The organism is Streptomyces cyaneus (assembly GCF_004028635.1).
Classification (GTDB): Bacteria; Actinomycetota; Actinomycetes; order Streptomycetales; family Streptomycetaceae; genus Streptomyces; species Streptomyces cyaneus.
On record NZ_RQJW01000023.1, the window covers coordinates 57,034 to 110,144 of the forward strand.

The 53,111-nt window shown below is 70.2% G+C and carries 50 protein-coding genes (1 of these 50 running past the window's edge); 35 read left to right on the top strand and 15 right to left on the bottom strand.

Annotated features, from left to right (window positions below; genetic code table 11):
• Together EHO50_RS41785 and EHO50_RS41790 are read left to right on the top strand one after the other, a co-directional pair.
• Positions 1 to 293 carry the final stretch of an acetyl-CoA C-acetyltransferase gene (locus EHO50_RS41785; protein WP_128437100.1) on the top strand. It extends 922 nt beyond the left edge of the window, so 293 of the gene's 1,215 nt are visible here — the last part of the coding sequence; its start codon lies beyond the left edge, outside the window; its stop codon occupies positions 291 to 293.
• A 49-nt stretch (positions 294 to 342) separates the two neighbouring features.
• The gene (locus tag EHO50_RS41790; RefSeq protein WP_128437101.1) at positions 343 to 2,517 is read left to right on the top strand and encodes a 3-hydroxyacyl-CoA dehydrogenase NAD-binding domain-containing protein; all 2,175 of its coding nucleotides are present in this window, start codon (positions 343 to 345) and stop codon (positions 2,515 to 2,517) included.
• Positions 2,518 to 2,783: 266 nt separating this feature from the next.
• On the opposite strand, the gene pgl is transcribed toward EHO50_RS41790, so the two are convergent.
• Genes pgl through tkt form a run of 5 tightly spaced genes read right to left on the bottom strand, consistent with a single transcriptional unit; the run spans position 2,784 to position 9,511 of the window.
• Entirely contained in the window at positions 2,784 to 3,566 is a 783-nt protein-coding gene (pgl, locus tag EHO50_RS41795; protein WP_128437102.1) for a 6-phosphogluconolactonase, read from the bottom strand.
• A complete protein-coding gene (gene opcA, locus EHO50_RS41800) occupies positions 3,563 to 4,732 on the bottom strand; it encodes a glucose-6-phosphate dehydrogenase assembly protein OpcA (protein WP_128437103.1) in 1,170 nt (389 codons plus the stop codon). Before opcA ends, pgl begins: the two co-directional genes overlap by 4 nt.
• Positions 4,729 to 6,267, bottom strand: coding sequence for a glucose-6-phosphate dehydrogenase (zwf, locus tag EHO50_RS41805; protein WP_128437104.1), 1,539 nt, complete (start codon positions 6,265 to 6,267; stop codon positions 4,729 to 4,731). The genes opcA and zwf overlap by 4 nt, the downstream gene beginning before the upstream one ends.
• Before the next feature lie 4 nt (positions 6,268 to 6,271).
• Complete coding sequence (gene tal / locus EHO50_RS41810; RefSeq protein WP_128437105.1) at positions 6,272 to 7,390, bottom strand: transaldolase; 1,119 nt, start codon at positions 7,388 to 7,390, stop codon at positions 6,272 to 6,274.
• Between the two features lie 33 nt (positions 7,391 to 7,423).
• A complete protein-coding gene (gene tkt / locus EHO50_RS41815; protein WP_128437106.1) occupies positions 7,424 to 9,511 on the bottom strand; it encodes a transketolase in 2,088 nt (695 codons plus the stop codon).
• Positions 9,512 to 9,850: 339 nt separating this feature from the next.
• Here tkt and EHO50_RS41825 point away from each other — a divergent pair, with 339 nt between their 5' ends.
• The 4 genes from EHO50_RS41825 (at position 9,851) to EHO50_RS41840 (ending at position 13,161) form a co-directional block, all read left to right on the top strand.
• The gene (locus EHO50_RS41825; RefSeq protein WP_425472367.1) at positions 9,851 to 10,819 is read left to right on the top strand and encodes a heme o synthase; all 969 of its coding nucleotides are present in this window, start codon (positions 9,851 to 9,853) and stop codon (positions 10,817 to 10,819) included.
• Between the two features lie 69 nt (positions 10,820 to 10,888).
• Positions 10,889 to 11,191 (top strand): hypothetical protein, encoded by a 303-nt coding sequence (locus tag EHO50_RS41830; protein WP_164905107.1) that lies wholly within the window; start codon positions 10,889 to 10,891, stop codon positions 11,189 to 11,191.
• A 104-nt stretch (positions 11,192 to 11,295) separates the two neighbouring features.
• Entirely contained in the window at positions 11,296 to 12,402 is a 1,107-nt protein-coding gene (locus tag EHO50_RS41835; protein ID WP_128437108.1) for an amidohydrolase family protein, read from the top strand.
• Positions 12,403 to 12,420: 18 nt separating this feature from the next.
• Positions 12,421 to 13,161, top strand: a complete 741-nt coding sequence (locus EHO50_RS41840; RefSeq protein ID WP_128437109.1) for a nucleotidyltransferase domain-containing protein — start codon at positions 12,421 to 12,423, stop codon at positions 13,159 to 13,161.
• Here the strand turns inward: EHO50_RS41840 and EHO50_RS41845 are convergent.
• From EHO50_RS41845 to EHO50_RS41860, 4 genes are all read right to left on the bottom strand, one after another.
• A complete protein-coding gene (locus EHO50_RS41845; protein WP_246101830.1) occupies positions 13,116 to 14,129 on the bottom strand; it encodes a COX15/CtaA family protein in 1,014 nt (337 codons plus the stop codon). The genes EHO50_RS41840 and EHO50_RS41845 overlap by 46 nt on opposite strands.
• Before the next feature lie 65 nt (positions 14,130 to 14,194).
• Positions 14,195 to 14,911: an ABC transporter permease gene (locus EHO50_RS41850; RefSeq protein ID WP_128437151.1), complete on the bottom strand. Its 717-nt coding sequence runs from the start codon at positions 14,909 to 14,911 to the stop codon at positions 14,195 to 14,197.
• A 56-nt stretch (positions 14,912 to 14,967) separates the two neighbouring features.
• Positions 14,968 to 15,891 (bottom strand): ABC transporter ATP-binding protein, encoded by a 924-nt coding sequence (locus tag EHO50_RS41855; protein ID WP_128437110.1) that lies wholly within the window; start codon positions 15,889 to 15,891, stop codon positions 14,968 to 14,970.
• A gap of 69 nt (positions 15,892 to 15,960) precedes the next feature.
• Positions 15,961 to 16,758 carry an AAC(3) family N-acetyltransferase gene (locus tag EHO50_RS41860; RefSeq protein ID WP_128437111.1) on the bottom strand — a complete coding sequence of 266 codons (798 nt, stop codon included), beginning with the start codon at positions 16,756 to 16,758 and terminating at the stop codon, positions 15,961 to 15,963.
• A 161-nt stretch (positions 16,759 to 16,919) separates the two neighbouring features.
• Between EHO50_RS41860 and EHO50_RS41865 the strand changes: the two genes are divergently transcribed.
• Genes EHO50_RS41865 through EHO50_RS41900 form a run of 8 tightly spaced genes read left to right on the top strand, consistent with a single transcriptional unit; the run spans position 16,920 to position 23,506 of the window.
• The gene (locus EHO50_RS41865) at positions 16,920 to 17,681 is read left to right on the top strand and encodes a helix-turn-helix transcriptional regulator (RefSeq protein ID WP_128437112.1); all 762 of its coding nucleotides are present in this window, start codon (positions 16,920 to 16,922) and stop codon (positions 17,679 to 17,681) included.
• A complete protein-coding gene (sufB, locus tag EHO50_RS41870) occupies positions 17,678 to 19,102 on the top strand; it encodes a Fe-S cluster assembly protein SufB (protein ID WP_128437113.1) in 1,425 nt (474 codons plus the stop codon). Before EHO50_RS41865 ends, sufB begins: the two co-directional genes overlap by 4 nt.
• A 59-nt stretch (positions 19,103 to 19,161) precedes the next feature.
• On the top strand, positions 19,162 to 20,343 hold the full coding sequence (sufD, locus tag EHO50_RS41875) for a Fe-S cluster assembly protein SufD (protein WP_128437114.1): 1,182 nt from the start codon (positions 19,162 to 19,164) through the stop codon (positions 20,341 to 20,343).
• Positions 20,343 to 20,663 carry a non-heme iron oxygenase ferredoxin subunit gene (locus EHO50_RS41880; RefSeq protein WP_128437115.1) on the top strand — a complete coding sequence of 107 codons (321 nt, stop codon included), beginning with the start codon at positions 20,343 to 20,345 and terminating at the stop codon, positions 20,661 to 20,663. The genes sufD and EHO50_RS41880 overlap by 1 nt, the downstream gene beginning before the upstream one ends.
• Positions 20,664 to 20,670: 7 nt before the next feature.
• A complete protein-coding gene (gene sufC / locus EHO50_RS41885; RefSeq protein ID WP_128437116.1) occupies positions 20,671 to 21,435 on the top strand; it encodes a Fe-S cluster assembly ATPase SufC in 765 nt (254 codons plus the stop codon).
• Positions 21,432 to 22,688 carry a cysteine desulfurase gene (locus EHO50_RS41890; protein ID WP_128437117.1) on the top strand — a complete coding sequence of 419 codons (1,257 nt, stop codon included), beginning with the start codon at positions 21,432 to 21,434 and terminating at the stop codon, positions 22,686 to 22,688. The genes sufC and EHO50_RS41890 overlap by 4 nt, the downstream gene beginning before the upstream one ends.
• A gap of 21 nt (positions 22,689 to 22,709) precedes the next feature.
• Entirely contained in the window at positions 22,710 to 23,177 is a 468-nt protein-coding gene (gene sufU / locus EHO50_RS41895) for a Fe-S cluster assembly sulfur transfer protein SufU (protein ID WP_128437118.1), read from the top strand.
• Positions 23,174 to 23,506, top strand: a complete 333-nt coding sequence (locus EHO50_RS41900) for a metal-sulfur cluster assembly factor (protein WP_028809645.1) — start codon at positions 23,174 to 23,176, stop codon at positions 23,504 to 23,506. Before sufU ends, EHO50_RS41900 begins: the two co-directional genes overlap by 4 nt.
• A gap of 65 nt (positions 23,507 to 23,571) precedes the next feature.
• On the opposite strand, the gene EHO50_RS41905 is transcribed toward EHO50_RS41900, so the two are convergent.
• Complete coding sequence (locus EHO50_RS41905; RefSeq protein ID WP_128437119.1) at positions 23,572 to 24,405, bottom strand: AbfB domain-containing protein; 834 nt, start codon at positions 24,403 to 24,405, stop codon at positions 23,572 to 23,574.
• A 218-nt stretch (positions 24,406 to 24,623) separates the two neighbouring features.
• On the opposite strand from EHO50_RS41905, the gene EHO50_RS41910 reads away from it, so the two are divergent.
• From EHO50_RS41910 to EHO50_RS41935, 6 genes are all read left to right on the top strand, one after another.
• Positions 24,624 to 24,944: a DMT family transporter gene (locus EHO50_RS41910; protein WP_128437120.1), complete on the top strand. Its 321-nt coding sequence runs from the start codon at positions 24,624 to 24,626 to the stop codon at positions 24,942 to 24,944.
• A complete protein-coding gene (locus tag EHO50_RS41915) occupies positions 24,944 to 25,480 on the top strand; it encodes a TetR/AcrR family transcriptional regulator (RefSeq protein ID WP_128437121.1) in 537 nt (178 codons plus the stop codon). The genes EHO50_RS41910 and EHO50_RS41915 overlap by 1 nt, the downstream gene beginning before the upstream one ends.
• A gap of 140 nt (positions 25,481 to 25,620) precedes the next feature.
• Positions 25,621 to 26,610 carry a 2,3,4,5-tetrahydropyridine-2,6-dicarboxylate N-succinyltransferase gene (gene dapD / locus EHO50_RS41920; RefSeq protein WP_128437122.1) on the top strand — a complete coding sequence of 330 codons (990 nt, stop codon included), beginning with the start codon at positions 25,621 to 25,623 and terminating at the stop codon, positions 26,608 to 26,610.
• Positions 26,611 to 26,807: 197 nt separating this feature from the next.
• The gene (locus tag EHO50_RS41925; protein WP_128437123.1) at positions 26,808 to 27,047 is read left to right on the top strand and encodes a hypothetical protein; all 240 of its coding nucleotides are present in this window, start codon (positions 26,808 to 26,810) and stop codon (positions 27,045 to 27,047) included.
• Positions 27,048 to 27,224: 177 nt separating this feature from the next.
• A complete protein-coding gene (locus EHO50_RS41930) occupies positions 27,225 to 27,782 on the top strand; it encodes a SigE family RNA polymerase sigma factor (protein WP_128437124.1) in 558 nt (185 codons plus the stop codon).
• Complete coding sequence (locus EHO50_RS41935) at positions 27,779 to 28,999, top strand: WD40 repeat domain-containing protein (RefSeq protein WP_128437125.1); 1,221 nt, start codon at positions 27,779 to 27,781, stop codon at positions 28,997 to 28,999. The genes EHO50_RS41930 and EHO50_RS41935 overlap by 4 nt, the downstream gene beginning before the upstream one ends.
• On the opposite strand, the gene dapA is transcribed toward EHO50_RS41935, so the two are convergent.
• The gene (dapA, locus tag EHO50_RS41940; RefSeq protein ID WP_181449798.1) at positions 29,000 to 29,902 is read right to left on the bottom strand and encodes a 4-hydroxy-tetrahydrodipicolinate synthase; all 903 of its coding nucleotides are present in this window, start codon (positions 29,900 to 29,902) and stop codon (positions 29,000 to 29,002) included. It abuts the gene before it with no gap.
• Between the two features lie 176 nt (positions 29,903 to 30,078).
• Here dapA and EHO50_RS45755 point away from each other — a divergent pair, with 176 nt between their 5' ends.
• The 7 genes from EHO50_RS45755 to EHO50_RS41970 all read left to right on the top strand — a co-directional run bounded on the left by EHO50_RS45755 (position 30,079) and on the right by EHO50_RS41970 (position 34,308).
• Positions 30,079 to 30,213: a hypothetical protein gene (locus EHO50_RS45755; protein ID WP_281288320.1), complete on the top strand. Its 135-nt coding sequence runs from the start codon at positions 30,079 to 30,081 to the stop codon at positions 30,211 to 30,213.
• Positions 30,210 to 30,905 (top strand): hypothetical protein, encoded by a 696-nt coding sequence (locus EHO50_RS41945; RefSeq protein ID WP_128437127.1) that lies wholly within the window; start codon positions 30,210 to 30,212, stop codon positions 30,903 to 30,905. The genes EHO50_RS45755 and EHO50_RS41945 overlap by 4 nt, the downstream gene beginning before the upstream one ends.
• 53 nt (positions 30,906 to 30,958) lie before the next feature.
• Complete coding sequence (locus EHO50_RS41950) at positions 30,959 to 31,378, top strand: phage holin family protein (RefSeq protein WP_128437128.1); 420 nt, start codon at positions 30,959 to 30,961, stop codon at positions 31,376 to 31,378.
• The gene (locus tag EHO50_RS41955; RefSeq protein WP_128437129.1) at positions 31,375 to 31,944 is read left to right on the top strand and encodes a DUF3618 domain-containing protein; all 570 of its coding nucleotides are present in this window, start codon (positions 31,375 to 31,377) and stop codon (positions 31,942 to 31,944) included. The genes EHO50_RS41950 and EHO50_RS41955 overlap by 4 nt, the downstream gene beginning before the upstream one ends.
• A 195-nt stretch (positions 31,945 to 32,139) precedes the next feature.
• Positions 32,140 to 32,841 carry an antibiotic biosynthesis monooxygenase gene (locus EHO50_RS41960; protein WP_128437130.1) on the top strand — a complete coding sequence of 234 codons (702 nt, stop codon included), beginning with the start codon at positions 32,140 to 32,142 and terminating at the stop codon, positions 32,839 to 32,841.
• A gap of 86 nt (positions 32,842 to 32,927) precedes the next feature.
• Positions 32,928 to 33,560 carry an ArsR/SmtB family transcription factor gene (locus tag EHO50_RS41965; RefSeq protein WP_128437131.1) on the top strand — a complete coding sequence of 211 codons (633 nt, stop codon included), beginning with the start codon at positions 32,928 to 32,930 and terminating at the stop codon, positions 33,558 to 33,560.
• Between the two features lie 13 nt (positions 33,561 to 33,573).
• Entirely contained in the window at positions 33,574 to 34,308 is a 735-nt protein-coding gene (locus EHO50_RS41970; RefSeq protein ID WP_128437132.1) for an SRPBCC family protein, read from the top strand.
• A 12-nt stretch (positions 34,309 to 34,320) separates the two neighbouring features.
• Here the strand turns inward: EHO50_RS41970 and EHO50_RS41975 are convergent, their stop codons facing one another.
• Positions 34,321 to 36,147, bottom strand: a complete 1,827-nt coding sequence (locus EHO50_RS41975; RefSeq protein ID WP_128437133.1) for an endonuclease/exonuclease/phosphatase family protein — start codon at positions 36,145 to 36,147, stop codon at positions 34,321 to 34,323.
• A gap of 317 nt (positions 36,148 to 36,464) precedes the next feature.
• Here EHO50_RS41975 and EHO50_RS41980 point away from each other — a divergent pair, with 317 nt between their 5' ends.
• The 5 genes from EHO50_RS41980 (at position 36,465) to EHO50_RS42000 (ending at position 43,311) form a co-directional block, all read left to right on the top strand.
• Positions 36,465 to 37,907: a hypothetical protein gene (locus EHO50_RS41980; protein WP_128437134.1), complete on the top strand. Its 1,443-nt coding sequence runs from the start codon at positions 36,465 to 36,467 to the stop codon at positions 37,905 to 37,907.
• Between the two features lie 205 nt (positions 37,908 to 38,112).
• Complete coding sequence (locus tag EHO50_RS41985; protein ID WP_128437135.1) at positions 38,113 to 39,552, top strand: alkaline phosphatase PhoX; 1,440 nt, start codon at positions 38,113 to 38,115, stop codon at positions 39,550 to 39,552.
• Positions 39,553 to 39,893: 341 nt separating this feature from the next.
• On the top strand, positions 39,894 to 41,477 hold the full coding sequence (locus EHO50_RS41990; protein WP_128437136.1) for a TROVE domain-containing protein: 1,584 nt from the start codon (positions 39,894 to 39,896) through the stop codon (positions 41,475 to 41,477).
• Positions 41,478 to 41,574: 97 nt separating this feature from the next.
• The gene (locus EHO50_RS41995) at positions 41,575 to 42,255 is read left to right on the top strand and encodes a GntR family transcriptional regulator (protein ID WP_128437137.1); all 681 of its coding nucleotides are present in this window, start codon (positions 41,575 to 41,577) and stop codon (positions 42,253 to 42,255) included.
• Positions 42,256 to 42,294: 39 nt separating this feature from the next.
• Positions 42,295 to 43,311: a 1-aminocyclopropane-1-carboxylate deaminase gene (locus tag EHO50_RS42000; protein ID WP_128437138.1), complete on the top strand. Its 1,017-nt coding sequence runs from the start codon at positions 42,295 to 42,297 to the stop codon at positions 43,309 to 43,311.
• Here EHO50_RS42000 and EHO50_RS42005 read toward each other — a convergent pair.
• Positions 43,308 to 44,690 carry a TIR domain-containing protein gene (locus EHO50_RS42005; protein WP_128437139.1) on the bottom strand — a complete coding sequence of 461 codons (1,383 nt, stop codon included), beginning with the start codon at positions 44,688 to 44,690 and terminating at the stop codon, positions 43,308 to 43,310. The two genes, EHO50_RS42000 and EHO50_RS42005, sit on opposite strands and share 4 nt — an antisense overlap.
• Positions 44,687 to 48,163 (bottom strand): FxSxx-COOH system tetratricopeptide repeat protein, encoded by a 3,477-nt coding sequence (gene fxsT / locus EHO50_RS42010; protein ID WP_128437140.1) that lies wholly within the window; start codon positions 48,161 to 48,163, stop codon positions 44,687 to 44,689. Before fxsT ends, EHO50_RS42005 begins: the two co-directional genes overlap by 4 nt.
• Positions 48,164 to 48,361: 198 nt before the next feature.
• Here fxsT and EHO50_RS42015 point away from each other — a divergent pair, with 198 nt between their 5' ends.
• Positions 48,362 to 49,399, top strand: coding sequence for a LacI family DNA-binding transcriptional regulator (locus tag EHO50_RS42015; RefSeq protein ID WP_128437141.1), 1,038 nt, complete (start codon positions 48,362 to 48,364; stop codon positions 49,397 to 49,399).
• Positions 49,400 to 49,647: 248 nt separating this feature from the next.
• On the opposite strand, the gene EHO50_RS42020 is transcribed toward EHO50_RS42015, so the two are convergent.
• The gene (locus tag EHO50_RS42020; RefSeq protein ID WP_128437142.1) at positions 49,648 to 50,865 is read right to left on the bottom strand and encodes a TerD family protein; all 1,218 of its coding nucleotides are present in this window, start codon (positions 50,863 to 50,865) and stop codon (positions 49,648 to 49,650) included.
• Between the two features lie 659 nt (positions 50,866 to 51,524).
• Here EHO50_RS42020 and EHO50_RS42025 point away from each other — a divergent pair.
• Together EHO50_RS42025 and EHO50_RS42030 are read left to right on the top strand one after the other, a co-directional pair.
• Positions 51,525 to 52,118, top strand: coding sequence for an RNA polymerase sigma factor (locus EHO50_RS42025; RefSeq protein ID WP_128437143.1), 594 nt, complete (start codon positions 51,525 to 51,527; stop codon positions 52,116 to 52,118).
• Positions 52,111 to 53,067, top strand: coding sequence for a CU044_5270 family protein (locus EHO50_RS42030; RefSeq protein WP_128437144.1), 957 nt, complete (start codon positions 52,111 to 52,113; stop codon positions 53,065 to 53,067). The genes EHO50_RS42025 and EHO50_RS42030 overlap by 8 nt, the downstream gene beginning before the upstream one ends.
• Positions 53,068 to 53,111 lie beyond the last annotated feature (44 nt).

Below are 53,111 nucleotides of genomic sequence, written 5' to 3' on the forward strand. Positions count from 1 at the left end.
CCCGCAAGGCGCTCGCCAAGGCCGGGCTGACCATCGACGACATCGACCTCGTCGAGATCAACGAGGCCTTCGCCGCGGTCGTCCTGCGCTTCGTGCGGGACATGGGCCTGTCCCTGGACAAGGTCAACGTCAACGGCGGCGCCATCGCCCTCGGCCACCCGCTCGGCGCTACGGGCGCGATGATCCTCGGCTCGCTCGTCGACGAACTGGAGCGACAGGACAAGCGGTACGGCCTCGCGACCCTCTGTGTCGGCGGCGGCATGGGCATCGCCACCGTCGTCGAGCGCATCTGAACACCCGGCGGAACCAAGAGACTTCAGAGACTTCTACGGAGACCTCGTCATGACTCAGAGCACCACCATCCGCTGGGAACAGGACCGCACCGGCGTCGTCACCCTCGTCCTCGACGACCCCAACCAGTCCGCGAACACCATGAACCAGGCGTTCCGCGACTCCCTCGCCGTGATCACCGACCGGCTGGAGGCCGAGAAGGACACCATCCGCGGTGTCATCATCACCTCCGCCAAGAAGACCTTCTTCGCCGGCGGCGACCTGCGCGACCTGATCCGGGTCACCCCCGAGACCGCGCAGGACCTGTTCGACGGCGGCATGGAGATCAAGCGCAACCTGCGGCGCATCGAGACCCTGGGCAAGCCGGTCGTCGCCGCGATGAACGGCGCGGCCCTGGGCGGCGGTTACGAGATCGCGCTCGCCTGCCACCACCGCATCGCCCTCGACGCCCCCGGCTCCAAGATCGGCTGCCCCGAGGTCACCCTCGGCCTGCTGCCCGGCGGTGGCGGCGTCGCACGCACCGTCCGCCTCCTCGGCATCGCCGACGCGCTGCTCAAGGTTCTCCTCCAGGGCACCCAGTACAACCCGCAACGCGCCCTGCAGAACGGCCTGATCGACGACGTGGCCGCCACCCAGGAGGAACTGCTCGCCAAGGCCCGCGCCTTCATCGAGGCCAACCCCGAGTCGCAGCAGCCCTGGGACAAGCCGGGCTACAGGATCCCCGGCGGCACGCCCGCCAACCCCAAGTTCGCGGCGAACCTGCCCGCCTTCCCGGCCAACTTGCGCAAGCAGACGAACGGCGCCCCCTACCCGGCCCCGCGCAACATCCTCGCGGCCGCCGTCGAGGGCTCGCAGGTCGACTTCGAGACGGCGCAGGTCATCGAGGCCCGCTACTTCGTGGAGCTGGCGGCGGGCCAGACGTCGAAGAACATGATCCAGGCGTTCTTCTTCGACCTCCAGGCCGTCAACTCCGGCGCCAACCGCCCCACGGGGATCGAGGCGCGGAGGGTCCGCAAGGTCGCCGTCCTGGGCGCCGGGATGATGGGTGCGGGCATTGCCTACTCGTGCGCCCGCGCGGGCATCGAGGTCGTCCTGAAGGACGTGTCGCTCGAAGCCGCGGTCAAGGGCAAGGGCTACTCCGAGAAGCTGTGCGCGAAGGCGGTCTCCCGGGGCCGTACGACGCAGGAGAAGGCCGACGCGCTGCTGGCCCGCATCACGCCGACGGCCGACCCTCAGGGCGTGGCCGGCTGTGACGCGGTCATCGAGGCCGTCTTCGAGAACCCGGAGCTCAAGCACAAGGTGTTCCAGGAGATCCAGGACATCGTCGCGCCGGACGCGCTGCTGTGCTCCAACACCTCCACGCTGCCGATCACCGCGCTGGCCGAGGGCGTCGAGCGCCAGGCGGACTTCATCGGCCTCCACTTCTTCTCGCCCGTCGACAAGATGCCGCTGGTCGAGATCATCAAGGGCGAGCGCACCGGTGAGGAGGCGCTGGCCCGCGCCTTCGACCTGGTCCGGCAGATCAACAAGACGCCGATCGTCGTCAACGACTCCCGCGGCTTCTTCACCTCCCGCGTCATCGGCCACTTCATCAACGAGGGCGTGGCGATGGTCGGCGAGGGCATCGAGCCCGCGTCGGTCGAACAGGCGGCGGCCCAGGCCGGCTACCCCGCCAAGGTCCTCTCCCTGATGGACGAACTGACGCTCACGCTGCCGCGCAAGATCCGGGGCGAGTCCAAGCGGGCCGTGGAGGAGGCGGGCGGCACCTGGACGTCCCACCCCGCCGAGGCCGTCATCGACCGCATGGTCGACGAGTTCGACCGCACGGGGCGCAGCGGGGGAGCCGGCTTCTACGACTACGACGCGGACGGCAAGCGGACGGCCCTGTGGCCGGGCCTGCGCGAGCACTTCACGCGCGCGGGTGCCGAGATCCCGTTCCGGGACATGCAGGAACGCATGCTGTTCTCCGAGGCACTCGACACGGTCAGGCTCCTTGAGGAGGGCGTCCTGACGTCCGTCGCCGACGCCAACATCGGCTCCATCTTCGGCATCGGCTTCCCCGGCTGGACGGGGGGCGTCCTGCAGTACATCAACGGCTACGAGGGTGGCCTTCCCGGCTTCGTCGCACGCGCGCGTGAGCTGGCGGACCGGTACGGGGAGCGGTTCACGCCGCCGGCACTGCTCGTGGAGAAGGCGAAGAAGGGGGAGCGGTTCGGGGACGCGTGACGCCGGGCGCGGCGAGGGTTTACGCCCCCGCCGCCCCTACCCGTCCCGTCCCTGGGGGCCTGCGGCCCCCAGACCCCCGCTTCGGCCCTGAAGGGGCCTCGTCCTCAAACGCCGGACGGGCTGGGTAAATCAGCCCCTCCGGCGTTTGAGGAGCGGGGGTCCAGGGGGCGGAGCCCCCTGGTGGGGTTGAAGGGGCGGAGCCCCTTCAAGGACGGGAAGGGTAGGGGCGGCGGGGGCGAAATCCATCCCCGCCGCACACCCCCCTCTCACGCAGACGCAGGCGGATACAGCGACCGCGGCAGCTGCGATGCCGCCGCCGCGTCCAGCAACCACAGGGTCCTGGAGCGCCCGTACGCCCCCGCCGCCGGCGCCTGGATCTCGCCCGCGCCCGACAGGGCGATCGCCGCGGCCTGCGCCTTGTCCTCGCCGGCCGCCAGCAGCCACACCTCACGAGCCGCCCGGATCGCCGGGAGCGTGAGGGTCACACGGGTCGGCGGGGGCTTAGGGGCGCCGTGGACGCCGACAACCGTGCGCTCCGTCTCCCGTACCGCCGGGAGTTCCGGGAACAGGGAAGCGACGTGGGTGTCGGGGCCCACGCCCAGCATGAGGACGTCGAAGGTGGGGACCGAGCCGTGGTTCTCGGGGCCCGCCGACCTCGCCAGTTCCTCCGCGTACGACGCGGCCGCCGCTTCCACGTCCGTACCGAACGGACCGTCCGACGCGGGCATGGCATGCACCCGCTTCGGATCCAGAGGCACCGAGTCCAGCAGAGCCTCGCGGGCCTGCGTGACATTGCGCTCCGGGTCGCCCTCGGGGAGGAAGCGTTCGTCGCCCCACCAGAGGTCCAGCCGGGTCCAGTCAATGGCGTCCCGGGCGGGCGCGGCCGCGAGGGCGGCCAGCAGGCCGTTGCCGTTGCGGCCGCCGGTGAGGACCACGGACGCCGAGCCCCGGGAGGCCTGGGCGTCCACGATCTTCGTGATCAGCCGGGCCGCCGCGGCCTGCGCCATCAGCTCCTTGTCGTGGTGCACGACCAGCTGAGGAGTACTCACTTCGCCGCCGCCTTCGTCACCGGTTCCTGCGCCTTCGCTTCCTTCCCGGGTGCTTTCGCAGCGATTTCGGTGGGCGCTCCGACCGATTCTCCTTTGGCCGGCGATCCCTCCCCACTGTCCTCGGCCGACGGCTCCTCGGCCGACGGCTCCTCGGCCCTCGCCACGGCAGCCTCGGCCAGCGCCACGGCCTGCACAGCCTTGGCCACCGCGGCCTCGGCACCCCGAACCGCCGAAGCCGGACCGGAGTTCAACCGCTCCACCCCGAACCGCAGCGCCGACGCGTAGGTGTCGTCCGGGTCGAGCCGCCGCAGCTCCTCCGCGATCAGCTCGGCCGTCTCCCGCCGCTTCAGCGCCACCGCACGGTTCGGCTGGCCCTGGATGGAGAGGGTCGCCAGGGAACCGTCCGCGCGGTCCAGCACTATCGGGCCGCAGTCGGTGTCCATCCGGACCGCCGTCAACCCCGGCCCACCCGACAGTGACCGCTTCACCGGCACGTCCAGCCGGTCCGCGAGCCACATCGCCAGCAGCTCACAGCTCGGGTTGAACTCCTCGCCCTCCACCTCGACGGCCTTCACCTCGCAGACCACCTGGTCCAGAGCCGCCGCCAGCATCGAGCGCCACGGAGTGATCCGGGTCCAGGAGAGATCGGTGTCGCCGGGTGTGTAGGTGTCCGCCCGCGCCGACAGCTCCCGTACCGGCTGCTCCGAGGCGTATGTGTCCGTCACCCGGCGCTGGGCCAGCGCGCCCAGCGGGTCGTTCGCCGGGTCGAGCGGCGCGTTCACCGGCCACCAGACCACCACCGGGGCGTCCGGCAGGAGCAGGGGCAGGACGACCGACTGGGCGTGGTCGGACACCTCGCCGTACAGGCGCAGGACGACCGTTTCACCGCTGCCCGCGTCGGCGCCCACCCGCACCTCGGCGTCCAGCCGGGACTGCGTACGGTCGCGGGGCGAGCGCGAGACGCGCTTGATGACCACCAGCGTGCGCGAGGGGTGCTCGTGCGAGGCGTCGTTGGCGGCCTTGAGCGCGTCGTACGCGTTCTCCTCGTCCGTGACGATGACCAGCGTGAGCACCATGCCGACGGCCGGCGTGCCGATGGCGCGGCGGCCCTGCACCAGTGCCTTGTTGATCTTGCTGGCCGTGGTGTCCGTGAGGTCTATCTTCATGGCCGGCGCCAGCTCCGTCCGTCTCGCTCGAGCATTTCGTCCGCCTCGACGGGGCCCCAGGTACCGGCCGGGTACTGGGCGGGCCTGCCGTGCGTGTCCCAGTACTCCTCGATCGGGTCGAGGATCTTCCAGGACAGCTCGACCTCCTCGGTGCGCGGGAAGAGGTTCGCGTCGCCGAGCAGGACGTCGAGGATCAGCCGCTCGTACGCCTCGGGCGAGGACTCCGTGAAGGACTCGCCGTACGCGAAGTCCATCGACACGTCCCGGATCTCCATCGAGGTGCCGGGGACCTTGGAGCCGAAGCGGACCGTGACGCCCTCGTCGGGCTGGACGCGGATCACGATCGCGTTCTGGCCCAGCTCCTCGGTGGCCGTCGTGTCGAAGGGGGAGTGCGGCGCCCGCTGGAACACGACCGCGATCTCCGTCACGCGGCGGCCGAGCCGCTTGCCGGTGCGCAGATAGAAGGGGACGCCCGCCCAGCGGCGGTTGTCGATCCCCAGCTTGATCGCGGCGTACGTGTCGGTCTTCGACTTGGCGTCGATGCCCTCCTCCTGGAGGTACCCGACCGCCTTCTCGCCGCCCTGCCAGCCGGCCGCGTACTGCCCGAACACCGTGTCCCGGCCCAGGTTCTTCGGCAGCCGTACGGCACCGAGCACCTTGGTCTTCTCCGCCGCCAGCGCGTCCGCGTCGAAGGAGGCGGGCTCCTCCATGGCGGTCAGGGCCATCAGCTGCAGGAGGTGGTTCTGGATGACGTCACGGGCGGCGCCGATGCCGTCGTAGTAGCCGGCGCGGCCGCCGATGCCGATGTCCTCGGCCATGGTGATCTGCACGTGGTCCACGAAGGACCGGTTCCAGATCGGCTCGAACATCGTGTTGGCGAAGCGCAGCGCCAGGATGTTCTGGACGGTCTCCTTGCCCAGGTAGTGGTCGATGCGGAAGACCTGGTCCGGGGCGAAGACCTCGTGGACGACCTTGTTGAGCTCCTCGGCCGACTTCAGGTCGTGGCCGAAGGGCTTCTCGATGACCGCGCGCCGCCAGGAGCCGCCCGTCTGGTCGGCGAGGCCGTGCTTCTTCAGCTGCTGGATGACCACCGGGAAGGAGCGTGGCGGCACCGACAGGTAGAAGGCGAAGTTGCCGCCCGTGCCCTGTGCCTTGTCCAGCTCCTCGATGGTGCCGCGCAGCCGCTCGAAGGCGTCGTCGTCGTCGAAGGTGCCCTGGACGAAGCGCATGCCTTGGATGAGCTGCTGCCAGACCTCCTCGCGGAAGGGGGTGCGGGCATGCTCCTTGACCGCGTCGTGGACCTCCTGTGCGAAGTCCTCGTGGGCCCACTCGCGGCGGGCGAAGCCGACCAGCGAGAAGCCCGGCGGCAGCAGACCCCGGTTGGCGAGGTCGTACACGGCGGGCATCAGCTTTTTACGTGACAAATCGCCCGTAACGCCGAAGATCACCAGGCCCGACGGCCCCGCGATACGCGGGAGCCGTCGGTCGGCGGCGTCACGAAGCGGGTTCGCTTCAGTGACGTTGAAGGGTGGCAAGGGATCAGCCCTCCGAGGGGGCGAGGCGCTCGAGCTCCGCCTCGGTCGACTTCAGCAGGTCGTTCCAGGACGCCTCGAACTTCTCGACGCCCTCGTCCTCCAGCACCTGGACCACGTCGTCGTACGAGATCCCGAGCTTCTCGACGGCGTCCAGGTCCGCGCGGGCCTGCGCGTAGGTGCCGGCGATGGTGTTGCCGGTGATCGAGCCGCTCTCCTCGGTCGCCTGAAGGGTGGCCTCCGGCATGGTGTTGACCGTGTTCGGCGCGACCAGGTCGTCGACGTACAGGGTCGCCTTGTAGGCCGGGTCCTTCACGCCGGTGGAGGCCCACAGCGCACGCTGCTTGTTGGCGCCCCCGTTCTCCAGCACGCTCCAGCGGTCGGTGGAGAAGACTTCCTCGTACGCCTGGTAGGCGAGCCGGGCGTTGGCGACGGCGGCCTTGCCGCGCGCGGCCTTGGCCTCGTCGGTGCCCAGCGCGTCGAGCCGCTTGTCGATCTCGGTGTCCACGCGGGACACGAAGAAGGACGCCACGGAGTGGATCAGTGACAGATCCAGGCCCTTCGCCTTGGCCTTCTCCAGCCCGGCGAGGTAGGCGTTCATGACCTCGCGGTAGCGCTCGAGCGAGAAGATCAGCGTGACGTTGACGCTGATGCCGTTGCCGATCACCTCGGTGATGGCCGGCAGGCCCGCCTTGGTGGCCGGGATCTTGATGAGGGTGTTGGGGCGGTCCACCAGCCAGGCCAGCTGCTTGGCCTCGGCGACCGTCGCCTTGGTGTTGTGCGCCAGACGCGGGTCGACCTCGATCGACACCCGGCCGTCCTGGCCGCCGGTGGCGTCGAAGACGGGGCGCAGGATGTCGGCGGCGTCACGGACGTCCGCCGTCGTGATCATGCGTACGGCCTCTTCGACGGTGACCTTGCGCGCGGCGAGGTCCTCGAGCTGCTGCTCGTAACCGTCCCCGGAAGAGATCGCCTTCTGGAAGATCGTCGGGTTGGTGGTGACGCCCACGACGTGCTGCTGGTCGATCAGCTCGGCGAGGTTGCCGGACGTGATCCGCTTGCGCGACAGGTCGTCCAGCCAGATCGCGACGCCTTCTTCGGAGAGGCGCTTGAGTGCGTCTGTCATGGAATTACATCTCCTACGTGTCGTATATGAGCGTCAGCGCTGGGCAGCGGCGAGGGATTCCCGGGCCTTGGCGGCCACGTTCTCGGCAGTGAAGCCGAACTCGCGGAAGAGGACCTTGCCGTCGGCGGAAGCACCGAAGTGCTCCAGGGAAACGATGCGGCCGGCGTCCCCGACGTACTTCTGCCAGGTCAGACCGATCCCGGCCTCCACCGCGACCCGCGCCTTCACCGACGGCGGCAGGACGCTGTCCCGGTACCCCTGGTCCTGCTCCTCGAACCACTCCACGGACGGCATGGACACGACCCGCGTCGGCACACCGTCGGCCTCCAGCTGCTCGCGCGCCTCGACGGCGACGTGCACCTCGGAACCGGTGGCGACGAGGACGACCTCGGGAGTCCCGTTCGACGCCTCGAAGAGGACGTAACCGCCCTTGGCGGCATCCTCGTTGGGCTCGTACGTCGGCACGCCCTGACGGGTCAGCGCCAGACCGTGCGGGGCACCCTTGCCGAAGACCTTCGTGTAGCGCTTGAGGATCTCGCGCCAGGCGATCGCGGTCTCGTTGGCGTCGGCCGGGCGCACGACATTGAGGCCCGGGATGGCACGCAGCGAGGCCAGGTGCTCGATGGGCTGGTGGGTCGGGCCGTCCTCGCCCAGACCGATCGAGTCGTGCGTCCACACGTACGTCACCGGCAGGTGCATCAGCGCCGACAGCCGCACCGCGTTGCGCATGTAGTCGGAGAAGACGAGGAAGGTGCCGCCGTAGATACGGGTGTTGCCGTGCAGCGCGATGCCGTTCATCTCCGCGGCCATGGAGTGCTCGCGGATGCCGAAGTGGATCGTGCGGCCGTACGGGTTCGCCTCCGGCAGCGGGTTGTCCGCCGGCAGGAACGAACTGTCCTTGTCGATCGTCGTGTTGTTGGAGCCGGCCAGGTCGGCCGAGCCACCCCAGAGCTCGGGGATGACGGCACCCAGCGCCTGGAGGACCTTGCCGGACGCGGCACGCGTCGCGACGCCCTTGCCGGGCTCGAAGACCGGGATCTTCTCCTCCCAGCCCGTGGGGAGCTCGCCCTTGCTGACGCGGTCGAACTCGGCGGCGCGCTCCGGGTTGCTGTTGCGCCACTCCTGGAGCTGCTTCTCCCACTCCGCCTTCGCCTGGCGACCGCGGTCGAGGGCCTGGCGGGTGTGGGCGATGACCTCCTCGGAGACCTCGAAGGACTGCTCCGGGTCGAAGCCGAGGACGCGCTTGGTGGCCGCGACCTCGTCGTCGCCGAGCGCCGAGCCGTGGGCGGCCTCGGTGTTCTGCGCGTTCGGGGCGGGCCAGGCGATGATCGAGCGCATCGCGATGAAGGACGGCTTGTCCGTGACCTTCTTCGCTTCCTCGATCGCGTTGTAGATGGCGTGCGGGTCGAGGTCGCCGTCCGGCTTCGGGGCGATCCGCTGCACATGCCAGCCGTACGCCTCGTACCGCTTGACGGTGTCCTCGGAGACGGCCGTCTCGGTGTCGCCCTCGATCGAGATGTGGTTGTCGTCCCACAGCAGGACCAGGTTGCCGAGCTTCTGGTGGCCGGCCAGCGAGGACGCCTCGGCGGAGATGCCCTCCTGGAGGCAGCCGTCACCGGCGATGACGTAGACGAAGTGGTCGAAGGGGGAGGTGCCCTCGGCGGCCTCCGGGTCGAACAGGCCGCGCTCGTAGCGGGCGGCCATCGCCATGCCGACGGCGTTGGCGACACCCTGGCCGAGCGGGCCGGTCGTCGTCTCGACGCCCTTGGTGTGGCCGTACTCCGGGTGACCGGGGGTCTTCGAACCCCACGTCCGGAACGCCTTGAGGTCGTCCAGCTCCAGGCCGAAGCCGGCCAGGTACAGCTGGGTGTAGAGGGTCAGGGACGAGTGGCCGGCAGACAGCACGAAGCGGTCGCGGGCGACCCACTCCGGGTCGGCCGGGTCGTGCCGCATCACCTTCTGGAAGAGGGTGTAGGCGGCAGGCGCCAGGCTCATCGCCGTACCCGGATGGCCGTTGCCGACCTTCTGTACGGCATCGGCGGCCAGGACGCGGGCGGTGTCGACGGCCCGCTGGTCCAACTCGGTCCACTCGAGGTCTGTGGTGGTCGGCTTGGTGCTCACCCTGGGTCAGGGCTCCTCTCCACATGTCACGCATGTCGAATGCCGGTGCACGGGGCGCCCCGGCCGTGGTCGAGCCTACCCCCGTAAGTACGTGCGTCTTTTCGAGTCATTCCAGACTGCCGGGACTCGCGGGGATCCGCCTCCCCGCTGGGCTGGATCGCATTCGGCAACTGAATACGCAGCCGCTCGTCCGAGTGCTCAACAGAGTGCCGGGGAGCTCTTCCGACAGCGCCGCCCAACACGACCCGACCCCCGCGAATGTCCGGGTCTGGGCAACGTCTACAGTGGCGTGGTACGCGCGAGCCTTTACCGGGACTTCACACGGGGAGGCTTGCTGGGATGTCTCTGTCAGGGGTGTGCGTGACGGCCGTTGAATCCCGTCCAGCGGGGATTATCGGGACGAGCCAGAGCCCGAGCCGGCGGCCGATCGGGGCCCGGGTCAAGGCGTTCGTGGCGCTTACCAAGCCGCGGATCATCGAGCTGCTGCTGATCACCACCGTTCCGGTGATGTTCCTGGCCGAGCAGGGCGTGCCCGACCTCGGTCTGGTGCTCCTCACCTGCATCGGCGGCTACCTCTCGGCCGGCGGCGCCAACGCGCTGAACATGTACATCGACCGTGACATCGACGCGCTCATGGACCGCACCTCGCAGCGCCCGCTGGTCACCGGGATGGTCAGCCCGCGCGAGTGCCTGGCCTTCGGCATCACGCTGGCGGTCGTCTCGACGCTGCTGTTCGGCCTCACCGTCAACTGGCTGAGCGCCTGGCTCTCCCTCGGCGCGCTCCTCTTCTACGTCGTCGTCTACACGATGATCCTCAAGCGCCGTACGTCGCAGAACATCGTGTGGGGCGGCATCGCGGGCTGCATGCCCGTACTGATCGGCTGGACGGCCGTCACGAACTCCCTCACCTGGGCGCCGCTCATCCTCTTCCTGGTGATCTTCTTCTGGACGCCGCCGCACTACTGGCCGCTGTCCATGAAGGTGAAGGAGGACTACGCGCGCGTGGGCGTGCCGATGCTCCCGGTGATGGCCTCCAACAAGGTCGTCGCCAAGCAGATCGTCATCTACAGCTGGGTGATGGTGGCGGTGTCGCTGCTGTTGACGCCGCTCGGCTACACGGGCTGGTTCTACACCGCGGTCGCGCTGGCCGCGGGCGGCTGGTGGCTGTGGGAGGCGCACGCGCTGCAGAACCGCGCGAAGGCGGAGGTGACGGGCGCGAAGCTGAAGGAGATGCGCCTGTTCCACTGGTCGATCACGTATGTGTCGCTGCTGTTCGTGGCGGTCGCGGTGGACCCCTTCCTGAGGTAGGCGCGCTGAGGCGCGGGTCACTCACCCCGCCCGTCGCCATTCGATCTACTCGTCGGTAGCATCCTGGCCATGGCAGACAAGGTGGCCAAGCTGGCCAAGCAGATCAACACCTTCGCGAAGTCCCACGGCGGCGCCGAGGCCCAGGTCGCGTACATCGGACAGCGCGGCGCCCGCATCGTCCTCGTGGGTGAGGACGGCGGCTGGGGCGACCTGGTGGCACCGTCGTACGAGACCGCCGAGAAGGCGGTGGAGAAGGCCGGGGTCACGCGCCACGAATCCTTCGACGGCGAGTTCGCGGCCAAGGTGAAGACCGGCCCGTACGAGTGGAGCCGCATGGCGGGCATCCAGGTCGGCGGACCGAGCAACGGCTGATACCTGTCGACGTTTCGCATGGGGTGTGTGACACCAACACCTGATGCCCGGTTCACCCGTTAGGACCTGTGAGGAACACACGGTCCAGCCCACGGGGAGCCCGGATGATCGACACGCCGTCCCTCGTGGACCAGTACTGCCACGGCGTACTGCGAACGGAGCTGGGCCTCGGCACCTTCGAGGCCCAGTTGGCCCGCACCGAAGGCCCACCGGCTCCCGGCACCACGCTCTTCGACACGCAGACGGGCTTCGCCGTACGACGTTGGTGCCCCCCGCTGCTCGGCCTGGAACCGCACTGCCCGCCCGCCCGCTATCTCGCCCGGCGCCGTGAACTCGGCGTACTGGAGGCGGGCCGGCGCCTGCTGCGCGGCAGCGGCATCACGACGTATCTGATCGACACCGGCCTGCCCGGCGATCTCACCGGCCCCCCGGAGATGGCGTCGGCCGCGTCCGCCGACGCCCATGAGATCGTGCGCCTCGAACTCCTCGCCGAACAGGTCGCCGACACCTCGGGCACCGTCGAGTCCTTCCTGGCCAACCTCGCCGAGTCGGTGCACGGCGCGGCGGCGAACGCGGTGGCCTTCACCTCCGTGGCGGGCGTACGGCACGGCCTCGCCCTCGCGCCCGAGCCACCGGGACCGGGGGAGGTGCGGGGCGCGGCGGGGCGCTGGCTGGCGGCCCGCACCGTCGGCGGTGAGCTGAGCGACCCGGTGCTGCTACGGCACCTGCTGTGGATCGCGGTGGCGTCCGGACTGCCGCTCCAGCTGCATGCGGGGCTCGGGGAGCCCGGCCTGCGCATCGACCGCACGGACCCGGTACTGCTGACGGACTTCGTCCGCTCGACGGCCGGCCTCGGCACCGACCTGATCCTGCTGCACGGCTACCCGTACCACCGCCACGCCGCCCACCTGGCCGGCGTCTTCTCGCACGTCTACGCCGACTCGGGCGCCGCCCTCATCCGCACGGGCGCCCGCGCGGCCACGATCCTCGCCGAGATCCTGGAACTGGCCCCCTTCGGCAAGATCCTCTTCTCCAGCGGGGCCCAGGGCCTGCCCGAACTGCATGTGGTGGGCGCCCATCTCTTCCGCGAGGCCCTCGGCCGGGTACTCGGCGGCTGGGTGGCCGAGGGGGCATGGTCGCTGGCTGACGCACAGCGGGTGGCGGGGATGGTGGCGGCGGGGAACGCACGCCGGGTGTACGGGCTGGAGTGAGCCGGACAGACTGGGTGGATGCCGACGGATGCCTTACTCGACCGCTTTCTCACGGAGCTGGAGCCGCTCGCTCCCCTCGCCGTCTGGGCGCACGGCTCGCTCGCCGGCGGCGACTACCAGGAGGGCCGCAGCGACCTGGACCTGATCGCCGTACTGGACGGCCCGCTCACGCCCCGCACCGTCTGGCGGCTGGCGAAGCTCCACGCCCGGCTGCGGGCCGAGCCGCTCGCCGCGCTGCTGCACTGCACGTACCTGACGCCCGAGTCGGCGGACGACCCCGGCCGACGCCATCTCACCTGGGCACACGAGGAGCTGTTCAAACGGACGGTGACCCCGGTGACCCGGCGCGAGCTGCACGCCTTCGGACGAGTGCTGCACGGGCGGGCCCCCGCCGCCCTGCTGCCGCCGGTTTCGGACCGGGAGCTCGGCGACTTCGTCGTACGCGACCAGCGGGACTTCTGGCGGCCGGCCGTCGACAATGCTCCGTTGTGGACGCGGGACGTCTGGGTCGCCCTGGGGCTGATCACCTTCGCTCGGGCGAGTGTCACCCTGCGCGACGGACGCCTGATCACCAAGCGGGAGGCCCTGGACCTGCTGCCCGGCCTCGGGGCATCGGTAGAGGTGGTCGAGGACATCCGCAGGCGCCGCTACGACGACTCCGCCGCGCCGCCGACCGAGGAGTGGGCGGCGCGCAGGGCCGGGCTGACCCGGGCCTACCTGGGGCCGGCGATCGACGCGCTCGTGGCCTCGTACGACTGAACGGGCAGGTCGGGCAGTTCCGCCTCGGGCCGTTCCCGCAGGGCCAGCATCACTCGCAGAACGGCGATCCACGTCACGGCCGAGCCGAGCATGTGCAGGCCGACCAGGATCTCCGGGAGGTCCGTGAAGTACTGGACGTAGCCGATGACGCCCTGGGCCAGGAGGATCAGGAAGAGGTCGCGGGTGCGGTTGAGGGGGCCCTTCGGGGCGTCGACCGCCTTGAGGACGAACCACAGGGCGAACGTCAGGGTGACGACGATCCAGGCCAGCACGGCGTGCAGCTTGGTGACGTTCTCCCAGTCGAGCGGCATCCGCTCGACCTCGCTGGAGTCACCCGCGTGCGGACCCGCGCCGGTGACGACCGTGCCGACCGCGATCAGCAGCGCGGAGGCCGCGACCAGGAACCACACCAGCTGCTGCACCGCCTTGCCGACCAGGGGGCGCGGCGCCGCGTCGCCCTCCCGGGTGCGCTGCCACATCACCGTGGCGACGGCGATCAGGGCGGAGGAGAGCAGGAAGTGGGCCGCGACCGTGTACGGGTTGAGGCCGACCAGGACGACGATGCCGCCGAGCACCGCGTTGCTCATCACGATCCAGAACTGCGCCCAGCCCAGCCGGGTCAGGCTGCGCCGGAACGGCTTCTCGGAGCGCGCGGCGATGATCGCCCAGCCGACGGCGGCGCACAGCACGTACGTCAGCATGCGGTTGCCGAACTCGATGGCACCGTGCACGCCCATGGCGCTGGTGGCGGTCAGCGAGTCGTCGGTGCACTTGGGCCAGGTCGGGCAGCCGAGCCCGGACCCGGTGAGCCGTACCGCACCGCCGGTGACCACGATGACCACCGACATCACGAGCGCGGCGAGAGCCGCCCGTTGGACCGTCCTCGGGGTCGGGGTCCAGCGTGCGGCGATGAAGGCGAGCGGGTTGCGCACGGCCGCTACGGCGTCGGCGCGGGTCACGTTTGGCACGCGCCCTATCGTAGGCGGCCGCTTGTGCACGCTTTCACGAGGGTCCCCGGGAGGCCTGGCCCGGTCTACTCCCAGCGGAAGAACTTCCCCGCCGCCGCCAGCCCGACGACCGCCCACGCCGCCAGGATCCCCAGGTCGCCCCATGGCATCCCGGCCCCGTGCTGGAGTACGTCGCGCAGCCCGTCCGACAGGGCCGAGATCGGCAGCAGGCCGAGCACGTCCTGCGCGCCGGGCGGGAACTTGTCCAGCGGCACGATGACCCCGCCGCCGACGAGGAGCAGCAGGAAGACCAGGTTGGCCGCGGCCAGGGTGGCCTCGGCCTTGAGGGTGCCGGCCATCAGCAGGCCCAGCCCCGAGAAGGCGGCCGTCCCCAGGATCAGCAGGAGGACGACGGCTGCCGGATTCCCGTGCGGCGACCAGCCCAGCGCGAAGGCGATCACCGTCAGCAGGAGGATCTGGAGGACCTCCGTGACCAGCACCGACGCCGTCTTCGCCGTCATCAGCGCCCAGCGGGGCAGCGGCGAGGCGGCCAGCCGCTTCAGCACGCCGTACCGGCGCTCGAAGCCCGTGGCGATCGCTTGCCCCGTGAACGCCGTCGACATCACGGCGAGCGCGAGGATGCCGGGGGTCAGGAAGTCGACGGCCTCGCCGGCGCCGGTGTCGACGATGTCCACCGAGCTGAAGAGGACCAGCAGGAGGGTCGGGATCACGACGGTCAGGAGCAGCTGCTCGCCGTTGCGCAGCAGCATCTTCGTCTCGAGCGCCGCCTGGGCCGCGATCATGCGGGGGAGGGGGGCCGCCCCTGGCTTCGGGGTGTACGCACCCGTACCGACGGTGGTCACGAACGCAGCTCCTTGCCGGTCAGCTCCAGGAAGACGTCTTCGAGGGTGTGGCGCTCCACCGAGATCTTCTCCGGCATCACTCCGTGCTGCGCACACCACGACGTCACCGTCGCGAGCAGCTGCGGGTCGACCTTGCCGACGACCCGGTACGAGCCCGGCGTCAGCTCCGCCGCTGTGCAGTCCGCGGGCAGGGCCTTGAGCAGGGACCCCACGTCCAGGCCGGGGCGGCCGGTGAAGCGGAGGGTGTTCTCGGCGCCGCCCCGGCACAGCTCCTCCGGGGAGCCCTGGGCGATGACCTGGCCCGCGTCGATGATCGCGACGTCGTCGGCGAGCTGCTCGGCCTCGTCCATGTAGTGGGTCGTGAGGATCACGGAGACACCGTCGGCGCGCAGGTCCCGGACCAGGTCCCAGGTGGCCCGGCGGGCCTGCGGGTCGAGGCCGGCCGTCGGCTCGTCCAGGAACACCAGCTCCGGGCGGCCGACCACGGCCATGGCGAGCGCCAGCCGCTGCTGCTGACCGCCGGACAGGCGGCGGTACGTGGTCCGGCCGCAGCTGGCGAGACCGAGCCGCTCGATGAGGGCGTCGACGTCCAGGGGGTGCGCGTGCAGCTTCGCCACATGCCGCAGCATCTCGTCCGCCCGTGCGCCCGAGTACACGCCGCCGGACTGCAGCATCACGCCGATACGCGGCCGCAGCTCGCCGGACTGTCTCACCGGGTCGAGGCCCAGGACGCGCACCGTGCCGGAGTCCGGCTTCCGGTACCCCTCGCAGGTCTCGACCGTCGTGGTCTTGCCCGCGCCGTTGGGTCCGAGGACGGCGGTGACACCGGCCCGGGCCACCAGGTCGAGGCCGTTCACCGCGGTTTTGTCGCCGTACCGCTTCACCAGGGCCTGGACCTGGACCACGGGCTCAGTTCGCATGGCTCCAGAGTCTAGGTACGCGGCAGGTAACCCGAACGGCCGGGTTCGCATCTCTCCATCCGGCCCGGTTCAGATCTCCTCGGCGCGGGGCCGGTGTATCTCCAGCCACCGCTCCGCGTACGCCACCGCGTCGGCCAGCGGAAACAGCCGTACGTCGGCCGCGCCCACCTGTCCGCGTACGACGGGACGGTCCCGCTCGAAGTCATGGCCCAGCTCGTCGAACCGCTCCGAGGTGATCGAAACCTCGGTCACCACCTCCCACCCCGCGGGCCCCGGCCGCCCCACCTTGACCAGCGGTGACGGGATCCGGTACTCGGCCAGATGGAAGCAGGTGCACGCGTCGTAACCGGCGCCGAGCAGCAGCACGCGCGCGTGGAGCGACTCCAGCCGTGCCAGCGGGCTGCGCTCGCCGAGGCGGCAGTCCGTGGCGTGTCCCTCGACGATCTCCCCGGCTCGCGGCCCGAGGGCGGCGAAGGACGTCTGCGGATGCGCACTGCGCAGGGCGCCCGGCCAGGTCCGTACGGTCTCCGGGACGACGCCGACCCCGCGCGTGGGCGTGATCAGGGGGTCGTACGCGGGCATGGTCGCCCGGATCGTCTCCCACCACTCCTCCGGCACCGGCGGGTTGACCCACACCGCCGGGTCCGAGAGGTCGCCGGTCTGGGTGGGGACCACCAGCGTGCCGTCCGGGCCGAGCGCGTCGAGCAGTGCCTGGACGACCGCGACGGCGCCTCCGCAGACCCAGCCGAGGGAGCTGAGGGAGGAGTGCACCAGGAGCGTTTCACCGCTTTGGACGCCGAGCTCGCGCATGTGTGCGGCGAGGGTGTCACGGGTGACAAGAGGGCCGGTCGGAGGGGGTGTCGACATGGTTCGGGAGTGTCCCGGAGGGAGCCCGGCGGCGCCACCGAATTGATCGATCAAAGATCATTCCCGCAGGTCAGATTAGGTATGCCTAAGTGACGCAGGGCACCGTCGAGGGGCCCGGACGCGGCTTGCCTGCCTCTGAGGAATTACGCAACAATGGCGTTGTGAAAAACGTCGGCGAGGCTCGGGAGACCCCCATGGGGACCCCTCAGGAGGAGCTCGCGACCGGAGAGCGCTCCACGCGCAACCGGGTCGCGCGGTCAATCCTGGACCACGGCCCCTCGACCGTCGCCGAGCTGGCCGGCCGGCTGGGACTCACCCAGGCAGCCGTACGCAGGCATCTGGACGCGCTGGTCGCGGACGATGTCGTGGAGGCCCGCGAACAGCGGGTGTACGGCACGCGCACGCGTGGCCGTCCCGCCAAGGTCTTCGCGCTCACCGACTGCGGCCGCGACGCCTTCGACCAGTCGTACGACAAGCTCGCCGCGGACGCCCTGAAGTGGATCGCCGAGCGCGAGGGCGGGCAGGAGGCGGTCGCCGCCTTCGCCCGGGCCCGGATCGCCGCCCAGGCGAGCGCGTACCGCAAGGCGATCGAGGCCGTCAGTCCTGACGAGCGCACCGAAGCCCTGGCCAAGGCCCTGAGCGTGGACGGGTACGCTGCTACGGCGCGCAGCGCACCCCTCCCGCAAAAAGGCGAGCAGCTGTGCCAGCACCACTGCCCGGTCGCCCACGTCGCGGAGCAGTTCCCGCAGCTGTGCGAGGCGGAGACGGAGATCTTCGCCGAACTGCTCGGAACACACGTCCAGAGACTGGCGACCATCGCGCACGGCGACGGCGTCTGCACGACGTACATCCCGAAGATTTCCCACACGCAAGTTCATAGCGACAACGCATCTGCAAGCACGGCCGGGAGGAACCCCGCATGACTCTCCCCATCGAGGAGACTGCCCACCCTGAGCTCGAGGGTCTGGGTAAGTACGAATACGGCTGGGCCGACTCCGACGAAGCCGGCGCCTCTGCGAAGCGCGGTCTGAGCGAGGATGTCGTCAAGGACATCTCCGCGAAGAAGTCCGAGCCGGAGTGGATGACCAAGCTTCGTCTCAAGGGTCTGCGCCTGTTCGACAAGAAGCCCATGCCCAACTGGGGCTCGGACCTTTCCGGTATCGACTTCGACAACATCAAGTACTTCGTGCGTTCCACGGAGAAGCAGGCGGAGTCCTGGGAGGACCTGCCCGAGGACATCAAGAACACGTACGACAAGCTCGGCATCCCCGAGGCGGAGAAGCAGCGCCTCGTCGCCGGTGTCGCGGCCCAGTACGAGTCCGAGGTCGTCTACCACCAGATCCGCGAGGACCTGGAGGAGCAGGGCGTCATCTTCCTCGACACCGACACGGCCCTGAAGGAGCACCCGGAGCTCTTCAAGGAGTACTTCGGGACCGTCATCCCGGTCGGTGACAACAAGTTCGCGTCGCTGAACACCGCCGTGTGGTCGGGTGGCTCGTTCATCTACGTCCCGCCGGGCGTCCACGTGGAGATCCCGCTCCAGGCCTACTTCCGTATCAACACGGAGAACATGGGCCAGTTCGAGCGGACCCTGATCATCGTCGACGAGGGCGCGTACGTGCACTACGTCGAGGGTTGTACGGCCCCGATCTACAAGTCGGACTCGCTGCACTCCGCGGTCGTCGAGATCATCGTCAAGAAGAACGCCCGCTGCCGCTACACGACCATCCAGAACTGGTCGAACAACGTCTACAACCTGGTCACCAAGCGCGCCGTCGCCTACGAGGGCGCGACCATGGAGTGGATCGACGGCAACATCGGCTCCAAGGTGACGATGAAGTACCCGGCCGTCTACCTGATGGGCGAGCACGCCAAGGGCGAGACCCTGTCCATCGCCTTCGCGGGCGAGGGGCAGCACCAGGATGCCGGCTCCAAGATGGTCCACATGGCGCCGAACACGTCCTCCAACATCGTGTCGAAGTCCGTCGCCCGCGGTGGCGGCCGTACCTCCTACCGTGGTCTGGTGGAGATCGGCGAGGGCGCCCACGGCTCGAAGTCCAACGTGCTGTGCGACGCGCTGCTCGTCGACACCATCTCCCGCTCCGACACGTACCCCTACGTGGACGTCCGCGAGGACGACGTGTCCATGGGCCACGAGGCCACCGTCTCCAAGGTCTCCGAGGACCAGCTCTTCTACCTGATGAGCCGCGGTCTGAGCGAGTTCGAGGCGATGGCGATGATCGTGCGCGGCTTCGTCGAGCCCATCGCGAAGGAGCTGCCGATGGAGTACGCCCTCGAGCTCAACCGGCTGATCGAGCTGCAGATGGAAGGCGCGGTCGGTTAAGACCCGCCCTCGACAGCAGCCAGCAATTTCTGACGTAGGAAGAGAGCAGACCGACAGCCATGGCTGAGGCTCAGAACATCCCCGTGGGGTCCACCACCGCGGGCCAGATCGCGGTGGCCGCCGAGTCGACCGTCGCCACGCGCATGAGCGCGCCCCCGTCCTTCGACGTCGCGGACTTCCCGGTCCCGCACGGCCGCGAGGAGGAGTGGCGGTTCACCCCGCTGGAGCGCCTGCGCGGGCTGCACGACGGCACCGCCGTGGCGACCGGCGACGGCCTGCAGGTCACCGTCGAGGCCCCCGAGGGCGTCACCGTCGAGACCGTCGGCCGTGACGATGCCCGCCTGGGCAAGGCGGGCACCCCCGTGGACCGCGTCGCCGCCCAGGCGTACTCGGCGTTCGAGAAGGCCGGTGTCGTCACCGTCCCCAAGGAGACGGTCCTCACCGAGCCGATCCGTATCGCCGTGCACGGCACGGGCGGGGTCGCCTACGGCCACCAGGTCGTGGAGCTCGGAGCCTTCGCCGAGGCCGTCGTCGTCATCGACCACACCGGTGACGCGGTGCTCGCCGCCAACGTCGACTACATCCTGGGGGACGGCGCCAAGCTCACCGTCGTCTCCGTCCAGGACTGGGACGACAAGGCCGTGCACGTGGGCCAGCACAACGCGCTGATCGGCCGGGACGCCACCTTCAAGTCGTTCGTGGTCACCTTCGGCGGCGACCTCGTACGCCTCCACCCGCGCGTCGCCTACGCCGGCACCGGCGGTGAGGCCGAGCTCTTCGGCCTCTACTTCACCGACGCGGGCCAGCACCAGGAGCACCGTCTCCTCGTCGACCACAACACCCCGCACTGCAAGTCCAACGTCGCCTACAAGGGCGCGCTCCAGGGCGACGACGCGCACGCCGTGTGGATCGGCGACGTCCTCATCGAGGCCAAGGCCGAGGGCACGGACACGTACGAGATGAACCGGAACCTCGTCCTCACGGACGGCGCCCGGGTCGACTCCGTGCCGAACCTGGAGATCGAGACCGGCGAGATCGTCGGCGCCGGCCACGCCTCCGCGACCGGCCGCTTCGACGACGAGCAGCTCTTCTACCTGATGGCCCGCGGCATCCCCGCCGACGAGGCCCGTCGCCTGGTGGTCCGCGGCTTCTTCGCCGAGCTCGTCCAGCAGATCGGTGTCGACGACATCCAGGAGCGCCTCCTCGTGAAGATCGACGAGGAGCTGGAGGCGTCGGTCTGATGACCACCTTCGTACGCGTCTGTGGGCTGAGCGAGCTGGAGGAGGACACCCCGAAGCGGGTGGAACTCGACGGCACGCCGGTCTCGGTCGTGCAGACCGAGGGGGAGGTGTTCGCCATCTACGACATCTGCTCCCACGCGAACGTCTCGCTCTCCGAGGGCGAGGTGGAGGACTGCCAGATCGAGTGCTGGCTGCACGGCTCCGCGTTCGACCTCAGAACCGGCAAGCCGTCCGGCCTACCCGCGACGCGCCCCGTCCCCGTATACCCCGTAAAGATCGAAGGGGACGACGTTCTCGTCTCCCTCACCCAGGAGTCCTGAGGCACCCATGGCAACGCTTGAAATCCGAGACCTGCACGTCACCGTCGAGGCCGACAACGCCACGAAGGAGATCCTCAAGGGCGTCGACCTCACCGTGAAGCAGGGCGAGACGCACGCCATCATGGGCCCCAACGGCTCGGGCAAGTCGACCCTCGCCTACTCCCTCGCGGGTCACCCGAAGTACACGATCACCGGCGGCACCGTCACTCTCGACGGCGAGGACGTCCTGGAGATGTCCGTCGACGAGCGCGCCCGCGCCGGCCTGTTCCTGGCGATGCAGTACCCGGTCGAGGTCCCCGGCGTCTCGGTCTCCAACTTCCTGCGCACCTCCGCCACCGCCATCCGCGGCGAGGCCCCCAAGCTGCGCACCTGGGTGAAGGAGGTCAAGGAGGCCATGGAGCGCCTCAACATGGACCCGTCCTTCGCCGAGCGCAACGTCAACGAGGGCTTCTCCGGCGGTGAGAAGAAGCGCCACGAGATCCTTCAGCTGGAGCTGCTCAAGCCGAAGGTCGCGATCCTCGACGAGACCGACTCCGGTCTGGACGTCGACGCCCTGCGCGTCGTCTCCGAGGGCGTCAACCGCGTCCGTGAGACCGGTGAGGTCGGCACCCTGCTGATCACGCACTACACGCGCATCCTGCGCTACATCAAGCCCGACCAGGTCCACGTCTTCTCCGGCGGGCGCATCGTCGAGTCCGGCGGTGCCGAGCTCGCCGACAAGCTGGAGAACGAGGGCTACGAGGCATACACGAAGGGTGGCGCATCCGCGTGACACAGCTGCCGGGCCTCCTCGACACCGAGGCGATCCGCAAGGACTTCCCCATCCTGGACCGACAGGTCCACGACGGTAAGAAGCTTGTCTACCTGGACAACGCGGCGACCTCGCAGAAGCCGCGCCAGGTACTGGACGCCTTGAGCGAGTACTACGAGCGCTACAACGCCAACGTCCACCGCGGTGTGCATGTGCTCGCCGAGGAGGCCACGGCGCTGTACGAGGGTGCGCGCGACAAGGTCGCGGAGTTCATCAACGCGCCCAGCCGCAACGAGGTGATCTTCACCAAGAACGCCTCCGAGTCCCTCAACCTCGTGGCGAACATGCTGGGCTGGGCCGACGAGCCCTACCGGGTGGACCACGAGACCGAGATCGTCATCACCGAGATGGAGCACCACTCCAACATCGTGCCGTGGCAGCTGCTCGCGCAGCGCACGGGCGCGAAGCTGAAGTGGTTCGGTCTCACGGACGACGGCCGCCTGGACCTGTCCAACATCGACGAGATCATCACGGAGAAGACGAAGATCGTCTCCTTCGTGCTGGTGTCGAACATCCTGGGCACGGTCAACCCGGTCGAGGCGATAGTGCGCCGTGCGCAGGAGGTCGGCGCGCTGGTCTGCATCGACGCCTCGCAGGCGGCGCCGCACATGCCGCTGGACGTGCAGTCGCTCCAGGCCGACTTCGTGGCCTTCACCGGCCACAAGATGTGCGGCCCGACCGGCATCGGCGTCCTGTGGGGCCGCCAGGAGCTGCTGGAGGACCTGCCCCCGTTCCTGGGCGGCGGCGAGATGATCGAGACCGTGTCGATGCACTCGTCGACGTACGCTCCCGCCCCGCACAAGTTCGAGGCGGGCACGCCGCCGGTCGCGCAGGCGGTCGGTCTGGGCGCGGCGATCGACTACTTGAACTCGATCGGCATGGACAAGATCCTCGCCCATGAGCACGCGCTCACCGAGTACGCGGTGAAGCGGCTGGCGGAGGTCCCGGACCTGCGGATCATCGGCCCCACGACGGCCGAGGACCGCGGCGCCGCGATCTCCTTCACGCTCGGCGACATCCACCCGCACGACGTGGGCCAGGTCCTCGACGAGCAGGGCATCGCGGTCCGGGTCGGCCACCACTGCGCGCGGCCGGTCTGCCTCCGGTACGGAATTCCTGCGACCACGCGAGCGTCGTTCTATCTGTACTCCACGCCGACCGAGATCGACGCTCTGGTCGACGGGCTGGAGCACGTACGGAACTTCTTCGGCTGACGGGACGGGACGAGCGATCGCATGAAGCTGGATTCGATGTACCAGGAAGTCATCCTGGACCACTACAAGAACCCGCACGGGCGTGGTCTGAGGGATGGCGACGCCGAGGTGCACCACGTGAACCCGACGTGCGGCGACGAGATCACCCTGCGTGTGAAGTACGACGGCACGAAGATCGAGGACGTCTCCTACGAGGGTCAGGGCTGCTCGATCAGCCAGGCCTCGGCGTCCGTGCTGAACGAGCTCCTCGTCGGCAAGGACCTGTCGGACGCGCAGAAGATCCAGGAGACCTTCCTGGAGCTGATGCAGTCCAAGGGGAAGCTCGAGCCCGATGACGCGATGGAGGAGGTGCTGGAGGACGCGGTCGCGTTCGCCGGCGTCTCCAAGTACCCCGCCCGGGTCAAGTGCGCCCTCCTGAGCTGGATGGCGTGGAAGGACGCGACGGCCCAGGTGCTGGGCGGAGCCGACGCCGAAAGGAAGACGGCATGAGCGAGACCGTTGAGATGAAGCCGGCCTCGGAGGAAGAGGTCCGTGAGGCGCTGTACGACGTCGTCGACCCCGAGCTGGGTATCGACGTCGTCAACCTCGGCCTGATCTACGGCATCCACATCGACGACGCGAACATCGCGACGCTCGACATGACCCTGACCTCGGCGGCCTGCCCGCTGACGGACGTCATCGAGGACCAGGCCAAGTCCGCCACGGACGGTCTCGTCAGCGAGCTGCGCATCAACTGGGTGTGGATGCCGCCGTGGGGCCCGGACAAGATCACGGACGACGGTCGTGAGCAGCTTCGGGCGCTGGGATTCAACGTCTGAGTCCGTCCGTACGACTGTGCAGTGGCCCTCGGCGGTTTCGCCGGGGGCCACTCGCGCGTGCGGGCTCAGGCCAGCCCCGCCACCAACCGGAACGCCGAGTCCGCCAGGTACAGGCCGCTGTGCTCGTACGGGGCCAGGCGGAGCTGGAAGTTCTGGTGACGCAGGAAACGGCCCGGGTAGTTGACCGACTCCAGCATGACCGCGCCCGAGTACGCCGCTGAGCGGGCGCAGAAGGTGGCGTCCTGCTTGAACAGGGCGGAGCCGTCGTTGCGTTCGGAGCGGAGGACGAAGCTGCGGTGGCGCAGGTAGCTGCCGTCGGCTGTGGCGAAGGAGTAGCAGGAGGCGTCGCTCAGGCCCTTGATCAGCTTGAAGGTGGAGTCCTCGCGGCTCTCCGAGCCGCTGACCTGGTCCAGCTTCACGTAGCCGCCGCTCGCGTGCCAGTAGCGGTCGGGGTAGTTGACCGAGCGCACGGAGCGCCAGGTGGTGGCCGGAGGCTTCGAGGCGCTCGACGAACCCCCCTCGTGGGAAGGCGACTTGGACGGCTTCTGCTCCGGCTCCGGCGCGGGCTTGGGCGCGCCGGCCTCCTGTTGGCGGGGTGCCCTCGTGGTCGCCTCGGGCGTCGACAGGCCGCTCTTGCCCTTCGGGGGAGCCGTCTTCGACGGGGTGGCGAAGGAGATCAGGCCGGGGACGGACGTGGTGTCGTCGGCCCGCGCCGAGCGTGACGTCGCGTCAGGCGCCCTGTCCGTCACGACAATTGCCGTGGCGCAGGCGACGATCGTCGCCACCGCCATCCCGCCCGCCAGCCACAGGCGGCGCGTCCCCGGTGCCCGGGAGGTGTCCGGGGCCCAGCCGTTCTCCCAAGGTTGGTCCTGAGGCGGCCGGGACTTGTTTTCTGGCATGCGCTGATCCTCCAGCGGCGTCACGCGACGACAGCCGCGGCTGCGAAGGCGCGGTATGTGAACGGTGAAACACTAGTGGACCCTGTGCTCTCGGAGCAGCCGTTTGGAACGAGTAAATCCGGCTGCGCAACGCCGCATTGGGGAAGCCGCCCCGCCCTTGGAGTCACCGAGAACCCCTTTGTGTACGCCCGTACGCAACGTTGTGTACGATCGTACGCATGGGATACCTGCTGCTCGCCGGAGCCATCGCGGCCGAGGTGGCCGCCACGACCGCCATGAAGTACAGCGACGGCTTCAGCAGGCTGTGGCCGTCGCTGCTGACCGCGCTCGGATACGTCGTCTCCTTCGCGCTGCTCGCCCAGACCCTGAAGACCGTCTCCGTGGGCACGGCGTATGCGATCTGGGCCGGCGTCGGCACCGCGGCCATCGTCGCGATAGGGATCGCCTTCATGGGGGAGGGGATGACCGTCGTGAAGGCCGCAGGGATCGCGCTGATCATCGTCGGCGTGGTCGTGCTGAACCTGGGCGGTGCGCACTGATGCCCCGGCGTTACGACCCCGAGCGGCGCCAGCGGATCATCGACGCGGCGATCCGGGTCGTCGGGGAGAAAGGCATCGCGGGGCTGAGCCACCGCACCGTCGCCGCCGAGGCGGATGTGCCGCTCGGCTCCACCACGTACCACTTCAAGACCCTCGACGACCTGATGGTCGCCGCCCTGCGCCAGGCGAGCGAGGGCTTCGCCAAGGTGATCGCCTCGCGCGGTGGCCTGGAGGACCCGGAGACCGACCTCGCCACCGAACTCGCGAGCTGGATGGGCGAGTGGCTCGCGGGCGACCGCACCGGCGTCGAGCTGGAGTACGAGCTCTACCTCGCCGCCCTGCGCCGCCCCGCCCTGCGCCCGGTCGCCGCCGAGTGGGCCCAGGACCTCGCCGACCGGCTGTCCCGGCGTACGGACGCGGTCACGGCGCGGGCGCTGGTGGCGCTGATGGACGGGATCTGTCTGCAGGTGCTGCTCACCGAGGTGCCGTACGACGAGGGGTACGCGCGCGATGTACTGCGCCGCGTGATCCGCTGACCGTCCAGACCCGGCAGCGCGGCCCCCGGCCCGCCTCGGCAGCAGGTCACCCACCTTCCCTCGGTCGCCGACGGCCCGCACCCTGAGACGGCCCACCCGTCGGTTGGCCCGGGCGGCCCCCCGCCGGTTAGGTTGCCCTCATGACCGACACGACTGCTCCTCGCACCACCGGCGCCGTGGCCGCCGGCCTCGCCACGATCGCTGCTGACGGCACTGTTCTCGACACCTGGTTCCCCGCGCCCGAGCTCGTCGCCGAGCCGGGTCCCTCCGGCAGCGAGCGGCTGTCCGCCGAGCGCGCCGTCGAGCTGCTCGGCGAGGGCGCCGCGAAGGCGATCGGGCCGGATGCGCGCCGGGGCGTCGAGGTCGTCGCGGTCCGCACGGTCATCGCCTCGATCGACGAGAAGCCGATCGACGCGCACGACGTCTACCTGCGCCTGCACCTGCTCTCCCACCGCCTGGTCAAGCCGCACGGCCTGAGCCTGGAGGGCCAGTTCGGGTTCCTCGCCAACGTCGCCTGGACCTCCCTCGGCCCGGTCGCCGTCGACGACGTCGAGAAGGTCCGCCTGAACGCCCGCGCCGAGGGCCTGCACCTCCAGGTGACCTCGATCGACAAGTTCCCGCGCATGACGGACTACGTGGCCCCCAAGGGCGTCCGCATCGCCGACGCCGACCGCGTGCGGCTCGGTGCCCACCTCGCCGAGGGCACCACCGTCATGCACGAGGGCTTCGTCAACTTCAACGCCGGCACCCTCGGCACCTCCATGGTCGAGGGCCGTATCTCCGCGGGCGTCATCGTCGGCGACGGCTCCGACATCGGTGGCGGCGCGTCGACGATGGGCACCCTGTCCGGCGGCGGCAACGTGATCATCTCCATCGGCGAGCGCTGCCTGATCGGCGCCGAGGCGGGCGTCGGCATCGCGCTCGGCGACGAGTGCGTCGTCGAGGCCGGCCTCTATGTCACCGCCGGCACCCGCATCACCATGCCCGACGGCCAGATCGTCAAGGCCCGCGAACTCTCCGGCGCCTCCAACATCCTCTTCCGCCGCAACTCGGTCACCGGCACCGTCGAGGCCCGCCCGAACAACGCGGTGTGGGGCGGCCTGAACGAGATCCTGCACAGCCACAACTGATCAGCAGCAGCCGATCCATCGCCGGGCGCCCTTCCATGGCCGGACACGGTCCGTGGGAGGGCGCCCGGCGTATGGCAACCGGTGGTGACGCGGCGCGCTCACGTACGGGTTACTCGACGTGACCTCATTGCGGTCCAGGCAGATGAACGGGTGGACGCAGTTTCCGATCACAAGCCGAACCGACGAAATGAGGGCCGATGACCGGTCGAGTGAAGACGAACGTGTGGACCAGGGCCGTACTCCGCCTGGTGGTCGGCACGCTGGCCGCGGGGGCGGCGTGCTGGCTGCCGGCCGGGACCGCGCACGCCGACGAGACCAACACCGGCTCGCACAACGGACCCCGCATCGGGTTGGTCAACGTCGGGCAGGTGGATGATCCGATGGAGGATGTGCTGGAGCACTTCCTGCTCTTCGGCGACGGGTACAAGTGGGGCTGACCGCGCACCGGGCCCGGTCCCGGCCCCTTCCTGGGTCTCCAGGACCGTTCCTGGAGAGGACCTTTCCCGGAGATCCAGGATTTCTTCCCCGTGCCGGCATAGCGGCGGCGCCCCGCACGCGTCATAGGGGATAGGAGAGACGGGCGCCGGGCCCGCCCGGGGGAAGAGAAGGTGACGATGGATGCCGAAGCGCAGGACAGCTTTCGGGAGTTCGTGGAGAACCGGTCGTCCGCGTTGCTGAAGACCGCCGTACTGCTGACCGGCGGCGACCGGCACGCCGCGGAGGACCTCCTGCAGAACGCCCTGATCAAGGCGGTCGGTCGCTGGCACCGCATCGACGAGCCGGAGGCGTATGTACGTCAGATCCTGTACCGGCAGCAGATCAGCCGCTGGCGGCTGAAGTGGCGTCGGCGCGAACTCACCGTCGCCGAGCCGCCCGAGGCCGGCGCGAGCCCGGACGCCGCGCCCGCCGCGGAGCTACGGCTGCTGATGCGCGGGGCGTTGGCCCGGTTGACGGCACGGCAGCGGATGGTGCTGGTGCTGCGCTATTTCGAGGACCTGCCGGAGGCCGACGTGGCCCGTGTCCTGGGCTGTTCCGTGGGCACCGTACGGTCCACCGCCCATCGTTCGCTCGCCCGGCTGCGCGCGCTCGCGCCCGAGCTGGCGGCCCTGGGCCCGGCCGACGTCGAGTCGCAGCCGTCCCGTGACTTCTCGCCCGTGGAGGTGCGACCGTGAACGTCGAGGAACTCGTGCGTGACTCGCTGCGGGAGCTGGCCGACGAACAGACGTCTACGGGACCGGGGCTCGCCGACCGGGTCCTGGTGGTGCGCCGACGCCGACGCACCCGGCGGATCGTCTCCGTCGCCGCGGCCACCGCTGCCGTCGTCGCCATCGGCGTGGCGGTGCCGCTGCTGGACTCCGGGAAGGAGGACGTGCGGCCCGCGGACGTCGTACAGCAGAGCAAGGACATCGCGCACCCGGACCAGTCGCCGCCGCGCGAGCTGATCTCGGCCGGCAACACGGTGCTGGCCGCGTACTACATCCCCCGGACCGTCAAGCACTCCGCCGACCGGGCCGAACGCGTCCGCGACTACTGGCTGCTGGACCAGAAGACGGACAAATACGTGAAGACCACCCAGTGGTCCTACGTCGCCGTCGCCCCGGGCATGAAGACCGCCGCCGTCCTGGAGCGGAACCTGCCCGCCTCACGGATCGGAATGCTCGACCTGGCCACCGGCAAGGTCGCGCGGTGGATCCAGCTCGACCACAAGGTCGCCGGACTCTCGTTCTCGCGCGACGGTCTGAAGCTGGTCGCGACGACCTACAGCGAGAACCCCGACCAGCTGGTCAAGATGCAGGGTTCCGACGGCTGGGACCAGAAGCAGCCGTCGAGCCGTACCGGTTTCTACGTCCTGGACGTGGTCTCCGGCAAGGGCTCCTGGAGCGCGGTCAAGCTCGAAAGCGACCCGACCGATCCCATGGGCGACAGCTTCATCAACGCCCGCCAGGACTTCGCGCTCAGCCCCGACGGCAGGCATGTCTGGGCCGGGAACCCCATGGGAGAGATCGGCAAGCAGTTCTACGACCTCACGGGCGCCGAGGTCGACGTACCGGCGGACCAGAAGCATCTGCAGTGGTACGTCGACGCGTGGCAGTCGCCCAGCGGCCGGCTGGTCGCCGGTGACTTCGCGGGTGAGAAGTGGAAGACGTCCTCCTGGGTCATCGACGCCCGCACCGGAGAGAAGACCGAGGTGCGCGGGCAGCAGCTGCTCGCCTGGGTCGGCGACGCGTCGCTGATCGCCTGGGACATCGCGAAGGACGGCAAGAACGAGTTCCACCAGCGGCTCGTGAAGGTCACCATCGGCAGCGACAAGACGGTTCCTCTCAGCGGCTTCCGCAAGGGCAACGACGGGGGCGCGGGGCGCTGGGAGCCCGTCTTCGCCGAGCGCTGATCAGTCGGTGACCAACTCCTGGTACGCCGCCAGCAGCCCATCGACCGCCTCGCGGCGGGCGGGCCGCAGCGGTGCGCGGACGGGACCCGCGGGCAGGCCCAGTTCATGGAGCAGGGCCTTGGCGGTGACCGAGCCGGGCAGCCCCGCCGACATCATCAACTCGATGAGCGGCGTGGCACGTTGTTGGAGGCGGGCGGACACGGGGGTGTCGCCCGCCTCGAACGCGTCGAGGACCGCCCGGAGTTGGGCGGGAACGACATTGGCGACCGTACTGATGTATCCCGCGCCCCCTACCGCGTACAGCGCGAGGTTGTGCTCGTCGCACCCCGCGTAGTACGCCAACTCGGTCCGCGACAGCACCTTTTGGGCGCCGAGGAAGTCGTAGGAGCAGTCCTTCACCGCCACGACGCGCGGGTGCTCGGCGAGTCGGATCAGTGTCTCCGGCTCGATGCGGGTGCCGGTGCGGCCCGGGATGTCGTACAGCGCGAGGGGCAGTCCGGCGGCGTCGGCGACCTCGCGGAAGTGTGCCTCGACGGCGTCCTGCGGGGGCTTGCTGTAGTACGGCGCGACCACCAACAGACCGTCGGCGCCCGCCTTTTCGGCCGCCAGGGCCAGCTCGACGGTGTGCCGGGTGTCGAAGGTGCCCACCCCTGCGACGACCGACGCCCGGTCGCCCACCGCCTCCCGCACGGCCCTGATCAGCTCCGACTTCTCGGCGTCCGTCGTGGTCGGCGACTCGCCCGTCGTACCGGAGAGCACGAGCCCGTCGCACCCCTCGGACACCAGCCGCTCGGCGAGACGCTGGGCGCCGTCGACGTCGAGCGATCCCGCCTCGGTGAAGGGCGTGATCATGGCGCACAGGGCGCGGCCGAAGGGCGGGGCGGGGGAGGGCGTGGTGGTCATGGAAGTAGTCTCGGCGGGTCGACTGTGAAGCTCCACTTAATTCTTCTACGAAGTATTGATAAGTGATGCTGTGGGGTGGGGGTCTGTCTGGCCGTTCGTAGGCCCTATGTCCAAACTCGGGCGCCATGGGTCACTATGGCCAGGACGGTCATAGGCCCCAGGTCATGGGAGGCGTCATGAAGCTTGGCAAGGCACTCGCCACCGGAGTCGCGCAAGAGCGGCCGCAGACCCGCGAGGAAGAGCCCGAACTCCAGCTCCCCGAGGAGATCGAGGAAATGAAGGCGCCCGAAGAGGTCCCGGCCGCCCGATGAGACTGCGGCTTCCGGAGGAACGCCCGACGGAGCCGCCGACCGGATACAAGATCGCCCACCCGATGCTGTCCCAGGACGGCACCCGGGCCGGGTTCACCGGTGTGTCGCTGGGCGGCGCGCTGCCGTACGGAGTCCTGGCAGACGCGTCCTGCGTCTACGGCCTGCGGCACCGGGCGCCGAGCCGCCGCTGCGACTGCGGCTTCCACTGTGTGCATGACCGTAGGACGGCCGAGGCGCTGCTGTGCACGGCCGAGCATCGGGCGGCCGTACTGCTTGAGGTCACCGTGCTGGGCCGGTACATCCGCTTCGAGCGCGGCTTCCGCTACGCCCGCCAGCGGGTGCGCACCGCCACGGTCGGCCCGTGTGCCTGCGGTACGGTCGCCGCCGCCCTGGCCGACGCCGGCTGGGGCCGCCCCGGCTGGACGGCCCTCGCTCCTTCCTGTGCGGGCTGCCTGTGCGGCCGTACGTCCGTCTCGCTCGCGGGGTTCGCCCGGCTGGGCGGGGAGGGGCTGCGGGTGGTGGCCGGGAAGGGGGCGGCGTCCGTGGCGGTGGCCGACCTCGGGTACGCCAAGGATCTCGGCGTGCCCGAACTCGCCGCCGAGGCCGCGCTGTTGCAGGCCCGCCTCGACTGGTTCCAGGCCCAGCTGGCCCGGCTGGGCGAGCGTGGACCGGGCGGCGGACGGAAGGGATAGCGGGGGCCGGTCCGGGTACCCGGGTGTTCCGAACCGAGAGGAGGCGGATCACGGTGACCGGGACCACGGCCCCCGAGCGGGGGCAGGACGCGCACCACTCGGTGGGCGAACTCGTCGGACAGGCCAGTGAACAGCTCTCCCGTCTCGTACGGCAGGAAGTCGCCCTCGCCAAGGAGGAGCTGGCCCAGAAGGGCCGGCGCGCGGGCAGAGGCGGCGGGCTGCTGGGCGCGGCGGGCGCCTTCGCCTACGCCGGCCTGTTGTTCCTGGCCGCGACGGCCACTGCCGCGCTCTCGTTGACGCTGTCCGTGTGGGCCGCGGCGCTGATCGTGACGGCGGTGCTGTTCGCCGTCGCGGGCCTGCTTGCCGCGACCGGCCGCGCCCAGCTGCGGCGCGCGACGCCTCCCACGCCGGAGGAGGCCCTGGGCAGCGTCAGGGCGGATGTCGAGGAGATCAAGGAAAGGGCGCACCGATGACGGACAAGGCAGCGGGGGGAACGGGCGGCGAGGCCGCGAAGGCGGCAGCTGCGAAGGCGGCCGGCGGGGCCAAGGGGCCCGAGGAGCTGCGGCGGCAGATCGAGCAGACGCGCGGCGAACTCGGGGACACCGTGGCCGAGTTGGCCGGGAAGGCGGATGTGAAGGGCCGGGCCCAGGCGCGTGCCGCCGACCTCAAGGACAAGGCGGGCGCGATGACCGTGCAGCTGCGCAGCAGCGCGGTCCAGGCGGGCCATGCGCTGCAGGACCGGGCGACGCGAGCGGGTCATGTCGTGCAGGACCGGGCGTCCCAGGCGGGGCATGTGGTGCAGGACCGGGCGTCCCAGGCAGGGCACGCCGTGCAGGACCGGGCGACCCACGCCGGACACACCGTCCACGACAAGGCGACGCACGCGGGACACACCGTGGAGCACGGCCTGCCGAGCCCCGTCCGCACCGCCGTCCAGGCCGGGCGGCGGCACCCGCGGCCGGTGCTGATCGTCGGGGCGGCAGTGGGAGCGGTGGTCGCGACGGAGGTGCTGCGGCGGCGACGCCACGGGCATCACTGAGGCGCCGGCGGGACGAGTACGGGGCCTGAGCAGCAGGCAGCAGGCGGCAAGACGGCGCGGGACCGGTCACCGGTCCCGCGCCGCGCTGCGCGATCCAGTGAACCCTTGTCCTCCATGGGCCCGCTTGACCTCAAGTCCGGTTGAGGTCGAAAGGTGATCGGTGCACCCATCGACCGCCGATTCCCGGAGGCCTCCATGACCCGCCGCACCGACACCCACCCCGACCTCACCCGCCCCGAGGTCGGTGCCCCCTTCTTCAGCACCTGGCGGGTGGGCACCCCCCTCCGGCAGAAGCAGAGCGTCGAGGCGATCGCCGGCACCTGGGAACGCCGCCCCTGGCCCACGGATGATCTTCTCGGCTACTACGTCTACGCCGGCCAGGACGGCTCCACCCTCCTGCACCACTCGCAGTGGGCGAGCGAGCAGGCGTACGAGGCCTTCGTGAGGACCCACCGGCAGCAGCGCAACGACGAGATCGACACCGCCGTACCGGGCATCGAGCGGCTCTGGCTCGGCCGGTACCGGCACTACCGCAGCGCCGGCCGCGAGGGCGACCCGCGCGTCCCCGGCTGCATCGTGATCGTCGACGTCGAGTTCGAGGGCCCCGACCCCGACCGGCAGCGTGCCTGGGTCGACGCCGTCTTCGAGGCGCTGGAGGGCGAGCCCGACCCCCACCCCGGCGGCATCTCCGGACACTTCCACCTCAGCACCGACGGCACCCGCGTTCTCAACTACGCCGAGTGGGAGAGCGCCCAGGCCCACATCGACGCCCTCGCCGCCCCGGGCGACGGCATCGGCTCGGCGACCGAGCTGTGGCACCGCGTGCAGAACTGGCCGGGGCTCAAGAGCAGCACGGTCAGCCGGTACGACTACGCCCTCGGCCTCGTGCCCGACTGACTCCGACGAGCCGGCCGTACACCAGACCTCTCACCGACAAGCCGAACCGTCTGGACAAAAAAAGTTTTCGGTGAGACGGTGGTCCCATGCTGGACGTCACCGTGATCGAGGACCCCGAGGCCGCAGCCGTCTCGCTGGACCCCATAAGGGCCAGGCTGCTCGCCGAGCTGGCGGCCGGGCCCGCGTCGGCCGCCATGCTGGCCGGGAAGGTCGGGCTGCCCCGGCAGAAGGTGAACTACCACCTCAAGGCGCTGGAGCGGCATGGCCTGGTCGAGCTGGCCGGTGAGCGGCGCAAGGGCAACGTCACCGAGCGGCTGATGCGGGCGACCGCCGCGTCGTACGTGATCTCGCCGCTCGCGCTCGCCTCCGTGCAGCCGGATCCGGACCGCTTCCGGGACCAGCTCTCCGCGCGCTGGCTGCTCGCGCTCGGCGCCCGGCTCGTGAGGGACGTCGGTTCGCTGATCACCGGCGCGGCGAAGGCCCGCAAGCGGCTGGCGACATACGCGCTGGACGGCGAGGTCCGTTTCGCCTCGGCCGCCGAACGGGCCGCGTTCATCGAGGAGTTGACGGCGGGTGTGAGCGCGCTGATCCGCAAGTACGACGCGCCCGACGCCGAGAGCGGCCGGGATCACCGCATCGTCGTGGCCGTCCATCCCACGGTCAAGTCCCAGAACCAGAACCAGAACCAGAACCAGAACCCTGAACTCGACAGCCAGTAAGCAGGAGTCCACCATGTCCAAGGAATTCGAGATCGCCCGCGAGTTCGAGGTCGACGCCACGCCCGAGCAGGTCTGGGAGGCGGTCACCTCCGGCACCGGCGGCTGGCTGTGGCCGATGGAGCCGCCGGAGCCGCGCGAGGGCGGCAAGGGGCCCTTCGGATCGACGGTTACCGCCTGGGACCCGCCGCACCGCTACACCAACCGCGTCGAGGACGTCGAGGGGATCTCCGAGCAGACCGCCAACCAGCTCGACTACACGATCGAGTCACGCGACGAGGGCCGTCGGGCCTGGGTGCGGTACGTGCACAGCGGGATCTTCGTCGACGACTGGGACAACCAGTACGACGGCGCCGCCAAGCACACCGAGTTCTACCTGCACACTCTGCGCCAGTACCTGACGCACTTCGACGGCCGGACCGCCGCCTTCGCGACCTTCGACGGACCTGAGGCGTCGAAGGCCGCGGACGCGCTCGTCGCCGTCGGGCGGGCGCTCGGCGTCGGGGAGGACGTGTCCGCGGGTACGCGGGTGACGGTCCACGGGCCCGACGAGTTCGACGCCGTGGTCGACTTCCGCAACCCGTACTTCATCGGGCTGCGCACGGACCGGGGCCTCACCCGCTTCTTCGGGCGCAACCACTGGGGCTACCCGGTCGGCATCTCCCTGCACGACTTCACGCCGGGCACCGACATCAAGGAGTGCGAAGCCGCCTGGCAGGACTGGCTGAACGGCGTGTTCAGCCAGTCCTGAGCCTGGCCGGGGCTACGGGCGGAACCGCAGCACCTGCGGGTCGTGGTCGCTGATCTGGTCGTTGAACTCCGAGTTGACGTGCACGCTGTCGTACTCGAAGTCGCAGGAGCGCCGGATCGACGGGCTGATCAGGATCTGGTCCAGGGTCTGGGCGTTGCCCTGGTAGACGTACGAGTAACGCTCGCTCTTGGGCAGCGACTTGATCGCCGACCACAGTGCGCCGTCGTCCTCCAGCAGCTTGGCGGTGCCGGAGAACTCGAAGTCGTTGATGTCGCCGAGCGTGACGACGTCCGCGTTCTTCTGGACGGCCAGGATGTCCTTGACGAAGGCGTTGACGGCACTCGCCTGGAGGTGGCGCTGGGTCTCCGAGCTGCGGGTCGGCGGCTGGTACTGCGCGTGCAGCGACTGGTCGCCGCCCTTGGAGGCGAAGTGGTTGGCGATCACGAAGACCGTGCGGCCGCGGAAGACGAACTCGCCGGCCAGCGGCTTGCGGCTGTTGGTCCAGGCGGCGTTCGCCGGGTCGATACGACCGGGGGAGACCGTCAGGGCCGCCTTGCCGTTCGCCTTGGTCACGCCGACGGCGGTCGTCGCGTCGCCGCCCGCGCGGTCGATGAAGGAGACCCGCTCGGGGTTGAACAGGAACACCTGGCGGATGTTGCCGCCCGGCTCCCCACCGTCGGCCTTGTCGACCGGGTCGATGGAACGCCACTCGTACGCCGGGCCACCCGCGGCCACGATCGCGTCGATCAGCTTCTGCATCGTCTGGTCGGCGGCGACCGTACCGTCGTTCTTCGCGCCGTTGTTGTCCTGGATCTCCTCCAGGGACACGATGTCGGGCGACTGGAGGTTGTTCACGATCGCGGAGGCGTGCTCGGCGAAGGTGGCGTCGGACGGGTCGAGGTTCTCGACGTTGTACGTCGCGACCGCCAGCTCGCCGCGCCCCTGCTTCTGGGTCGTCTCCCGCTTGATGCCACCGCTCTTGAGCGTGCCGAGCTCGCTCGCGACGAGGGTGTAGCCACCGAACTGGCTGTAGTCCAGCGGGCCGGTGGTGGTGCCGGCGAGAGTGTCGCCGACGTTCGCGACCGGGAAGTCGGCCGTGGCGCCCAGCGACTGGATCTGCAGGCGTCCGGTGTTCTGCGACTCGTAGGAGCCGTAGACCGTGCCGCCGCGGCGGTTGCGGTGCTCCCACGGCTTCACCGTGACCCACAGCTCGCTGTACGGGTCGGTCGCGGTGACCACGCGTGCGTCGGCGACCTGGAGGTTCATGCCCTCCAGGGACTCGTAGTGGTCGAGGGCGTACTTCGACGGCTGAAGCGTCAGGCCGTTGACCGAGCCGTTCGCGGCGGTGTCGCCGACCGGGGCGTACGCGTCCGGCACCGAGTCCTCGTCGACGACCGTCGCGGCCGGGACGGCGTTGCCGCCGGAGACGACGGTGATCGTCGGCTTGGTGATCTCGGTCAGCGACTGGTTGCCGGAGGAGGCGCCGCCCGGGACGTACTCGGCGACCGTGCCGGAGACCAGGACCGAGTCGCCCACGGCGACCTTCGGGACGGAGCTGGTGAAGACGAAGACGCCCTCGCTGGTGGCCGGGTCGGCATCCGCGTCCGGATCCTGGATCCAGAAGCCTCTGGACGAGCCGTAGGTGCGCACGCCGGTGACGATTCCGGCCACATCCGCGACCTGCTTGCCGGCGTACGGGGATATTCGGGTGCTGCCCTGGATGTCATGGATGCGCACGGAGTCGGCGTGCGCGGGCGCGGTGAGGACAACGGTGGAAGCCGCGGAACAGACGGCGGCGACGGTGAGCGCGGCGAGACGCGCGGACTTCTTGCTCGGCAACGGGAATCCCTCCGGGGACGTACGTGGGCGCCGGGACGAGGGTGGTGCATGGAACGGTGGGTGCAGGCGCGACCGGTGGGGCGGTGGCGACGCGCGTAGAAAATACAGTGAACAGATGTCCGCCCGGTTTCTACGCGCGTCAATCTCCTGCCTGGTCACACCAGTTGTCAAGGTTTCGGCCATGTACACCTCCCGACCGGGAGATGAACCGGGCGGCATGGGTGGAAATCCGTCTAGGCTGAGCGGTTGAGCCGTGATGTGCAGCGGCTGAGCCGTGTTGCGTACGGCACTGCAGAGCGTCCGAGGAGAACCAACCGATGTCAGAGAGCTCCCGCTCCCCCCTGCCGCCGGTGCGGCTGCATCCCGAAGCGGAGCTGGCGCGGGACGCGCTGTCCACGCCGTTGCTCTCCCGGGCCGCGCGGCTGGCCCGCTGGGCCGGGCCCGACACCCGGGTCGACGCCGGCGGCGGGCTCGCCGACGAGCAACTCCCGGCCGCCGCCGAGCTGCTCGGGCTGAGCGGGGACGACGCCGCCGCGTACGCGAGCGAGGCCTGGCGGGTGGCCGTCGACACCGGGCTGGTCGAGGTCGTCGACGAGGAGGCGGGCACGGTCGCCGCCGGCGCGGAGCTGGCCCTGCTGACCAGCGGTTCGCCGCAGGACGTACTCGAAGTGTGGACAGGGGCTCTGGAGGCGGTACTCGCGGATGCGAGCGTGCCCGACCTCGACGACCTGGTCGACGCCATGGACGAGGGCGGCGAGGTCGACTTCTCCTCGCTGGACTGGGACCCGGAGGCCGAGGCCGAGTTCCTCGACGGGGTGCTCGGCAACCTGTACCTGCTGACGGTCAGCGAGGATGCGCCGGGGGAGGGGGCCGTGCCGCTGCCCGCCCTCGCCGCGTCGATGATCGTGCCCAGCGACATGGGCGAACCCACGAACGACGTGCTGGAGCAGGTGTCCGACGCGATGATGCGCCTGGACGACCAGTTCCGGCTGCTGGAGCCGGTCGGGCTCGTGGCGTACCAGCCGGTGGACGAGGCGCTGATGGCGGACGTCGAAGGCGCCGCCGAGGAGCCGTCGGCCGCCGTCGACGACACCGACGTCTCGCGCTACGGCATGGTGCGGCTGACCCCGCTCGGGCTGTACGGGCTGCGGGCCCGGCTGCTGGAGGCCGGGTTCGAGGCGCCCGCGGTCGGGGACCTCGCGGACAAGGGCGCCGACGCGCTGCTCGACGGCACGGCCGCCTTTCCGCAGAACGCCGCGCAGGCCGAGACCGAGCAGTGGCTGGCCCGGCGCGAATCCCTCGCCGCGGCACGGGAGTTGCTGGCTGCGGCGCGGGGCCTGGACGCCGGGGCGCCGCTGCGACGGCTGCGCTGCCAGCAGGCGCTGTCCCTGGTGGGGGCGGAGGCCGAGCCGGCGCTGCGGGAGGTTCTCGACGATCCGGAACTGGGCGGGCTGGCCCGTGTGTGGCTGACCGAGGCGGGGTTCTCCGACGTTCCGGCGCCGTCCCAGGACCTGGTGTTCTGGCTGACCGTCGACACGGTTGCCGCGCAACTGGCGGCCGAGGGGAACTCCGAGGAGCTGAGGGCGCTGGTGGAGGGGCTGGCCGCGCAGCACAGTGGGTTCTTCGCGGCGGCGTGGCGGGTCGATCATCCGGCCACGGCGGATGTGCTGGAGGCGATGGGGCGGTTGCATCCGGACAAGAAGATCGCTAAGGAAGCGCGGAAGGCTGCGTTCAAGGCGCGGTCGCAGCAGGGGGGTTGACGGCCGGTTGGCGGGTGCGGGTGCGTGGGGGCTGGTCGCGCAGTTCCCCGCGTCCCTAGGGGGTTGCCTGCGCCCGGCGTTGGTTCATGGAAGCGGGTGCCCTGAGGACGCCTGGTGTTCAACCTGTGTTCAGGCATGGGCGGGACGGTTGCGCCGACCGGAGTCCGCCACCTCCCACGGCACACCCACCGTCACAGGAGACACCATGTCGCTCACCCGCAGGGACTTCGCCAGAAACTCCGCGATCACCGGTGCCGGTGTCGCACTGGCGGGCAGTGTCGGCGCTCTCGGCTCCGCCCCGAACGCGCTCGCGTCCACCGACGCCGAGAGCACGGGCGAGGCGGCGGCGTACGGCGGTGTCGGGTACGGACCGCTGATCCCGGACCCCGAGGGCATCCTCGCGCTGCCCGCCGGGTTCAAGTACCGCGTCATCACCTACAGCGGGAAGACCAAGCTGGAGTCGGGCGAGTACACCCCCTCCAACCACGACGGCACGGCCACCTTCGACGGCCCCCGCGGCACCACCCTCCTCGTCAACAACCACGAGCTGAAGGGCCCGCGCGCCAACTGGAAGTACCCGGTCCCGCTCACCGAGGGCCTCGTCTACGACCCCGCCGCGGCCGGCGGCTGCACCGTCGTCGAGGTCCGCCCCGGCGGCCAGGTCGCCGAATGGGTCGGCATCGCGGGCACCTCCACCAACTGCGCGGGCGGCAGCACCCCTTGGGGCACCTGGCTCACCTGCGAGGAGAACTCCGACAAGGCCGGCACCAACGGCATGACCAAGGACCACGGCTACGTCTTCGAGGTCGACCCCATCGACCGGCGCGCCAACCGCGACCCCAAGCCGCTGAAGTTCTTCGGCCGCTACGACCACGAGGCCGTCGTCATCGACCCCAAGCGCGGCCACGCCTACCTCACCGAGGACGCGGCCTCACCCAACGGCCTGTTCTTCCGCTGGACCCCGCCGAAGGGCTTCGAGTACGGCCGCGGCAAGTTCCGCACGCTCGCCGACGACGCCGGTGTCCTCCAGGCGCCCAAGTGCTTCGACTCCGGCGGCAAGTTCATCGACGACCTCTCCCGCGCCACAAAGATCGGCACGGTCTACGGCGTCGACTGGGTCGACGTCCCCGACCGCGACGCGAAGACCACGCCCGTGCGCAAGCAGTTCGCCGCCGGCGAGATCACCCGCGCCCGCAAGCTGGAGGGCATGTGGTGGGGCGACGGCGGCGCCTACATCGTCTCCTCCTACGCCCGTGCGGAGAGCCCCGTCCAGCACGACGGCCAGGTCTGGTTCTACGACCCCAAGCGCCGCACGCTCACGCTGAAGGTCCTGCTCGGCGTCAACCCCGACCCGGCCAAGGACGGAGCCTTCGACGGCCCCGACAACATCACCGTGTCCCCGTACGGCGGCCTGGTCATCGCCGAGGACGGGGAAGGCATCCAGCACCTCTTCGGCGCCACGGACAGCGGCCGCACGTACCCCATCGCCCGCAACGAGCTGAACATCGGGACCGAGGAGGAGCCGGAGTACAGCGAGTTCACCGGCGTCACCTTCTCGTGTGACGGCAGGACCCTTTACGCCAACATCCAGACCCCGGGCATCATGCTCGCCATCACCGGGCCCTGGAAGCGGCAGCGGCGGTAATTAATTCACTCGCCCGGCTCGAGTTGCGCCTCCTACAGTGAGATCACAACGTCACGCACCTCCCGGTGCGAAGGCGGCGGCTACTTCTTTCCAAGAGAATCCCACGCCGCAGCCGACTTGATCTCGGGAGGCGCAGCTCATGGTGGGTGCCCGGTGCGCAGGCAACGGTTACTTCATTGGATCTGGCGGTTGCGGGTTCGAGTCCCGTCATCGACTTCGGGTCGGTGTAGCTCAATTCGGTAGAGCACCAGGCTAAAGTCCGTCGCCGACTCCTGATCTCGGGCACCCACCTTTTGCTGTGCCTCCCTCCGAAACACCAATGAATTCGGGGGGAATTCACCATGGCGCGATTCAACACGCGTGCCGCCAAGCCGCGGCCGACCTCGCGGGTCACCTCGACGGGGCGGGTGCTGCGTACGTACGAGGGCGGCCGTGGCCGCGAGCGCGACGCGCGCTCCGAAGTCTTCCTGCTCGCCGTCTCCAACTTCGTCACGCAGCAGACCTTTTACGAGTCCGGCGCCGACCGCGACGACCGGTTCGCGCGGCTCGTGGCCGAGCTCGCCGTCACCGACCCGGAGTGGACCGCCGGACTGCTCGGCTGGCTGCGCGGCGAGGGCAACCTCCGTACGGCCTCGATCGTGGGCGCCGCCGAGTACGTGAAGGCACGCCTCGACGCGGGCGTCACCGACGGCCCGACCAACCGGCAGGTCATCGACTCCGTACTCCAGCGGCCCGACGAACCCGGCGAACTGCTCGCCTACTGGACCGCGATGTACGGCCGCAACGTCCCGAAGCCCGTCAAGCGCGGTATCGCCGACGCCGTACGGCGTCTCTACGGCGGCAAGTCGCTGCTGAAGTACGACACCGCGTCCAAGGGCTACCGCTTCGGCGACGTCCTCAACCTGGTGCACGCGGCCCCGGACCCGGACAAGCCGTGGCAGGGCGAGCTGTTCCAGTACGCCCTCGACCGCCGGCACAACCCCGACACCGCGCTGCCCCCGGAGTCCAACCGGACCCTGGTCGCGCACCGCGAGCTGATGGCGCTGCCCGTGGAGGAGCGGCGTGCGGTGGTCACGTCGGAGGGCGGTGCCGAGCGGCTCGCGGCGGCCGGGATGACGTGGGAGGCGCTGGCGGGCTGGCTGCAGGGGCCGATGGACAAGGCGGCCTGGGAGGCCGTGATCCCGTCCATGGGTTCCATGGCGCTGGTCCGCAACCTGCGGAACTTCGACGAGGCCGGAGTCTCGGACGAGGTGGCCGCGCAGGTGGCGGCCCGGATCAGCGACCCGGCGGAGGTCGTACGCTCGCGGCAGTTCCCCTTCCGGTACCTCGCCGCCTACCAGCACGCGCCGTCGCTGCGCTGGGCGTACCCGCTGGAGCAGGCGCTCGGCCACTCGCTGGCCAACGTGCCCGCGCTGCCCGGCCGGACGCTGGTCCTCGTCGACCGCTCGGGCTCGATGTTCTGGTCGCGGCTGTCCGACCGCTCGCAGCTCAACCGCGCCGACGCGGCGGCGATCTTCGGCACGGCGCTCGCACTGCGGGCGGCGGACGCGGATCTCGTCCAGTTCGGGACGGACAGCGACGAGGTCGCCTTCCGTCGCGGCGAGTCGGTGCTGAAGGTGCTGGAGCGCTTCGGTGACCTCGGCGGCACCGACACCACCGAGGCGGTGCGCCGGCACTACCGGAAGCACGACCGCGTACTCATCGTCACGGACGAGCAGTACGCGCCCAGCCGCCACGGCGACCCGACCGAGCAGGTCCCGGCCGATGTGCCGGTCTACACCTGGAACCTGGCCGGGTACCGAGCGGGGCACGGCCCGTCGGGGAAGGGCAACCGGCACACCTTCGGGGGCCTGTCGGACGCGGCTTTCCGGATGGTGCCGCTGCTTGAGTCCGCCCGGGACGCCGACTGGCCCTGGGCTGCCTGAGGCCGAGTGCCTCGGGCGAGAGTGGCCCGCACCGCGTGGGGAGTGCGGGCCACTCTCTCTTCCCACTTCCAGGGTTTGACATCTAACATTTCAGTTCGTGGAGGCGAGGCGGGCGATACGACCCGTAGGCCGCACCCTGCTCAGGGACCAGGCCTACACAGCGATCCGGGACGCCATCGTGGCTGGGGAGATCGAGCCCGGTGCGGTGGTGCGGGACGCCGATATCGCCGAACAGCTCGGGCTGTCCCGGGCGCCGGTGCGCGAGGCGTTCTCGCGGCTCGTGGACGAGGGGCTGCTGGAGAGCAAGCCGCAGAGCTACACGCGGGTGACGCCGGTTGTGGCCGCCGACGTACGGGACGCGGCAGCCGTGGTCGGCGCCATGCACGAGCTGGTGACGCGGGTCGCCGTGCCCCTGCTGATGGCCGCTGACGTGGAGATCATGCGCGCCGCCAACGAGCGCTTCGCCGCCGCCGTCGCCGCGGGCGAGGTGGGCCTCGCTCTGCGGGCCGACGACGAGCTGCACGACGTACTGGTGCGGGTGAGCGGCAACCGCGCGGCCGCCGCCACCGTCGCCCGCTACACCCCGCTCATCCGCCGCCTGGAGCGACGGCGCTTCGGCGAGGGCGGGACTTGCCGTTCGGCCGGGCTGCACGAGCGGTTGATCGAGGCGTGCGCCACCGGTGACGTGGACGCAGCGGTCCGTGTCACGGCGGAGATCTGGCGCACCCTCGCCGAGCTGGCCGACCTGATCGACACCGATGACGTCGACATCGACTGACGCCGACTCCGACCGACGCCGTTGCCCTGGAGGCGCCCCATGTCCCTCTCCTCCTACGAGCGTTACCCCCTCCTCTTCGGCCCGTCCCCCGTGCACCCCCTCCCGCGCCTGACCGAGCACCTCGGTGGCGCCTCCCTCTGGGCCAAGCGCGAGGACTGCAACTCCGGTGTCGCGTACGGCGGCAACAAGACCCGCAAGCTGGAGTACCTGATCGCCGACGCGCTCGCGCAGGGCTGCGACACCCTCGTCTCGATCGGCGGCGTGCAGTCCAACCACACCCGTCAGGTCGCCGCCTGCGCCGCCCGCGCCGGTCTCAAGTGTGTGCTGGTCCAGGAGAGTTGGGTGGACTGGCCCGACTCCGTCTACGACAAGGTGGGCAACATCCTCGTCAGCCGCCTCGCCGGAGCCGACGTTCGCCTTGTGCGGGCCGGTTTCGGGATCGGCATCAAGGAAAGCTGGGAGCGGGCGCTCAGGGAGGTCGAGGAGGCGGGGGGCAAGCCGTACGCCATCCCGGCCGGGGCCTCCGACCACCCGCTCGGTGGACTGGGGTTCGCCAGCTGGGCCCATGAAGTGGCCGAGCAGGAAAGGGAGTTGGGGGTCTTCTTCGACACGGTGATCGTGTGCTCGGTGACGGGCTCCACCCAGGCCGGCATGGTCGCAGGCTTCGCCGCCCTGGAGGAGGCGGGTGGCCGCCCGCGGCGCGTCCTCGGCATCGACGCCTCGGCCAAGCCCGCCACCACCCGTGAGCAGATCGCCCGGATCGCCCACGACGCCGGACAACTCATCGGCGTCAGGCGCGAGTTGACCGAGGCCGACGTCGAGCTCGACGAGCGGTACCACGCGGGCACGTACGGCATCCCCGACGAGCCGACGCTGGAGGCCATGCGGCTCGCGGCACGGACGGAGGGCATGGTCACCGACCCCGTGTACGAGGGCAAGTCGATGGCCGGGATGATCGACCTGGTCCGGCGCGGGGAGATCGGGCGGGAGTCGACCGTGCTGTACGCACACCTCGGCGGGCAGCCGGCGCTGAATGCGTACAGCGCGCTGTTCTAGGGAGTGTGGCTGTCGACGAGCTTGCGTACCTCGATGCTTTCGGGACTCTCGGAGTCGATGACCTCCAGGGCGCGAGCGAGATGCTCGTAGCCGTCGGGCCGCTTTTTGGCGATGCGTACGACGGCAAGGAGCCAAGGGCGCGTCGGCAGGTCCGATTTGGGTTCCTCGGCGGTGTCGAACCCGGTCGCCTCGAACCAGATGGACCGGATGTCCCTGTCGATCAGGGACGAGGCCACGGAGAGCTTGTCGACCAGTCTGCTCTCGAAGGAGCTGACGGCAGTGGACGGGAAAGCGGGCGGGATCTTCCTGGCGACTGCCCGGGTGGTGACCGGGGCGTTGACGGCGGTGAGGAGGATTTCGCGCTGAGACAGCGGATCCGGGATGTCGTACAGCGCGGCGATGTCTTCCAGGGGCAGTCCGGCCGGGACTTCCTCCGGGGGAACGTGGTCGATGAACACCGGGACGAGTCGCGGTAGATCGTGCTTGAGGTCCGGGTCGGTGTATATCTCCTCCAGGACCGATCTGTTCAGACATCGGTCGGTGAGGCTGTCCCGGGACAGCAGCACGACCACGCGCTTCGCGCGGAGCAACGAAGATTTGAGCAGTTTCGCCGGTGCGCGGCCGAAACACTCCGCGGGGAGAACGTCGACGTCGTGCCCCGGGTGGAGCTGGCTGTACGCCCAGCCGCCCCAGTCGCGGTCCTTGTCCCGGTCGGTGTAGGCGAGCACATAGTCGACCGGCAGCGACGACTCGGCACCGAACTGCGGGCGCAGCGTCGCGATGTCCTCGAACCGAACGGGCTCGAGGGCAGCGGAGTGGGCTTCGACGAGGAGGCGGGCCACCTCGTGAACGACGTCCTCGTACTCCTGGTCGCCCGGGCCCTGGCCACGCGGGACGATCGACACCAGCCCGCGCTGCTCGTATCTGGTGTCGTCATCGAAGCGCACGTACTGGTACGCGGTGTTGGGCTCCGGCAACTTCAGACCGATCTTCTGCCAGAGCACGCCGATGAGGAGCGGGGAGTCGATCAGGCTCGCGCGGCGGCTCAGCCGGGCGTTGAACACCGTCCATTCATGGGCGCACCAGTGACTCTGGAAATAGCTGGGCGAGTACAGGGCCAGCATCGCCCTGGCCGTGCAGACGCCGTTCGTGACGACCCGGTCCTCCCAGCGCTCACCCGGCTTGATGTCCTCGATGTCCAGGAATCCTTTGCCGGGGACCGCATTGCCCAGCATCTGCTTGACCTGCTTCTGGACGTCGTTGTGGAAGCGCTTGACCAGCGGGAACATGCTCCGGTCGTCCGAGTAGCCGGTGAAGAACCAGTACGGCACCGGTGGCGGGCCCCCGCCGGCCGCGTCCGGCGGAAGGGCGGCGGTCACCGGTTCGCCCGGCGTTGCTCGATCTCACCGACGATGTGGCGGGCCTCCGTCACCGCCAGACTCTCCGGTTCGACCGCTTCGAGGGCGTCCACCAGCTGGGTCAGACCGCCCGGACGGGCCTTCAGGCTGCGGACGATCTCGAAGAGCCTGGTCCGTGAGGACACCTCGTCCCGGACGGGCACGCCGAGCGGGGCGACCAAGGAGTGGAAGCTGTCCCGGCTCTGCAGAATGGCCGTACGCGCCAGCGCGTTGACGAGTTGCCGGGTCAGCAAAGCCTGGCCGTCGTCGTCGGGACCGGTCGCCCCGGGGAACACGGGAGGACGGGTGACGTGCTTCGGTTCCAGGGCGAACCGCAGCAGGTCGCGGGCGGCGTCCGGGTCGAGGTCGTACAGGGCCGGCGTGATCCGGGCGCGGAGCGGCGGCGGTAGCCGGTCGGGCTCCACCGGCCGGACGAAGAGCGGCACCAGGCGCGGCCCGTCGGCCGAGTCGCCGCGCAGCAGCGCGCTCCACTCGTCGGAGTTCCAGGCGGTGGGAGTCATCGAGGCCAGATACGTGGGGGACAGCAGTACGAGGACGATGTCCGACACCTGGGGCCACGGCCGCCCGAGGTGGGTGTCCTCGACCTCCGTCACCACCGCGTAGCCGAGTTGCTCCAGCTCGAACGCGACCCAGTCGGCCCATATGCGGTCGGCCTCGACATGGCTGACCAGTACGCACTCCTCGCCCGGACGCTTCACCGAAGGGCGCGCGGACCGGGACTCGGACGGCTGGGGCGGCCTGCTGGTGCGGCGGTCCGGCGCCGGGACGTCACCGGTCGCGCGGGACCAGCCGTCGAGGAGGTCGGCGACGATCCGGTCCGCGTCCACCAGGGGCCATTCGGCAGGGAGGCTCTCGCTCGTCCCCGGCGCGTCCGCGTCCGCCGGGGACCAATCCACGGGGAAGTTCTCGCTCAGCACCGCCCATGCTTCGTCCGGCCGACCGCTCTTCCGAAGACATGTGGCCAGGAGCTCCGCCGTCTGATCGGTCTCGGCGTCGCCCCTGCCCCAGAAGCGCACATTCCCCTCGTACGCGCGCCTCGCCCAGGTCAGCGCGGTCTCGACGTCGTGGACGGCGAGATACGCGCCGGCCAGCAGACAGGAGGTGCGCAGGCAGTCGACGTGATCGGGGCCCAGCGTCTCCCGCTGGCGCGTGTAGGTGAAGTGGAGACGCTGCTGGGCCTCCTCGTGGCGCTCCATGCGGATCAGCAGCGCGGCCAGGGGAGCAGCGGCTCGCAACGCGGCCGGATCGCGGGGGCCGAGGGTGAGACTGAGGCCATGGAGGACGTCGTCGCGCAGATTCAGGGACCGTTTCAGGTCACCGAGGTTCGCGTACAGGGCGGCCAGGTACGTGGCTGTGCGGAGGGTGTCCGGGTGGTGGGCGCCGAGCACGCGCCGGTGCCGGGACAGGGTGTCCTCCCCGAGGGTCCGGGCGTCTTCCCATGCGCCGAGTGCGCCCATCGACACCAGCAGCCTGGCGGAGAGACCGAGCGGGAGGGGGTGGTCCGGTCCGAGGACCTCACGCAGCCGCGTCCGGGTCGTCAAGCCGAGTTCCACGGCCGCTGCCGCTTCGCCCGTGTCGGAGAGCAGCGTCGTCAGTTGCACGGCGGTTTCAAGGGCCATCGGCGAGTCGTCGCCGAAAGTGCGCCGCTCCCAGTCCAAGAGGGTCTCGGCCAGCGGCAGGGCGGCCCGGGGCTCTCCCGTCGCCTGCAAGCCATTGACCAGGTACGACGTGATCTCCATCGTGGTCGCGTCGTCCGCACCGAGCCGGGACCGCGCGGCCTCGCGCAGCTCCGTCAGCCGGGGCACGGCGGTCGCGGCTTCCCCGTCCAGCACCAGCCGCGTGCATCCCACGCACACCGCCGAGAGTCCCTCGCGCCTGGTCAGGTCCCGTGGGGCCACCGCCAGCAGATGCGGCAGCAGCGGCGCCCAGGCCTCCGACGGCGTGTGCAGGGAGGGGAGGGCCGCCACCAGCAGAGCCTGGGCGCCGAGAGCAGCGGTCGCCCGGTCGCCCGGGGAGAGCAGGTCGCGCAGTGCGGAGTGCGCGGCCGGGTGGATGCGCAGGACGCCGTCGCCGCCGTGGCCGAGGCCGTACCGGTGCACCGCGCGCAGCGCCGACTCCCTCGCCTGGGACGTCCGCAGCAGTACGGCGAGGGGCTCCGGGGCCCAGTCCGGTACCCGTACGCAGTCCCGGAGCTGGAAAGGCTGCGGGGCGAGCAGCGCGCAGGCCGACAGGAGCGCGACCGCTCGCTCGTCTTCCGCGGCCAGCCGGTCCAGGCCGAGCCGCACGACATGCTGGAGCACCTGCGGCGGGTTCTCCACGGATCCGTCCTCCGACAGCGCCTCGAGATAGGCGCTCACGGAGCCCCCACGGCTGAGGGAACCCGCCGCCATGCCCACGGCCAGTGGGATGTCCCCCATGTCGGCCGCCACCACCTCGGCGTCCTGCTCGCTCATCGTGGGCACCAGCGTGCGCAGCAGGGCGGAGGACTCCTCGGGCGTGAGCCGACCCACCTCGATGGGTTCTCCGACGTCGGTACGGTCTCGCTCCCGGGAGACGACGAGGATCTGGCCGTTGCCCATGTCCTCCCTGAGCTCCTCGGGCAGCCGGCCGACGTCGAGTACGTCGTCGAAGACCAGCAACCACCGGTTGCGGGTCCGCAGCTCCGCGGTGACGGCCCTGGCCGCTTCCCCGGGCACCGTGTCGCGGGAGGCGGCCCCGAGCCGCACCGCGAGCTCGGCGAGCTGGGCAGATATGGATCCGCGGCCCGGCCCGATCCACCAGACGAGTTCGTACTCTCCCGCGAACCGGTGGGCGTACTCGATGGCCAGCTGGGTCTTGCCCATGCCGGGGTCCCCCACGAGGACCGCCCGGGACCGCTCCGTCAGCGCGGCCCGCAGCTGCTTCAGCAGGTCGACCCGGCCCACGAACCGGTCGTTGCGCTCGGGCACGTTCCACACGCGGGGCCGACTGCCCGGCAGTCGGGGGCTGGTGGCACCGAGGCGGCGCAATCGACCGCCGACCGGCGGGCGTTCGGGGTCGACAGCGCGCAACAGAAGGGAACGGGCAACCTGATCGTCGTCGAGACCGACGAGGCGCACGAACTGCCGCTCACCGAGGACGTCGAGACCGTCCGGGACCGGGCCGTCGTGCAACAGGACAGGGATCGCCCGCTTCCCCGCGGAAAGAAAGGACTCCAGCTCCGCCCGGGCATGCCGGCTGTGCGCATACGACGGTGAGACGAGAACGAGCATCACCTCGGACCGACTGACCGCGGCCCGGATCTCAGCCATGAAGTCGGCGCCCGGACGCAGAGACCAGGTGTCCAGCCACACCTCGTACCCGGCGTCCTCCAACTGCCACGCCACCCACTCGGCCCAGGCCTGGTCGTCCCGCGCGTAACTGATGAAGCACGCCGCCCCGGCACCAACAGCCATATGCCCGCCCCTCGTTCACGATCCCCGGGACGAGATTACGGTGAGTGCCGTCCCGGCGGGAGGATTCCGGCGTTCCCGACGTCTGGGCCTGGTCCTCATGCGGCAGGGACTCCACCTTGCCCCTACGCCCCCCTCGTCGATCACCCGGCGGTACCGGGCCCTGCCGTCGCGCGCACCTGGCCGGATACAGTGCTCAGCGTGTGGGCGGACGATCAGCAGCGGGAGCCGAGTGTCGAGCAGCCTGACGGCACCCGCCGCCGGGCCACGATCCACGATGTCGCCAAGCTGGCCGGGGTGTCCCGGCAGACGGTCTCCCGCGCGGTCAACGACAAGGGCGAGATCGACCCGGCCACGAAGGAACGGGTGCTGGAGGCGGCGCGGCTGCTGGACTACCGGCCCAGCCGGTTCGCGCGCGGCCTCGTGCAGAAGGGGACCGTGACGGCGGGGCTGGTGATCCCGGACCTGATGAACCCCTTCTTCCCCGAGGTGGCCGCGGGCGTGCTGGAGGCGGCCGAGCAGCGCGGCTGGCAGGTCGTCGTATGGGACTCCCGCATCGACGAGGCCCGGGAGCGGGAGGCGCTCGATGTGCTGTCCCATCAGGCGGACGCGGTCATCGGCTACTTCAAGAGCCCGGACGACGTGCTCGCCCGGCACCTCGGGGGCGTACCGCTGGTGCTGTTGGAGCGCGGCCCGCAGCAGACCCGTTTCGCGGCCGTGGGCATCGACGCCGCCGCCGGTCTCGAACAGGGCATGGCACACCTGGTGGGTGCCGGTCACCGCAGGATCGGCATGCTCGACGGGGTGCACGGCCCCGGCCCGCGACGGGTGGCCTTCCTGGAAGAGGCCCGGCGGCACGACCTGCCCGTTGACGGCAGCTGGATCGCGCTGTGTCCCGAGCACAGCGTGGCCGGGGGCGAGGCCGGCATGGAGCAACTGCTGGACGCCCGGCCCGACATCACGGCCGTCTTCGGCTTCAACGACCTGATCGCTGTCGGCGCGATGCGTACCGCGCGGCGCCGCGGCCGACGGGTGCCGGACGACCTGGCCGTCCTGGGCTTCGACGGACTGTCGCTGGGCGAGCTGGTGGAGCCCGCCCTGAGCACCCTGCACATCGACAAACGGCGGCTCGGTCGGCTGGCTGTCGAGCAGGTGGCCCGGCTGCGTGCGGGTGCGGACCCGATGAGCGGCCCGGACGCGTGGATCATCCCCGAGCTGGTGGTGCGAGCCTCTGCCTGATCCGCGCCTGAACATTGGCCTGACCCTCGACACCAACGGCAAACCTCAACACATCGGCTGTGCACGTCCCTTGAGACTGATTCTTGCAGGGACGCCTGGCGTTCACGCCGGGGAGGAATCGCCTCTTGCGGTAATGGCGCGGAGCGTCGCCGTGTCGGGTCTCCTGGGGTGCGGAGCGCCGCGATACCGTCGCCGATGCGCCGGGCGCCCCCTGTGGGGTGGGGCGCCCTTGGACGTCGTACGGCTGTCTACAGCGCCTGTGCCGCCGGCTTCACCATCCCCCTCACCGTGCGGGACTTCACGAAGTCGCCCATGGCTGTCATCTCCCACTCACCGGAGAACTGCTTGATCAACTTCGCCATCATCACGCCCGTCTGCGCTTCGGCGTTGGTGAGGTCGAAGCGGACGAGTTCCTCGCCGGAGGCGGCGTCCATCAGTCGGCAGTAGGCCTTGGCGACCTCGGTGAACTTCTGGCCGGAGAAGGAGTTGACCGTGAAGACGAGGCCGGTGACCTCCTGGGGCAGGCGTCCGAGGTCGACGGTGATGACCTCGTCGTCGCCTCCGCCCTCGCCCGTGAGGTTGTCGCCGGAGTGGCGGATCGCGCCCTGCACGATCTGGAGCTTGCCGAAGTAGCAGCTGTCGATGTGGTTGCGCTGCGGGCCGTAGGCGATGACCGAGGCGTCGAGGTCGATGTCCTTGCCGCGGTACGCCGGCTCCCAGCCGAGGCCCATCTTGACCTGGGAGAGCAGAGGGCGGCCGCCCTTGACCAGGGAGACGGTCTGGTTCTTCTGGAGGCTGACGCGGCCCTTGTCGAGATTGATCTTTCCGGCGCCGGGGGCGGGAGGCGCGGGCGGGGCCGGGGGAGCGGCGGGAGCCTGGGGCGCCGGGGGAGTGGACATCGGCGGGGCCGGCGGGGCGACCGGGGGCTGCATGGTGGGCTGCGGCGGGGCCACCGGGGCGGGGGCCGGGGTCGGTTCCTCGACCGTGACACCGAAGTCGGTGGCGATGCCGGCCAGGCCGTTGGCGTAGCCCTGACCGACCGCGCGGGCCTTCCAGGCGCCGTTGCGCAGGTAGACCTCGACGATCACCAGGGCCGTCTCGGTGCCGAGCTGCGGGGGCGTGAAGGTGGCCAGGACGCTGTTGTCGTCCGCGTTGCGGATGGTGGCCGTCGGTTCGATGCCCTGGAAGGTCTGGCCGGCCGCGTCCGGGCTGGCGGTGACGACGATCTTCTCGATGCCGGGGGGAACGGCCGCCGTGTCGACCGTGATCGCGTCGGGGCTGGTGCCGCCGCCGGAGCGGTACGTCACGCCGGGGCCGGTCGGCTGGTTGTAGAAGATGAAGTCGTCGTCGGAGCGCACCTTGCCGTCGGCGGTGAGCAGCAGGCCCGATACGTCGAGCCGCACCGGGGCGGCGACGTCCACCGTCACGCGCGCGGCGGAGAGAGGGATGTTCGAGCCGGGGGTCATAGCTGTCATGGTGGGTGAACGAGCGGAGGCGTTTTACCGTTCCCTTACCTGGCGACCATTTGGCGGATGCGGGGTCAGTGGCGGTTGCGGGGGTGGTTTCGGGCGGTGCGCTCGTTGCCGCGCTTGTAGTTTCCGGTCCAGCGGGCCTGACCAGCTGGGGGTCGGACGTCTCGACTTCAGCGAGGAACTGGGCGCCGCGGGGGCCGTGGAGGGTGGTGGCGGGGCGGCCGTGGCACAGCCCCAGCAGGCCGACTGAGTTACAACTCTCTCTACTGGTTCAAGGCCCGCGCACGGCGGCGCGCTACGTGCATCGGGCAGAAGCGAGGAAGTCAGAGACACGCCTCCGGCGGGGGCGCTCAGGCTCCGAGATGGCGGGGGCACCGTTCGCGAGTGCCGGAGTTACAACATCTCTACGGGGTTCAAGACGCTCGAGGTCGGGACGGTGTACGCCATCTGGGCGGGCGGCGGGACCGCCCCCCATCGCCGCCAGCGGGATGCTGTTCCTCAGCGAGAGTGCGAACGCCGCAAAGCTGCTGGACATCGCGCTGGTGATCGCCGGTATGGTCAGATCAATACCTGCGCGTGAACCCTCCTGGCCGCTTCGGACAACAGGGAGTGGACTGCACTCCACTCCTATTACACGAAGAAGCGAGGGCCTCGTGGGGGATCCACCCAGCGACGACGCGCTGCTCATCCAGGAATCCCTGGAGCGGCCGGAGATATTCGCCAGGCTTTACGACAGACACGCCGCCGAGATCCACCGGTATGTGATGCGCCGGCTGGGCGACAGTCACGCCGACGACATCACGGCGCAGACCTTCCTCATCGCCTTCCGCAACCGCGCACGCTACGACGTCGCGCGCGCCAGTGCCCGGCCGTGGCTCTACGGCATCGCAGGCAACCTCATCGGCAGCCACCGCCGCTCCGAAGTGCGGGCGCTGCGGGCGCTGGCCCGTACCGGCGTCGACCCGGTGGCCGAGTCCTGGTCGGAACGGGCCGACGAGCGGGTGACGGCCGAGGCCTCGCAGCAGGCGCTGGCCGGGGCGATCGCGGCTTTGCCCGGGAAGGACCGGCATGTGCTGCTGCTGGTCGCCTGGGCGGACTTCACTTACCAGGAGTGTGCCGACGCCCTCGGGGTGCCGGTCGGCACGGTCCGCTCCCGGCTGAGCCGGGCCCGGCGCAAGATGCGTACGGCGCTCGGCGCCGACCCCACCCTCGTAAGCGACCACAACGGGGCGGTAACCCATGGATGACATGACCAAGGTGCACGAGCTGCGCGCCGATGCGCCGACGCCGGACCGGGTGCGGCTGGTTCCCGGCCGCCAGAAGCTGCTGGGAGCAGCGCAGCAGGGCTCTGCCCGCAGGATGCGGCTGGACTGGCGCGTGACGGCTGCGGGGGTCGCCGCGACGGTGGTCACCATCGCGGTGCTGGTGACCATGCTCGTCGGTGGCGATGGACCCGAGCGCGGCGTGCAGCCTGCCGGACCCGACCTGACGTCCGCGACGGCACTCCTGGAGCAGGCGGCGGAAGTGGTGTCGCAGCAGCCGGATCTGCATCCGCGCGACGGCCAGTGGGTCTACCTGAAGACCGCACAGTGCCGATACGGAGCGTCGGACGCGGCGCCCAATGCCAAGCCCGAGGTGAGCGAGGAGTGGGTCCAGTACGACAGCCCCGTGAGGGAGGACGACAAGGACGGCGACGACGAGCCCTCGCAGCGGCGGCTGTATCGCCTGCTCGCCTCGCTGCCGGACGACCCCGCCGAGATCCGGAAGCAGGCGGCGGACATGTTCCCCATGGGCAAGGACACCGGCTTGACGGGTGAGCAGCTCGAGACCTTCGCGCTCCTGGCGACCCTCAGCGAGGCCTATCCCGTGCCTCCGCAGGGGATGGCCAAGCTGTACCGGGCCCTGGCCGCGGACCCCGGGATCGAGGTGGTCCCGCACCTGGTGAAGGACCCCATGGGGCATGAGGCCATCGCCATATACCCGGACCTGGGCAGCAAGGCCGTTCAGCGCCGGGAGTACCTCCTCGACCCCGACACCTTCCAGTACCAGGGGAACCAGTCGGTCGCGGTGCGCGACTACGAGGAGAAGTACGAGGACGGCTCGTCGGCTGGACGCTCGCACAAGAAGGGCGAGGTCACATTCTGCGAGATGAAGACGACCCAGTCCCTCGTCGACCGGGACGGCGAGAAGCCCTGAACCGGCCGGGGGGGGGGGGCCCCCGGCCGCCCCCCCCCCCCCCC

Excerpts from the sequence above, each read along its gene's own strand:
- EHO50_RS41790 (WP_128437101.1), top strand. The coding sequence starts at position 343 with ATGACTCAGAGCACCACCATCCGCTGGGAACAGGACCGCACCGGCGTC.
- opcA (WP_128437103.1), bottom strand. The coding sequence starts at position 4,732 with ATGAAGATAGACCTCACGGACACCACGGCCAGCAAGATCAACAAGGCA.
- tal (WP_128437105.1), bottom strand. The coding sequence starts at position 7,390 with ATGACAGACGCACTCAAGCGCCTCTCCGAAGAAGGCGTCGCGATCTGG.
- EHO50_RS41825 (WP_425472367.1), top strand. The coding sequence starts at position 9,851 with ATGTCTCTGTCAGGGGTGTGCGTGACGGCCGTTGAATCCCGTCCAGCG.
- EHO50_RS41830 (WP_164905107.1), top strand. The coding sequence starts at position 10,889 with ATGGCAGACAAGGTGGCCAAGCTGGCCAAGCAGATCAACACCTTCGCG.
- EHO50_RS41835 (WP_128437108.1), top strand. The coding sequence starts at position 11,296 with ATGATCGACACGCCGTCCCTCGTGGACCAGTACTGCCACGGCGTACTG.
- EHO50_RS41840 (WP_128437109.1), top strand. The coding sequence starts at position 12,421 with ATGCCGACGGATGCCTTACTCGACCGCTTTCTCACGGAGCTGGAGCCG.
- EHO50_RS41850 (WP_128437151.1), bottom strand. The coding sequence starts at position 14,911 with ATGATCGCGGCCCAGGCGGCGCTCGAGACGAAGATGCTGCTGCGCAAC.
- EHO50_RS41855 (WP_128437110.1), bottom strand. The coding sequence starts at position 15,891 with ATGCGAACTGAGCCCGTGGTCCAGGTCCAGGCCCTGGTGAAGCGGTAC.
- EHO50_RS41860 (WP_128437111.1), bottom strand. The coding sequence starts at position 16,758 with ATGTCGACACCCCCTCCGACCGGCCCTCTTGTCACCCGTGACACCCTC.
- sufB (WP_128437113.1), top strand. The coding sequence starts at position 17,678 with ATGACTCTCCCCATCGAGGAGACTGCCCACCCTGAGCTCGAGGGTCTG.
- sufD (WP_128437114.1), top strand. The coding sequence starts at position 19,162 with ATGGCTGAGGCTCAGAACATCCCCGTGGGGTCCACCACCGCGGGCCAG.
- EHO50_RS41880 (WP_128437115.1), top strand. The coding sequence starts at position 20,343 with ATGACCACCTTCGTACGCGTCTGTGGGCTGAGCGAGCTGGAGGAGGAC.
- sufC (WP_128437116.1), top strand. The coding sequence starts at position 20,671 with ATGGCAACGCTTGAAATCCGAGACCTGCACGTCACCGTCGAGGCCGAC.
- sufU (WP_128437118.1), top strand. The coding sequence starts at position 22,710 with ATGAAGCTGGATTCGATGTACCAGGAAGTCATCCTGGACCACTACAAG.
- EHO50_RS41900 (WP_028809645.1), top strand. The coding sequence starts at position 23,174 with ATGAGCGAGACCGTTGAGATGAAGCCGGCCTCGGAGGAAGAGGTCCGT.
- EHO50_RS41905 (WP_128437119.1), bottom strand. The coding sequence starts at position 24,405 with ATGCCAGAAAACAAGTCCCGGCCGCCTCAGGACCAACCTTGGGAGAAC.
- EHO50_RS41910 (WP_128437120.1), top strand. The coding sequence starts at position 24,624 with ATGGGATACCTGCTGCTCGCCGGAGCCATCGCGGCCGAGGTGGCCGCC.
- EHO50_RS41915 (WP_128437121.1), top strand. The coding sequence starts at position 24,944 with ATGCCCCGGCGTTACGACCCCGAGCGGCGCCAGCGGATCATCGACGCG.
- dapD (WP_128437122.1), top strand. The coding sequence starts at position 25,621 with ATGACCGACACGACTGCTCCTCGCACCACCGGCGCCGTGGCCGCCGGC.
- EHO50_RS41925 (WP_128437123.1), top strand. The coding sequence starts at position 26,808 with ATGACCGGTCGAGTGAAGACGAACGTGTGGACCAGGGCCGTACTCCGC.
- EHO50_RS41930 (WP_128437124.1), top strand. The coding sequence starts at position 27,225 with ATGGATGCCGAAGCGCAGGACAGCTTTCGGGAGTTCGTGGAGAACCGG.
- dapA (WP_181449798.1), bottom strand. The coding sequence starts at position 29,902 with ATGACCACCACGCCCTCCCCCGCCCCGCCCTTCGGCCGCGCCCTGTGC.
- EHO50_RS45755 (WP_281288320.1), top strand. The coding sequence starts at position 30,079 with ATGAAGCTTGGCAAGGCACTCGCCACCGGAGTCGCGCAAGAGCGGCCG.
- EHO50_RS41945 (WP_128437127.1), top strand. The coding sequence starts at position 30,210 with ATGAGACTGCGGCTTCCGGAGGAACGCCCGACGGAGCCGCCGACCGGA.
- EHO50_RS41955 (WP_128437129.1), top strand. The coding sequence starts at position 31,375 with ATGACGGACAAGGCAGCGGGGGGAACGGGCGGCGAGGCCGCGAAGGCG.
- EHO50_RS41960 (WP_128437130.1), top strand. The coding sequence starts at position 32,140 with ATGACCCGCCGCACCGACACCCACCCCGACCTCACCCGCCCCGAGGTC.
- EHO50_RS41965 (WP_128437131.1), top strand. The coding sequence starts at position 32,928 with ATGCTGGACGTCACCGTGATCGAGGACCCCGAGGCCGCAGCCGTCTCG.
- EHO50_RS41970 (WP_128437132.1), top strand. The coding sequence starts at position 33,574 with ATGTCCAAGGAATTCGAGATCGCCCGCGAGTTCGAGGTCGACGCCACG.
- EHO50_RS41980 (WP_128437134.1), top strand. The coding sequence starts at position 36,465 with ATGTCAGAGAGCTCCCGCTCCCCCCTGCCGCCGGTGCGGCTGCATCCC.
- EHO50_RS41985 (WP_128437135.1), top strand. The coding sequence starts at position 38,113 with ATGTCGCTCACCCGCAGGGACTTCGCCAGAAACTCCGCGATCACCGGT.
- EHO50_RS41990 (WP_128437136.1), top strand. The coding sequence starts at position 39,894 with ATGGCGCGATTCAACACGCGTGCCGCCAAGCCGCGGCCGACCTCGCGG.
- EHO50_RS42000 (WP_128437138.1), top strand. The coding sequence starts at position 42,295 with ATGTCCCTCTCCTCCTACGAGCGTTACCCCCTCCTCTTCGGCCCGTCC.
- fxsT (WP_128437140.1), bottom strand. The coding sequence starts at position 48,163 with ATGGCTGTTGGTGCCGGGGCGGCGTGCTTCATCAGTTACGCGCGGGAC.
- EHO50_RS42020 (WP_128437142.1), bottom strand. The coding sequence starts at position 50,865 with ATGACCCCCGGCTCGAACATCCCTCTCTCCGCCGCGCGCGTGACGGTG.
- EHO50_RS42030 (WP_128437144.1), top strand. The coding sequence starts at position 52,111 with ATGGATGACATGACCAAGGTGCACGAGCTGCGCGCCGATGCGCCGACG.